Origin of the sequence: Rothia sp. HMSC08A08, assembly GCF_001808385.1 — a bacterium.
GTDB lineage: Bacteria > Actinomycetota > Actinomycetes > Actinomycetales > Micrococcaceae > Rothia > Rothia dentocariosa.
On the sequence record NZ_KV793059.1, the window covers coordinates 22,933 to 70,538 of the forward strand.

A 47,606-nucleotide genomic window follows, 5' to 3' on the forward strand; every position below is an offset into this window, starting at 1 on the left:
GATAAATATCAGCTGGTATTTTAACCGTCGCATAGCTCACATGTATTGTCAGGAATTTTCCAGATTTTGCAAATATTTTTACCACGAAATATAGTTACACCTGTGTATTACACATTAAAGAAATTGAATTAGCTTATATATCTAAACTAAATTTTATTTATGAACGAATCAACTAACGATTATTAATATTTTGAAAAATCATAAATTTATACTGTCTCACATATCTCCAAGACGGTGGCTTCCACCGGTATAGAATTTTTTGACGTTCACCCCAACCCGTAACCCCGACGACGTTAGCCCCCAAATTTCAGCGGGTGTGTACGCTGTGCACACAATAGGGTGCGCATCCTCAAGTATTGAGGATACGCACCCGTTTCGCGCAAAGCACTTTGCGAAAGTGTCTCTGCTGGTTATTACATGCCCGGCTTAGTGGGCTGTACCGGGTTTACTGCCGGGACCGCCTTCGGGTCGGGGAGTTTTCCAGGAGACACCGGGACAGCATTGCTGGGTATCTCAGGGGAAAGCTGACCGTCATAGGTAACCCGGTAGGTTCCGTCAGCCTCTACCCGGGCTACCGTGTGCCCGTCGGCATAGTTCTTAGTCCAAGAACCATCCGCCGCAACGGTACTGGTACCGTCTTCCCCAACGCTCGTCCAGCCACCGTCGCCGTCGACATGATACCGAGAACCCGTGGTATCAACGTAATCCCAGGAAGCTTCGCGGTGAATTACGTATTCGCCAGGGGTCAATGCGTTGGGGTTTTTCGTGACATTATGTTCATCATTCGCAGCATTCGCCCCTCCAGGATCGGCCTGTTGCTGCTGGGCACCGCCTTGGGCTTCAGCGCCCTGGTTCGCTTGTGCTCCGCCGTTGGTATCGGCGCCGGTTACACTGCCACTCTGTGCGCCAGTGCCGGAGTTTTGATCCGCCCCAGTGCCGTCTTCAGCACCAGAATTTGCTGCGCCGCCGTTAGCGCCTGAACCGGAGTTTGCGGAGTTTCCATCACCGCTGCTCACCGTGCCAGATCCACCGGCGCTAGCTGTCTTGGAGGCTGTTGTTGATGATGAAGATGATGGGGAAGAATTCGAAGCATTATTAGAGCTATTTGAACCACAGGCACTCAAAGCCATAATGCCAGCAACAGCCAGGGATACATATACAGGTACCTTCTTGGTAGTCATAATTCGCATCCTTTCTCCTGATAAATATCAGCTGGTATTTTAACCGTCGCATAAGCCCATGTGTATTGTCAGAAATTTTCCAGATTTTGCAAATATTTTTTATAACAGGGTGTAAATAAGTGGATATATTACATAATAAAGAATAGATATATATTATAAAACTAAAATAACTCTTTCTCTAAACTTCTTACAATAAGAAATATTGAATATTTTATCTATGAAATATATGTGCTTGAGTTGGGTCTATCTAGGTATTACCCCGGCTTCGCATCGCCGGAATTAGCGTAAGCCCTGGGGGTTGAGAGTTACTACCCGCACAGGAAGATGCTTGCACAAACTAAGACATGTAACATGTAGGGGATATTCGTTTACTCTGAAAGGAACCAAGCATGAAGCTTTCTGCCCGTAACCAGCTCGCTGGCAAGGTTGTTGAGATTACCGAAGGCGCCACCAACGGCATCGTTAAAATTGAGATCGCTCCGGAGGTTGTTATCTCTGCATCCATCACCAACGAGTCCATCAAGGAGCTGGGCCTGAAGGTTGGCGAGACCGCTACCGCCATTATCAAGGCATCCAACGTCATGGTTGGTGCTGACCACTAATCCTCTCCCCTATGCGTTCGAGTGCTCCCGGCACCGAGCAACAACGAAAGAAGCAAAGCTCGATCCCGGTACGGTTCTCGATAACCGTACCGGGATCGAGCACGTTAAAACTAGTTACAGAGGCTCCGAGCCTTTAGCCTTCAGAGAGTCGAGCCGAGCGAGTTCTTCACACACGGAGAACGCGACAAGATTACCTGATGAGGAGTTGTTATGTCCCGTAACTAGTCCGTTAGTTGCTGCCGCTGTGCCCCTATAAGGTTTTGTGCGAATATAGTCTGCCCCGCGTTCTTTGGCTAGCTCTTCAGCATTGTAGGGTACCTTTTGAGATGCTAAAGCGAGTTTCTCTTCCTTCCAGGAGGGACCGGTCAGTATTTTGCCGTTCACCAGATAGCTTCCATCGCTCAGGCGTACATTGAGGATTCCGCAGTACCCGTGCCCCACGGATGCGACAATCGCGCCCCGCTCATATACGCTGGCGATAAGGTTGTGCAGCTCGGAGTTATGCGTGAAGTCGAACATGGCGCCGTGCCCACCAGCCAGGCATATAGCATCGTAAGTGTTCGAGTCTACGGACCGGATGGGAGGGGTGTTTTTCAGAAGCGCCATGCGTTCCGGGTTATTCAGCCAGGATTTTGCGCTCTCACTGCGGAACGGGAACTTCAGGGAGCGGGGATCTAAGGGGACGTCTCCCCCACGTGGACTGGCGATGTCCTGCTCGAAACCCCTCTGCTCAAACCTATCCCAAGCAGTCGTCAGCCCAGAAAGCCACAGCCCCGTCGGGTCACCATTATCGTACTGACCCACATTCGTCACGATATGCAAGATTCTTTTACCCATAAGCCTATATTAGCTGGGGTGTGCGCATGTATACCGTGGACCAACGGGTCAACAACCTTTAAAAAAGACACCAGCCCGCAGTATTAAGTTGACCATTACTATTGTCGCCAACAGCAATAACTGAACCATCAGCACGCAGCCCCACAGTGAATGCACCGCCTGCCGCCACAGCCACAATATCTTTCCAGTCATAGACATTGCACTGTCCAAATTCAGAACTTCCTGCTGCAACAACGGAGCCATTCGCGGTAAGACCAACGCAGTGGTAACTACCAGCAGCCACGGCAGTGATCTCTGACCACCGCTCACTGCCACTCCAGAATTCCGGATGCCCGGTCGCACAAACCGTACCGTCCTCTACAAGGCCGATGGTGTGCAGATATCCAGCCGCAACAGACGTAATTCCACTCCAATTGTGGACTTCGCATTGATCATATTTGTTATTTCCCGCAGCGCGGACAGTTCCATCTGAGAGCCGGGCTACTACATGCCAATCACCACACGTAATTTCAGTTATGTTATGCCAAGTAGCTAGCTCATCATACGCAAGCCGACCAGCTGTAACGACAGTCCCATTTTCACGCAAACCTACGCTAAAACGCCATCCCGCAGCGATCCCAACTATATTCCGCCACTTTTGCACGTCACATTGTCCATGGTTGTTCCATCCGCAGGCTTGAACAGATCCATCATCAGCAAGTCCTAAGGTGTGTGATTTTCCCGTATTGCGGGCCACATGAACGCTCCCGGCAGCAACGTCGACAATATTTTGCCATGTCGACGTTCTACATTCACCAGCGGTACTCGCGCCAACGGCAACCACCGTACCATTAGCCCGTAGACCAACCGTATGCCGCCCACCTGCGGCGATTAAATGATGGATCACGCAAACAACTCTCTATTACAAAAATGCTGTAATAGATTGCTTACGAACCTACACATTAAACCTAAACTCAACTAAGTTGTCACGTCTAATGAGCCTACCCACAGACCACCCCATCCAGAGGGCTTCACAGACGGCTTACGAAGAGGAAGAACGGGTACTCGTGGTGCTGATGGGAACGTCGATGCGATCCCGTGCCACTACGATGCCATCTTTGACGATGTAGCACTCCACAAGGTGCTCCCCTTGGAAGTCCGACCGCTCGTCCCGCACACCGGATACTGTGGAGTCGACGATCTGACCGCGGATGCTGTTGCGTCGCTCCGCCTCCGGACCACGGTTAAGGACCTTCCACTTCACTGTGTATGGCCGTGGAACAGAGCACTCGACCACCATGAAGCGCAACTTCTTATCGGCCTTCAGCAGCGTCCCAGTGCGCAACATCTCTCGCAGTTTCATCGGTCGCCAACCGTCCTGAGTCACTTTGCAATCGATCGAGACAGTTTCCGAGATGTCAACCGGGTAGCGGTCCTCGACGAACTCCTCAGTGTTCTTGAACAACCGCACATCGTTCAGGCTCTTCGCTCGCGGGACGAATGTACCGAATAGTTCGCGCCAGATGGAATCTGCCATAGACGTGCCCTCGGCTTCCATGGCCTCAACACAGCGGTTGTAGGCCTTCTTCGCCTTGGGTTGGAACTTGGCCTTCACGTAGACGCGCTGATGGCTGCCAAGGGCCAAGTAGTAGTCCCTCTCCGGCTCGTTCTTGAGGAACTCGAAGAAGTCGCGTACCATCCGATCAAATGAGCCGCTACCCGTTGCGTCGAACTCATGCGTTTGCTCGAAGAAGCGGTAGACCAGCGTGTCGATGAGGAGGCCCCCCATGACCACCCCATTGACGTTCTTCCATGCGCGGGCCATACGCGCGAGGTGACGCATGTTGGCGGAGGTGCGCGCGACGCTCTCACGGGTAGCTTGAATCTCGTCGCGGGGCTTAGTGATCTTCCAGCTCTCGGACTTCGTATCAGGGTAGGAGAAACTGCGGTCCGTGTTCTCGAACGCTGGTTGAACATCGAACTTGAAGGCATTGGCAGCGAACTGCACGCGAACTACGCACTGATCGACCCGGATGTCTGTGTTCGGGTACCGAGCCTTCAGATCGTCGCGGACTCGTTCGAGCATGCGACGAGGTCCACGGCCTCCTACGTAGTCTTCACGAATACCTTCCGGCAGGATGTAGATCATGTCGAGGTCAGAGACCCCCTTGATCGCCGTGTGCCGACCAAAGGATCCAACCATGAGATTGTAGTCGCTACAGCCATCCTTCTTGCGGAAATCTCTGTTGAGTGCCTTGGCGATCTCATCACGTCGGCTGGCGATCACAGAGGCTGTGTCGCCCACCTTAAGAGCGCTCAGCAACCCATCGAAAATCTCTGCCTTTTTCATGACTGCCCCTCGTCCTCACCAAGACGGAGCGCTTCGGGGAGGAAAAGGTCAATTTCACGAGTCGTAAACGTCATTTCCTCATTGTTCTTCAGCCCGTCCTGCGCACGTACGAAGGCTTTGCCTGAGGTGCGCGGGGCTGCGGAGTATACATCTCGCGCGAGGCTCTGCAGTTCGTCGCGGCGCTTCCGCGCGTCTAAGTCTGCTATCTGACCCGACATCATGTCGGCAATCAGAGAGATGTATGACTCCCGGACATCCCAGAGATTCGAAGCTACGTCACGATGGGCTGCCGAGGTTTCATCGAACTTGAAAGTCTTCACACCAAGGCTCATCCAGCTGACCAGAAGCGCACAGAAGGAGGTGACGAGGCTGGTCAAAGTTGAGTTGCCGAACAGACCGAAGACGAGAGTCAGGAATGTTCCTGAGCTAACTGTAGACAGAGCAACCAAAGTTCCCTGCTGCCACTGATACCTCGAGAAGCTGATGTCTGCTTGCTTCTCATGGATCTTATGGCTATAGACCACCCGACCGAACGACTCCCGAACCTGCGCAAGAAGCCTTTGATCGCACACAGGACCATGTGAAGCGTGATTCATCAAGGTACCCCCTACTCAAAGTTCACACTCGCCCTAGCGTCCGCGATCTCCTCGCTCACTTCTTCCCCCCAGACGTTAGTCCAGAGCGGAACTCCACCACGTCACCATCATTCATGACGTAGTCTTTGCCTTCCATGCGGACTTTGCCGCGGGCTTTAGCCTCGTTCATGGAACCTGCCGCATCCAGGTCATCGAAGGAGACAACCTCAGCTTTGATGAAGCCGCGCTCGAAATCGGAGTGGATTACGCCCGCCGCCTGCGGTGCCGTGTCGCCCTTGTAAATCGTCCAGGCGCGCGATTCCTTCGGGCCAGCCGTCAGATAGGTCTGCAAACCCAGAGTTGAGAAGCCCACGCGAGCCAGCTTATCCAGCCCCGATTCGTCCTGACCGCTCATTTCCAGCATCTCGCGGGCCTCCTCCTCGGAAAGCTCCACCATGTCAGCCTCAAGTTTCGCGTCCAAGAAAACAGCCTCCGCCGGTGCCACCAGCTCACGCAGTTCCGCCTGCTTCTCCTCAGAGGCAAGCACGCCCTCATCCGCGTTAAACACGTAGATGAAAGGCTTAGCAGTCAGCAGGTTTAGCTCCTTCAAATGCGCCATCTCAAGCTTCTCGGCAGCCGCACGTGAGAAAATCGTGTTCCCGTCCTCAAGAATCTGCTGCGCCTGCTTGTAAGTCTCCAGCTGGGCGGCATCGCCCTTCTTAATCTTCACGGCCTTCTCAAGGCGCGGAATCGCATTCTCCAAGGTCTGCAAATCCGCCAGAATCAGCTCAGTATTGATGGTCTCCATGTCGGAGGCAGGATCAACCTTGCCGTCCACGTGAATCACGTCCGGGTCATCAAACGCACGCACCACCTGGGCGATAGCGTGCGCCTCACGAATGTTCGCGAGGAACTTGTTACCCAGGCCCTCACCCTCAGAAGCGCCCTTCACAATACCCGCAATATCAACGAACGAAACAGTCGCAGGCAGAATACGCTCCGAACCAAAAATCTCAGCCAGACGGTTCAGACGCGCATCCGGCAGGTTCACCACGCCCACGTTCGGGTCAATAGTCGCGAACGGGTAGTTAGCCGCCAGCACAGTGTTGCCGGTCAGAGCGTTGAACAGGGTGGACTTGCCCACGTTAGGCAGGCCAACAATGCCGATAGTTAGAGCCACAAGTTTTCCTTCGAATCATGTACCCCACCAAACACTCAGGATGCGCCGCGTAAATGATGCGGCGGGTGCGGGCGGGCACAGGGCGAAAATGGTGCCCGCATCCAAGCGCGGCACCGCCGGTCTCGGGAAGAAACGGGTGCGGGGCGCCTGCGGGCATAGACACTACCATTCTACCGTGTTCGCGCAGGAGCCGCCCTGGTTGTCGTCCTGGTTGATGAGAGCAGGGCGCTAGAGCCAGCCGTTCTCCGTGGCGATACGCACCGCATCCTGACGCGTCGATGCACCCGTCTTCGCCATCGCCGCCGACAAATAATTACGCACCGTACCCGCCGACAAAAACAACGCCGCCGCAATCTGCTGAGCTGTACCACCCGACGCCGCCTCACGTAGCACCTGCGCCTCACGCTCCGTCAACGGAGAAGCACCCGTCACCAAAGAATCCGCCGCCAACGACGGATCCACCACACGCAACCCCGCATGCACACGACGAATCGCCTCCGCCAACTGGCGAGCACCCGTATCCTTCACCACAAAACCACTCGCACCAGCCTCCAGCGCACGGCGCACATAGCCAGGGCGGCCAAAAGTCGTCACAATCAGCGTACGCACCGGCTCACCCGACTCACTCAAAGCACCCGCATCACGCAGCGCCGCAGCCGCCTCAATACCATCAGCCAGCAAAGTACCGGGCATCTGCACATCCAGCAGCACCACGTCCGGCTTCAGTAGGGCGACCGCACCCAGCACCTCATCACCGCTACCGACCTGACCCACAATCTCCAGGTCAACCTCCAGGCCCAACAGAGCGGCAAGAGCCTCACGGATGAGCTGCTGATCGTCAGCGAGCAGAACACGAATCATGGGAGCCTCCCAGGGCTGAAGACGGTGAAAAAGACGGGGCAGAACATACCGGGTGGAACATACCAGGCGGAACAACCGTAAGAGGTTGTCTACCACCACCATACAGGGGCGGGTAGCTCCCCCGTCCAGGGCGCGGCGCTAAGTTCCACAATCTACAGCACCTACCTACAGCAGTGAGGTGTCACCGTCCATAGTCACACGGATGCGCGTGCCCACCCCACCGGCAGGGTTCTCCGCCAGCCACTGCTCGGGCGCCGCCTCAATCACCACGCTACCGCCGGACGCCGCCACACGCTGAGCCATACCCGTCAGACCGTTACCGCGGGCATCGCCCACGCCCACGCCGTTATCGAGGATGTCCAGACCGGTTGCGCTCAGACGCACCCGCGCCGCGTTCGCCTCCGAGTGGCGCACCATGTTCGTGACCGCCTCACGCAGAACCCAGGAGAACAGCTTCGCGTTCACACCAGCTACCGCGAGCGCGCTCTGGGCCTCCGGCAGTTCGGCGCGAATACCGGCGGTCTGCAGGGCACGGCCCGCACCCTCAATCTCACCCGAGAAGTCAGGCACACGCAGGCGCGTCACGGTTGAGCGGACCTCCGCCAGGGATGCGCGAGACAGCTGCGCGATCGCCTCCATTTCGGCGCCGGCGCGGGCGGGGTCAATCTCCAGCAGGCGCTGCGCCAGCTCCGCTTTGAGGGTGATGACGGTCAGGGAGTGGCCCAGCACGTCGTGCACGTCGCGGGCAATCTCCTCGCGCTCCTCAGAGAGCGCCAGGGAGGCACGCGCTACGTCCGCGCGTTCACCGAGCTCAATCAGGTAGGAGAAGCCCAGCATGCCCACCATCGGTGCACCGATAAAGAGGGCGATACCGCCGCGCGCGGTGACGTCAAAACCGATGCCCGCCATAAAGATTAGCCAGGAGGCAAGGGCAATCGTCGCCGCTACACCGAAGCGCAGGGGGTACGGGGCGATTGTGCCAAAAATCCAGAACGCCACAAAGTACATGCTGAACGACAAGAACACCACATACGCCGAATCCAGCCGCAGCGCCGTCAGGCCAGCCACGGGCAGTGCCATCAGCACCGTCCAGATGACGCTTCGACGCACCGTGGAGGCGACCGGCACCAGCCACGGCACCGCGTACGCCGAGCAGTTCACCACCGCAAACAGCACCACCAGTGCCACACCGGTCCAGCGCACCGGCGCCAGCTCCGGGGTGGTGAGGAAGCTGTCCAGCGGCATGAGCAGAAACACCAGCCACGGGGCGCTAAAGCCCAGCGCCAGCCAGTTCACGTTGCCGCTGCGTTCCCGGTGGAGGAAGCGGAAGCGGTGCTTGCCCAGGGTACGCTTCGCGGCGGAGGGTGCCGCCTCGTTCTCGGCGCTAGCCTGGTCAGTATTTTGCGGGTGCGTGTGGGTTTCGGTCATGGTTCTAGCCTAACGTGCGGGTGCCAAGGGTGCGGGTGCCGCGGGTGCAGATACCACCGGCGCGGCAGTGTTAGCAGATGCGGTGTGAGTGGATACGGCTTCCGCCGCAGCCTCGGGATTTGAGACTGCGGCGGGAAGAAGCGTTTAGCGGCGGGTTGCGCGGCGCATCAGCAGGGCAGAAACACCCAGGAAGATCGCCGCCCACGCTGCCAGGCTCACCACGGCGTACCAGAGCGGCTCGGTGACGAGCCAGTCCTCACCGCCCGAAATAATGGTCCGACCTGAGCTGAAGGGGTAGCGAGCGATCTCAGCGGCACCGTACAGCGGGGTGAAGCGGGCGTAGTTCAGCAGGTCGGTGCTCAGCGGGGAGAACACAGTACCGAAGAAGCTCATAATCACCAGCAGGCCGTTCGCAATGGACACGGCGTTCTCGTTACGAATCAGCAGGCCCATCATGATGCCGTAGAAGGCGAACACCAGACCGCACAGCACCGTCAGCGCACCGGCGGCAAGCTGCTGGTTCACAGGGATCTCAACACCGGTGAACATGCCCACAATGTTCACCGCGATGACCGGCACCGCAGAAATCACCAGGGCGGTCAGCGCCTTCGCACCCAGGTACTTGCCGGTGGTCAGCGGGGTCAGCGCCAGCTGGCGGTTCCAGCCGCTGGAGAGCTCGGTGACGGTGCTGCCGCTAATCGCCACGGTGTTCTGCACGGCACCGTACAGCGCCATGCCAATCATGACGTACGCAGCTACGTTACCGTCACCCATCGGCTGGGAGGAGTAGTCCTGCATCGCGCCGAAGAGCAGGAAGAAGACGATGGGCAGTGCCACGCCGAAGAAGAAACGGTCGGTCGAGAGGATAGAAGCGCGGATGTCGTAGAGTGCGTAGCGGAGCATGATGTTTTCCTTGAGGTGTGTAGCGGCGGTGCGGTGTTGGGGCGGTACGGTATTTAGGCTTCGGATGCCTTGGAGGCGGCGGCCTGCTCGGTCAGCAGGGTGAAGGACTCGTCCAGGGAGGGCTTGGTGACCTCCAGGTCAGTGATACTGTAGTTGTTCAGCAGAGTGCGCAGTACCTGTTCAATCTCCACCACGGAGATGCGGTGGCGGTACCCGCCGGACTCTTCGGTGACCTCAACCGGCACGTCCAGGTCGGTGATGGGTGCGGGTGCGAGGAAGCTGAGGTGGCGGTGGCCGGTCAGGGCACGAATCTCGTCGGAGGAGCCGTCAGCGATGATGGAGCCGGATTCCATGAGCACGATGCGCTGGGCGAAGTTCTGTGCTTCTTCCAGATAGTGCGTCGCAAAAAGAATGGTCGTTCCTCGTTCGGCGATGGCTTCCATGCGCTCCCAGAAGGTGCGGCGCGCGTTCACGTCCATGCCGGCGGTCGGCTCGTCCAGGATCAGCAACTCCGGCGAGTGCATGGTCGCCAGGGCGTAACGCAGACGCTGCTGCTGACCTCCCGAGCACTTGCCGACCTTACGCTTAGCAATCTCGGCCAGGTCGGCGCCGGCGAGTACCTCATCCACGTCAATGGGCTTGGGGTACAGGGCGGCAATCATCTCGACCGTGGCGCGGATCGTCAGGTCCTTGAGCAGGCCACCGGTCTGCTGCACCGCGCCGAGTAGACCGGCGCGTGCCGCTTCGGAGGCGTTGCGACCGAAGACGCTCAACTCGCCGCCGCTGGGCTGGGTCAGACCAAGAATCATGTCGATGAGGGTGGTCTTGCCTGCGCCGTTGGGGCCGAGCAGTGCGATGATTTCGCCGCGCTTGACGGTCAGGTCAATCGAGTTGACGGCGACCACGGTGCCTGCCGCGCGGGTGGAGAAAACCTGGCGGAGGGAGCGGGCGGAAATAACGGTTTCTGCGGTGTTTTGCTTGCTGTTCTGAAGTGCTGCGGTGTTCATGTTTCTATTACACCGCCGGTTTTTGCGCCGGTGCGGTACAGAGTGTCATGAGCTGCCCATGACAAATGTCATGAGTTGAGGATATGCGAGCGTCGCGACCGGTTACGCGAAGCGGGGGCTCCGTCCTCAAGGCGCCTGTGCCAATCGTTGTTGGGGCGCCGCAGAGGGGGCATTCCCCCGCGTAGCGTGAACGTGAAGCTGCGCTAGCGTCCCTATCCGTGCATCCCGCACATCAGATACAAAGACCCCGTGTCTTCTCCCCACACGGGGAACCCGTATCCTTCACCACGAACTCACTCGCACCAGTTTCCAGGACGCGGCGCGGCAGTGTTAGCAGATGCGGTGTGAGCGGGTACGGCTTCCGCCGCAGCCTCGGGAGCCCCTGATACTACGGAACTCTTGAGACTGCGGCGGGAAGAAGCATTTAGCGGCGGGTTGCGCGGCGCATCAGCAGGGCAGAAACGCCCAGGAAGATAGCCGCCCACACAACCAGACTCACCACTTGAAGCTCATTAGTAAGAGTTTATTGAGGACATAGAAAAGGGTTTCGGTAAGTATCAGTCCTTTGTAGATGCAGGTGAGCAGTATGAAGACGGCTACATCGACACTCTGGCCCTCTATTTATTGGAAGGGAAGATAGAAAACTTCCGTTCTCATCTAGAGTATCTCAATATGATTGGAGATGATGCGGATAGTGTCATCAGATTAGATATGTCTGGAAAGGAAGTTGATAAACAAATGATGGACAAATTTAGTTTATAAAAACAAAAAAGCCTTGGAAGCCAAGGCTTTTTTGTTTTTATAAATTAATTAGAAGAACCCCCAGTAAGGCACGGAATATTGTTTAGTACGTGTAACCCAGAAAGAAATAAAATGACTAGCTATAGCTAGAGTAAAAATGGTTGCAATACTCAACACTGTTATAGCATTAGAAGCGAAAAGCAAAGAGAGAATCAAGGCAGCCAGATAGAGTGTCGCTTGGACACAGTAGTAACTTCTCGGATAGCGAAGATAGTTTTTGTTATAGGGCCCATTTGCTAGGACAGCAGCTTGGAAGAGGCCAATTCCGATATAAAAGAAGCTGATTGCAACGAGAAGATTAGCCTCGGGATTCAGGAGATAACCCATCGAAACTGTCATCAACATAAGCCCAATGAAAATAGGATAGTGACTATAAATTATAAATACTCCCTTTTGATTGGATCCTTCGTCAATAGCATGGTCAAATTCACCAAAATAAAACAAGAACAGAGAAAGCATGATAACGAAATTAAGAACCGAATATATAGAGAAATTCTCAACTGTAAAGAAGTTAACTAGCCCAATAACCATCTCTCCAAACGTAATGATGACAAGAAGGGAGACGCGCTCGATTAAATGGGGAAGATTTACCTGGAAATGCTCATCTTTAGTCATCAAGAAAATTGGCACAATAAATGTTAGCAGAATACTAGCAATAAAGATATAGACTCCAACGTAAATAGGGAAAAGAGCTGCCAGATAGACTCCTAAACTTTGTAGACCTGTTAACCATAGAAAACCTTTGATGCTTTCCCGATCAGTATTATCGGTTGATTCTCTAAAAAACTGAACCAAATATTGAAAAAATAAGGTAAGGGTTAATGTACCAACAGCCCAACAGGTATAATAGAACCATTGTTGCCAATTGTATCCAATCATATTGGATATAAAGAGCATAAGTCCCATGTTGGTAAACATGATTACCATATTAAATAACGAGTTTGTTCCATAGCGATTGGTATAAATGGTTTGAATCATCCAGGAATTGATGATAACCATGACAGAGATGAAGAAATCAAGTAAAGAATCCCAAGCCACAACACCGTCATGAAGAGGGTGAATTAAAGCAGTTGCTTTTGAAATTGCAAAAACAAACACTAGGTCATAAAATAGTTCTGAAAATTCTACACGTTTATGCTGAATAAGAGTTGTCACCTTAAGACCTTTCTATTCTAGAAATACAATTTATTATAACATAACATGGCATTGAAAGAGACGGAGATTCTTAAATAACTTCATGTGGCGCGAATCGTCAGGTCCTTAAGCAGGCCACCGGTCTGCTGCACCGCACCAAGTAGACCGGCGCGTACCGCCGTCCCAAACAGTGCTTCCCCACATATCAGATACAAAGACCCCGTGTCTTCTCCCCACACGGGGGAAGAGGACACGGGGTCATAAGCTAAAAAGTATTAGCGAGTGGGCTTAGCGCCGCGGCCACCGAGCTGGCGGCCCACGTTCTCATCGTTCTTCAGGGCGGAACGCAGTTCCTTCGGCAGGGAGAAGAGAATGTCTTCCTTCGCGGTCTCCACCTCTTCGATGGTGTTGTAGCCGTACTCGGCGAGCAGGGCCAGTACCTCCTGAACCAGAACCTCGGGCACGGACGCGCCGGAGGTCAGGCCCACGGTCGCCACACCCTCGAACCAGGACTCGTCCACCTGGTGTGCGAAGTCCACACGCTCGGCACGCTTAGCGCCGTATTCGAGTGCCACTTCCTTCAGGCGCACGGAGTTCGAGGAGTTTGCCGAACCAACCACGATGACCAGGTCAGCGCGCGGAGCAATCTCCTTGATGGCGCCCTGGCGGTTGGAGGTTGCGTAGCAGATGTCGTCCGAGGGCGGATCCTGCAGGGAGGGGAAACGCTCACGCAGACGCGCCACGGTTTCCAGGGTTTCGTCCACGGACAGGGTGGTCTGAGAAATCCAGACGACCTTCTCCGGGTTGCGGACGGTCACCTGATCCACCTCGTCGGGCGAGTTCACAATCTGGATGTGCTCGGGCGCCTCACCTGCGGTACCCTCGACCTCTTCGTGGCCGGTGTGGCCAATGAGCAGGATGTCGTAGTCCTGCTTTGCGAAGCGCACAGCCTCGCGGTGTACCTTGTTCACCAGCGGGCAGGTCGCGTCAATGGTGTTCAGGGAGCGCTCGCCAGCTGCGGAAACCACTGCCGGGGACACACCGTGCGCCGAGAACACGGTCACGGAGCCTTCGGGTACTTCGTCCACTTCATCAACGAAGATAGCGCCCTGCTTCTCCAGGGTCTCCACCACGTGGCGGTTGTGAACAATCTGCTTACGCACGTAGACGGGCGCGCCGTAGTGCTCCAGCGCCTTCTCAACAGCGATCACGGCACGGTCAACGCCTGCGCAGTAACCGCGCGGGGTGGCGAGCAGGACTTTCTTCTCACCGTTGACGGGGGCGGCGGCTTCAACCTCGGCGCGGCTGCGGCGCTCGCGGGGTACGGGCGGCAGGCCCAGGGCAATAGTTTCAGTGGACATGGTTACTATCCTACGTTGTTCGGACTTTTAGTGTGTGATGACTGTGGCACCGCTCGCAGTGAGCGCAATGAGTTTGGCAAGAATACCGCCCAGAAGCGAGACCACGGCCGCCCATGCACTGTAACTTGCGAGCGAATTGAGATGACCTGTCAGCATGGGGCGCGCCGTATTGACTAGGCCGTCCAAGAAAACAGTTCCCACCGTGCTGTCAGTACTTAGCCCAAGTGTCTGCGGGGTTTGCTGCGCCATGACCGCACTCAGAATCCACAAGCCCGCCGCAAGAATCAAGAACGCACAGGTCAGAAGTACAAAGCGTCCGCGCGGAAGCAGAATCAGGGCGATCACTAGACCGATAATACTTGCTGCGATCAGTGCCCCGGACATACTTCCAACCCACTGCGCCCGCTGCACCGCATGCTGCACGGGGTTTCCGTCACGGTCAATAGATATCAGGTGTTTTCCCCAGGATGAAATATCGGGGTCGTAGATGCCGATGCTGCCCACACGCGCATCAAGCTCACTATAGAAGGCGCTGATGTCGAGTGCTGCGGGGTCGTCAGGATGCGCCAGGTTGTAGGTGTGCGTATCTGCCGCAACCTGCCGCCACATGGTGCGGTATTCAGAGGTTCCAGTGAGCCTCTGTGCATTCTCGCTCAGGCGTTTTTTCACCTCGCCGCGGCTTGTGCTCAGAATTTGTGTAAGAAAGTTATTGCCGGATTCGGGGAAGACTCGCTTGACCGCCTCAGAGTTCATAACATCGGTGACGGCGGCATCAGCAATTCGTTTTTGAAAGTCTTGGTCTTCCACCAGCTGGGTGCTGAGCTGGTTGAACCCGGATTGGCTGATGAGGTTTTGATTGACCCAGCTGGCAACCGAGCCCGTTAGCGCGCACAGAATACTCAAGGATGCGGCAAGAATCGCCAGAGCGTACCGCAGCTTTGAGACACTGGTGGGTTCCAGCACATGCCGCTGCGGTTTCTGATTCGCCAGGTTCGCCACGGTGGCACCCGCCGGTTCCGGGGTTTCTCTGTGCGGGCGCGGCACGTCCGAGGACTCGTTGAGCACTCGCGTCTGCTGGTTTATCTCGGGGGCAGATAAGAGCGTGGTGGTTTCATCCGCGCCCTCAAGATCATGCGGTTCGCTGGAGATAACCCGGTAGTCATCGCGCGGAGGTTCGGGCAATACGCGGGTGGTGTCTGGTGAGTCTTCTGGAACCTCAAGTTTGATCGTGCGCTTGGGTTCGTGGGGTTGGGGGTCGTCATGTGCACCCATAGGTTACAGATTACCGGGTTCGGCAGAAAAGGTTGAATGAGTGTGCCCTCAGCGGAAACTGTGACGTGAAGAGTACGCGCATGACCGAAAGATGGGCAAAATCGCGAGCTGTGGGAGAGAATGGGGTTATGACTGATTTTTCGGCAGCGCACCATGAATACCCGCACTCGGCTCCCCCGATTGTGCCGCCTGCGGCTGAGCGGCAGCTTCCTGCAAAGTCACAGGAGACTACACCGCAGAATCCTTGGCCTCTGGCGCTTTTGGCTCAGAATATGAAGAACTATATCGATAAGGTTCCGCAGCTGTGGGTTGAGGCGCAGGTTGCTTCCCTCAACGGGCGCGGCGGGAACGTTTTTATCGAGCTGAAGGATCTGCAGGAAGATTTTTCGTTTACGCTCGCCCTGTTCGGTCAGGCGGGGCGCGGCCTGGGGTCGGATGTGAAGGTTGGCGCGCGGGTGGTGACCTTAGCAAAGCCCAGCCTGTGGAAGAACGGTCGGCTCTCGCTGATTGGACGACGCATCTATGCGGTGGGCACGGGTAACCTGCACGAACAGCTGCAAATACTGCGTGAAAAGCTGGCCGCCGAAGGGTTGTTTGCGGATGCTCGCAAGAAGCCGCTCCCGTTGCTGCCGCATCGTGTGGGACTGATTACCGGGCGTGATTCCGATGCCGAAAAAGACGTGATTCGCAATGCTTCGCTGCGCTGGCCCGGAGTGCAGTTTGAGGTACGGAATGTGAAAGTGCAGGGCGAAGGCTCGGCGAGCGAGGTGATGGCGGCGCTGAGCGAGTTGGATGCGCATCCTGAGGTTGATGTGATTGTGATTGCCCGCGGCGGCGGTTCGTTTGAGGATCTGCTCTCGTTCTCTGATGAGGCTCTGGTACGTGCCGTGGCGGCGGCGCAGACTCCGGTCGTTTCGGCAATTGGGCATGAGGCAGACAGCCCGATTCTGGATGCCGTCGCGGATGTTCGCGCCTCTACCCCCACCGATGCGGGTAAGCGTATTGTGCCCGATGTCGCCGAGGAACTGGCGGTTATTCGGGAGGCGCGAGCGCGTGCCGACCGCGCGGTTTTGGGTTACCTGAACTATCAGGAGCAGTATATTCGGCAGCTGCATGAGCGCCCGGTGCTGACCCAGCCGGAGACGGATTTAGGGTGGCGCAGTGAGGATATTTTTCGGCTGCGGGAGCGAGCCGCCCGTTCGGTAGAGTACCGCGTAGCACGCGAACGGGACGCGATTTCGCATACGATTGCGCGGGTGCGGGCACTCTCGCCGATGGAAACGCTCAAGCGGGGGTACACGATTGTGCAGCGCGCCGATGGTGAACTGGTACGCAATGCCACGACTCTATCGGCTCATGACAAGCTGACGATGCGCGCGGCGGTGGGCGGCGCCGAGGTCAGTGTGGTCAAAACATACGACTCAAATCTTGATTTATAACTCTTTTGTGGAAGGTACATCATTGTCTGAGAATATTAGTTTTCATACGGAAGAGCTGGGTGCTCCCGTCGAGACCCTAAGCTATGAACAGGCGCGCTCCGAGCTTGAGAATGTGGTGCGGCAGCTGGAATCTGGCACCTCAAATTTGGAGTCTTCGATAGCCCTATGGGAACGCGGTGAGGCGTTAGCTTCCCGGTGTGAAGCCTGGCTTGAAGGCGCCCGAGAACGCCTGCACGCGGTGCGTAACACTCAGGATGCAACGGGTGAAGAAGCTGAGTCTGAGGGTTCCGAGTCCGAAGACTAAGGGGTAAAAAAGCTCTTGATGCGTTACCAGACGTGAAAAAATCCGTTTGATAACACATCAAGAGCAGTAGGAGTGGGCGCGAACTAGCGCGGGAAAACCGCCTAGCAAACCCCGCTAATTCTTTTGTTTGTAATCCGCCATGAAGTTACCCAGCCGCTCAAGCGCGCTCTTGAGGGTCTGCACATCCGGCAGGAAAACCAGGCGGAAGTGGTCGGGCTTATGCCAGTTAAAGGCGCTGCCGTGGCTGAAGAGAATTTTCTGATCTTTGAGCAGGTCAAGCATGAACTGTTCGTCGCTCTTGATGTTGAACTTTTCGGTATCAATTTTGGGGAACAGGTAGAGCGCGCCATCGGCCTGTTCACAGGTAATGCCGTCGATTTCGTTGAGCATACGATACGCCAGGGTGCGCTGCTCGTAGAGACGCCCGCCGGGGGCAACGAGTTCGTCAATGGACTGGTAGCCGCCGAGTGCGGTCTGAATTGCATGCTGGGCGGGCACGTTGGAGCACAAGCGCATCGACGCAAGCAGGGTAATGCCCTCGATATAGTTTTTAGCGTCCTCTTTTGGCCCGGTAATGGCGAGCCATCCGGCGCGGTAACCGCAGACGCGGTATGCTTTGGAAAGCCCCGAGAAGGTCATGCAGAGCACATCATCACCGGTGATGGTGGCCATGTTGATAGCCTCGGTGCCTTCGTAGGTGATCTTCTCATAGATTTCGTCGGCAAAGACCACGAGCTCATGTTCGCGCGCCACATCAGCAATCTGCTGCAGAATCTCGCGGGAGTACACGGCACCGGTGGGGTTGTTGGGGTTAATAATCACAATGCCCCTGGTGCGCTCGGTAATCTTCGACTTGATGTCTTCAATATCCGGGTACCAGTTGTTCTCTTCGTCGCACAGGTAATGCACGGGGTTGCCGCCTGCGAGCGTGGTGGAGGCGGTCCACAGCGGGTAGTCGGGCATCGGAACCAGAATTTCATCGCCCGGTTCGCATAGCGCCTGCAAGGTCATAGGAATCAGTTCCGAAACGCCGTTGCCCAGATATATGTCATTGGTATCAAGGTCGAGAATCCCGCGATTCTGGTAGTACTGCACAATGGCGGTGCGCGCAGAGTACAGCCCGTGAGAGTCGGAATAACCCTGTGTGACGGGCAGGTGGCGGATGATATCCATCATGATCGCATCCGGCGCTTCAAATCCGAAGGGAGCGGGGTTACCAATATTGAGTTTGAGGATGCGGTGGCCAAGCGCTTCCATGCGGTTGGCTTCTTCGAGAATAGGTCCGCGAATATCGTAGAGGACGTTGTTCAGCTTTGAGGACTGACGGTACTTCGTCATAGTTACATTACTTCCTTGGATGCTCTAATAAGAATTTCGCGGCCTCGTCGTCAGCGATGGGGTTAGTACCGCTCGTAAGACGAAGCAAGAACGATAGGTTTCCCGTATCTAATGTAGATGATACGCGGTTTATAGCTTCGCGTGCACTATCTGGCAGGTTACGACGTGCAATCGGAAGAAGTTGTTGGTTCAGCTGCGTAGTCTGTGGGTCTTCGAGAGTTGTGAAGCGGTTATCCTCAATCGCCGGGTCTGCGCTGTGCAAAAGAACCACCTGCGCGGTGTCTTTGCTGAGCATACTCACCCGTTCTGCCGAATTTTCGTTGAGAATAGGGTTTTCGACCGTGTATTTGTAGACGGTTTTGAGGCTTGCAACGCCGTAGTTGCTGCTGGTGTATCCGCTGGTGAGAGCAAAACTTAGGGTAGCTTTTACATCCGCAAGATTGGCGAGGCTGCGAAGTTTATGCTGCACTTCATTTTGGCGAGTGGTCACGAGAACATCGCGGTTTTGGGCATTAGCAACGTCTAGAAGTTCCAGGTGTTCAGGGAGCACACGGTTAATAGCGGCAACGGTATCGGTAATATTCAGTGCGCGCGCGTTAATGGCTCCGCTGGGGCTTGCGGTTGCGCCTTCGGAGGCAGACGCATCATGCGAAGGTGTGTTGGTGGGGGTGGGCGGTAGTGTGACCCCGGCGCTCGCCGCGGATGCGCTGGCACTGGCGGCCTGGCGTTCCGCCTGAATTTGTGCGGGGCTAAGTTTGCCGTCGTTCGTAAGATGCAGAAGCAAATCGCCGCTGTAATCGATGACAAGGTCCAGCGTGTCTGGTTCGGGGGTGTTCGCTTCGGTCTGTTTGAGCGCATCCAGAAATTTGCTGCGGCTGTCTTCGTTGGTGACAACCTCAACGTTATATCCCACGTTGCGAAGCGCCTGAGCGTACAGGTATGCGACCGCCCGCATCTCGCGCAGGGCACCGATGCCCACGCGCAGGGTTCCGTAGCTTGATGCTGAAGGATCAACTTTCGGTTTATCGTCCTCTGACGAGCAGGCGGCAAGAAGCGGAGCTAGGGCTAAGGCGCTTATCATGGTGCGGCGGGTAGGGGCGGGGCGGTTTGGGTAATGCACTAGATTTTCCTCGCGTTCTCATCGGCAAGAAATTCTTGGTATTCACGCGACCAAGCGGCGGCATTTTGAAAGCCCATCATGGATGCGACCTCGTCGATGAGGGTGCCGTAGCGCAGGGTATCGAGTTCGGCGATAGGCACCCAGCAGGCGCTGTCGGAAGAACCGTTCTCTTCGGCGCGCAGCTCGCCGGTGACCACGTGGGCGCGGTAGACGATGCGCAGGGCGCAGAACGGCAGCGTGCTGTCGGAGAGCCCGTTACGTGCGGGAAAATGCCCGGCGTGCACTCCCAAAATATCTTCGATGGCAACGCTGTACCCGGTTTCTTCGAGGGTTTCTCGCAGGGCGGTTTCATCGGCCTGCTCGCCCGGTTCCATGCCTCCGCCGGGCAGCGACCAGAGCGGACTTTGGGCGCGGTCCTCGGGCACCCAGCGGGTCATGAGCAGTTTGCCCTGCTCGATAATGACCGCGTAGGCTGCGGGACGGGTTTCCATTACCAATGCCATGATGTTAAGTTTACCGCTTTAGCGTTTCTTTCCGGCACGCCGCGCACGGGCGGCTTGAGCGTTGTGACGGGCATATTCTCGGAGATTTCCGCTCTTTTTGGCGTTCGATTTCTTCCGATCACGAGCCTCACGGCGGGCATTGGCGGCACGGTTTTTCGCTTTCGTCTTTGCTTTCTCATCAGCAATGCGCTTAGCGCGGCTCTGTTTCGTCTCACTTCCTCGCTCACTGGATGCGGTTCGCCCGCGCACAATACCGATAAAGTCCTGGATCAGGGTTTCTTCTCTTTCGGGGCGCGGATGCGCCACCGGTGCCCGCCTCCAGGTGAGGGTCACCGGGCAGGGTTCAAGGCCGCACATCGGGCGATAGGTGAGGTCTTTACGATGGTAGAATCGCGCAACGGACATGGGGGCAATGTACAGGCCAATTCCTGCGGCAACGAGCTCAAGAGCCTCACGATCGCCGGTAAATTCGGGCAGGAACCTTGGGTTTTCGGTCCGCCATGTGCTGGAGGCTTCAGCCCAGGCGGGGTAATCGTCGGGGTCGTGAAGCAGAAATTCTTCGTCGAGGTCTTCAAAGCTCACCTCATCAAGCACTGTGAGCACGTGGTCGCTGGGCATGATCAGCACGTGTACTTCCTCGTACAGTCTGATGCTGTGGTACTCGTCTGTGTCTCTGCTGCGCGGTTCGTGGTTGGGGCGCACAATCGCCATGTGTGCAAGCGGTTCTGCACTTTGGGAGGTGGAAAGCTCTGTGGTAAGGGCCTGAATTCCCAGGCCCTCCCCCACCGGAATTTCAGCTAGGGGCGCGCGGTCGCCGTAGCGCTCATGCCAGCGGGTGAACCATTTTCCGGGCATAATTCCCGGCACATAGGCAATGCGCAGCTCAGAGCGTTCAAGCACCTGGGCGGGTAGGGCCTGCGGAGTGTAGAGAAGATTTGCGATATGGTGCGGAAGCTCGTCGGTTCTTGCTTCTTCCTCTGCCCGTGCGGTGGTGCTGTTTTCACTCATGCCACCACGCTAGCACAGCTGGCGGGTACGCGGGGTGTATCCGTGGAATATACAGTAAAAACGGGCTAAGACTGCCGCTTATCAGCAATATAGGTGCGAATCTTTGAGGCTGTCACGCTGATCAGAATAAGCAAGACAAAGATGAGCGGCACCATCCACGGCTCAAATCCGAAGGCGGCAAGGAGAGCAAACCCGATAGTGACGTAGATAATCGCCCACATCAGGGTGCCCAGAAGCATACCGGGCAGCCAGCGGCGCATCGGCATTTTTGTGAACCCTGTGGTAATGATGACGGCGGTCTGTAGCCCGACCGTCAGAAAACAGAGCGGCACGGCGTAGGCTCCCCACCGGTTGATCATGGCGGTGGCTCGTGTGTAGAGCGGGGTCTGCATGGCGTTACGGATGCGCTCTAGGCGCGCGCTTCCCGTGGCGGCAAGGTATCCCAGGGCGTAGACGATGCTGGTGCGCAAAATACCGATGCCCCACATGATGACGACGGCAAGTTCGAGAGGCAGAGCCGCAAACCATTCTTTCACCCCCTCATTCTCTCATGTTTTGGGTACGGTACTCATCAGCTGAGGGTGTACATATGTTGCTCTGAGGTTCTGCGTAGTGCACATGATCCCGCAATCAAAAAAAATTTTAAATTTTTTTCTGCACCTTATTATTGGAGCCTATCCCCGTAAACACAGGGTTTTCGGTTAGGTAACCCTAAATATACTGACAGAATGTCGCTATTTTTCCGGGATTTACAGTTGGCAGACACCTCAAAATTAGGTTATATTTTTATTACCAAATAGGATACGCCTTGTGGGAAGGCCTCCTAGATACGGTTTTGAAGACTTTTCTTCCTGTGTGTGATGCGAAGGAGGAGGTTCCAGATGGAACCTCCTCCTTTCCCTATACGCGCATCCTTACTGAATTACTCGCTTCATTCTTTTCCCAAGGCACGTAAAAAGGCTCCCCAGATGTATGGGGAGCCTTTTTACTCTGGTGCAGAAATTTAATCTAGAGATCCAGCGAACCGTTACTTCTGCTCTCCGTTCTTTGGGCTGCTATCGCTTCCATTGGGCTTCTTCTGATGCAAAGAGCTCAGCGGCTTCGGAAGCTGCGTGGGGGTCCATGTTTTCTGTGATACCCCGGTGAAAGATGCTCCCGTCCCCGGCATGTTCCCCCGCTTATAGGACGCGGATGCGTTCGAGGAGGAGCCCGAGCGCTCGCTGGGTTCGTCCACGACCGGAATAATATCGAGAGGCTCGAACTCAGAATCGTCGAGATCAAGCGGAACCGGAACATCGAATTGGCTCGTATTCGTAAACCCAGACCCGCCTCCTACCGGAACAGAACCGGTCGCCGGTCCCTGCTGGAAGCGTGAACTCTGCGCACCTGAGCCTGTGGTGGTTCCCATCGGACGCTGCGAGCGCGGAGGTTCCTGGTTCATGGGGCGGATGGCTCCCTGCGGGGTGAACCCTGCAGGAGGAAGATTCTTCTCCTCTGCTACAGAGCGCGAAGGCGCAAATCCAGGCCCGGAATTCTGAGCGCTCGTATGCTGAGCCGTGGAGGTCTGGTGCTTCTGGTTTTGTGGTGCAAAGTTGCGCTGACCGTATCCCTGCTGCTCGCCGAGACTCTGCTGTCCTAAGCCTGTCTGAGCCGCCTGCCGGTTCTGGCCTGCGTTTTGGTTTTGCTGCATACCCTGATGCTGCCCCACACCTTGGCCCTGGTGCGTACCGTAGCCCTGAGCTGGCGCAGCATACGGATTTTGCGCGGTATTCTGCGGCTGTGTGAAGTATGGATTATGCACGGCACCACGATACGGCGCGGAATGTGCAGAGTTGTCCGCACGATCCTGCATGCCGGGGCCGAACGCCGCATCCTGAGCAGAAGTATTGCTCATACCGGAGGGCGCGGAATGACCCTGAGTCTGGTTTGTATTCGCGGGAGCTGATCCTAAGAATCCGTTCCTAGGCACAGCACCTTCGCGTTGCGGAGCATCCGCAGTATTTCCGGGTGCGGGAGTCACCGGGATTTGCCCGGTTGGAGTGGTCTGAACTTCCTGATCGAAAAGTTCACTCGTGCGTTCCAGCGGGCGCAGATGCGTTCCCGGAATGCGTGCCGGGCGGCGCGGGGTCTGACCCTGAACAGATGAAGACCCGACAAAACGGGTTTCGTGCCGCTGCGCCTCGGGCTGGGGTGCGGGCGCGCGGTGCAGGTTCTTCGGCTGCGCAAAAACATCCTGTGCGGGAGCCTCCTCTGCCGATACTGAAAACGCGTGCGCGGAAGGAGCTTGCTCGTATGAAGCTTCGTGGACTGCACCCTGGTCATCGTCGTACAGGACGGGTTCGGGAGCCTGCTGCGGAGGGTACTTAGGGTGCAACTGCGCCGGAAGCCTGCGGGCGTGCGAAGTACCGGAAAAGTGCTGCTGCGCATCCTCAGCTGAGTACAATTCAGCGTATTCGACGTATTCCTCATGCACCGACTCTTCACTCAGCTCGTGAGGCTCTGCTGCGAATTCATCGGCACCGATCTGTGGCGCATGGTCTGCGGAAACACCCTGTTCTGAAGACTCTTCCTCCAGCGTAGATTTGCGGGATGCACGCCCCGAGTTCCAGCGCAGCGAACCCCACCTGCTGGCCTTGGAAGAACGACTCGGTGAGGTTTCTTCAGGTTCCTCGGCGTCTAGCTCGTGTGCCTCATCCTGGGCGAATTCCTCTTCGGCAGCCTCACCCTCGATGGGCAGCGCATTATGCCCGGAGGTTTCGGGATACACCGCACCAGGTTCTTCGTGCCCATCCTTGGGCTGCCCCAGGTAGTAGAGGGCACCGCCGATCCCCGCGAGCGCCACGAAGGAAACCGCGGGAGCGCTCCACGGCAGCCACCCCATGAGGGAGAGAATCAGCGAGAAAATCAGAATAAGTGCCACCAGCGCGCCGATACCGAGCAGGGTCAGGCGCAGGGTTCCTAGGCGATGCAGGCGTTCCGGCAACCAAGGTTTCTGTTCTAAAACGGGCACAGGGCTGGTAAAAGGTTCGACCGGCGAGGCTTCGCGCAGATCGGAGAGCGCGGCGCTCGTCTCTTCTTCGCTGAGCGGGGGTACGTTTCCGCTCGCGGCGTTAGATTTCTTGGGGTCAGAACCGGGCACTGCGGACTCCTCAGAAAAAAGAATGGAATGCGAAGTCAGAACATCATCAGTCATGGAATGCGGGTTTACAACCGTCTGTTCGGGGGTGTCTGCGGCGGATGCACGACGCATATTCCGCGGTATAAACCACAACAGCATGACGACCGCTAAAACTACGAGAACACCCGACGTGCTCAAAATCGTCATGTGTATCTATCCCTTCAAGCTAACATTTATAAAACCTAGGACTTTTCATCTTACCTAGTACAGGACAGTGTTCGCATTCATCTACGTATACCGTGCGAAAATATACCAAAGAAACCTGGATTATTCAGGGCTCTTCTAGAAAATATGCGCTCAGCACATTTCCCGTGCATGTATAAATACTATCGAACACAGTCGAACATTACGTAAATGAATCAGGGGCGACAGCAGGTCATAAAACCGAACTATCGCCCCTGATAGGACTAGAGATTATGCAAAGAGTGATTAGCAGTTCTTATCAGCAAATTCTTTCAGCCATTCACGAAGTTCAGGGCCGAGATCTTCGCGTTCGGAAGCAAGAATAACGTTTGCCTTCAGATACGAGAGCTTATCCCCCGTATCGAAGCGGCGCCCCTTGAAGACCACACCGTATACGCCCTCACCTTCGCCGGTGCCGACTGCCAAAGTCTGCAGTGCATCGGTCAGCTGAATTTCGTTGCCGCGGCCCGGAGCCGTGTTTTCCAGCACCTCGAATACCTTCGAGCTGAGCACGTAGCGACCAATCACCGCATAGTTGGAGGGTGCTTCCTCGGGGGCGGGTTTCTCAACAAGACCGGTGACCTTCACGTAGCCATCCTGGCCTTCAACCGCCTCGATAGCGGCAGCACCGTAGGCTGAGATAGACTCGCGGGGAACCTCCATAAGAGCGATCACGGAACCGCCGGTAGCCTGCTGAACCTCGACCATCTGCGAGAGCAAATCCTCTTTTTCGTCGATCAGGTCATCGCCCAGCAGAACCGCGAAGGGTTCTTCCCCTACATGTACCTTGCCGCGCAAAACTGCATGGCCCAGACCTTTAGGGTCGCCCTGGCGCACATAGTGCAGTTCACCCAACTCATTCGTTGCTTCAACAGCTTTCAGAAGGGCGTCTTTACCCTGCTCGGCCAGCTGACTTTCTAGGACCGGAACACGGTCAAAATGGTCTTCAAGCGCACGCTTGTTACGGCCGGTAATCATAAGAACATCGTTCAGGCCGGCGCGGATTGCCTCTTCTACCACGTACTGAATTGCGGGGCGATCAACGACCGGAAGCATTTCCTTAGGAGTCGCCTTCGTTGCGGGCAAGAACCTGGTCCCCAGACCAGCCGCCGGAATAACAGCCTTAGTGACAGACTTAGATACTTTAGTCATACCAATAAGCATAACTCATGCACCCTCTTTCACAGCCTGTAATACTACAATTTGACACGTACCTTCGTGCAAGAATTTAAAAATACCCGGCTGCACCTTTGCAGGTTAGGCACCATAAGACCCCGCCGAGCATCGCACTCGCCGCACAACATTATCGCAATGGTGAAAACACTCACCCAGGAGAACCATGAAACCCGAGCCCAGCACCTTATCCACCCCGCATGAGAGCAACGATGCACCCCACAGCAAAACTTCCGAAGATATCGCCCTCGACAAGCAGATACTGCGCTCCCAAATTCGCCCGCAGCGCCTGATCGCCAAAAACGCCCGCACAGCGGCGGAACACGAGCAGATGGCGCAGCAGTACCGCGACCATATTCTTTCACTGATCCCCAAGGATGCGCAGGCGCAAACTATCGCGGCGTACCTGCCCACCGCCTCCGAACCGCCTATCACCGCAGCGCTTCACGACCTGCACGCGCGCGGGCACCGCATCCTGGTGCCCGTAGTACGCCCGGCACGCACCCTCGCCTGGGTTGTCTGGGATCCGCAGGTGGAGCATCCGCTCAATGGCTTGGGCATTGCCGAGCCCGAAGGCGAAGAGTATGACACCCAGGCTTTTGTTGCCGCCGACCTGCGGCTAGTTCCGGCGCTCGCCTATGCACGCAACGGCCGCCGTCTAGGGCAGGGCGGAGGCTACTATGACCGCATCATCCCTACCCTTTCGGCAGATAAACTGCGTGAGAGCACCGTAGGCGTGGTGTTTTCCCACGAAGTGCTCGAAAGCATTCCCTACGATGAATGGGATGCCGTGCTCCCCCGCGTGCTGACCGAGAACGGCATAGAGCCCCTCGGCGATTCCGCGCTCTAGACCGAGAACTTAAGAACATTCTGCCTGCGCTAAGCCCCGCGCGGCACGCCACCCAAGTCGAAACCGGGTGAGGTTCGCGGTACACTCTATACGCAACACACGGCAGCCGCCGCGCTCGCGGCTGCCCTAGGATCTGTCATTCAGGAGAACCATGCCGGTCTACGTTTACCAGTGCAAAAACTGTGGGCACGCTTTCGAGAAACGCCAGTCGTTCAGCGAGGACGCCCTGCGCACCTGCCCGCAATGCGGTGAAGACACACTTCGCAAACGCTTCAACACCGTGGGCGTCGTCTTCAAAGGATCCGGGTTCTACAGCACCGATAAAGGTTCCAGCTCAAGCTCATCTCAAGCAGAGTAGTCACACGAAGAATCGTTCCCTCCCTGTACTGCGGCACTAGCCCCAGTGCGGGGGTTTTTGTTCGCGCATCCACTCTAGACGGGCACGTTCTTCGGGGGTTAAATGTTCCTGCGCCGAGCCGCGGGTATGCCGCAGGTTTCCTCGATTCGCGGCTGACTTCCCGGAGGTCTCTTTGCGTGCAGGCGTTGGCGTATTCGCATGAAGCGGTGCGTTCACGCCCGCGATGCGCGGCTCGTCCCCTGCTAATGTGCCTCCCCCGCTGGCACGACGATGGCCTCTGCGCGGTTTCGGTGTTGGAGAATACTCACCCATAGGTTCGTCCTTTCAGCTCTGCGCTGCCGGGAGGGTGCAGAAGCGCCTAGTCTGCATATATACCCAAATACCGTAGGATACGCGCCACCACTGCCTCGGGATCGGCGAAAACCTCCAAGGTGTTAAGGGTTACGTAGTTCCAGCCCGTGCGGCTCAACCTTTCAGGAACCAGGCGAGTATGCTCACGCACGCTCTCGGTCGTGTAATCAAACAGCACATCCGACCCCACCATGAGCGGCATCCGCTGTGCGCTCTCCTGTTCAGATTTGGTATGAATGAGCTGTTGCGGTGCCAGCGCGATAAAGGCGATCTCGTCTTCGCCGGGACGTACCCGAACGCCGCGTTCGCGCAGGCGTGCTACCGCATCGTTAAGCAGCCAGTCCTGAGTTACCGGATCGGTTGGCTCGTCCTCAGTCTCTAACCAGGCGTTAGAGGCGAGAACGTCCTCACGCGGAGTCTGCGCCGCAATCTGCTGCTGGTTCTCCTCATATGCGAGCATCAACCGGTACAGATCCAGCGCACCCTCGTGAAGTTTCTGCGCGTTCATATCGGCTGGGCTCACGCAGCTGACAATATGCGTGGCGCGCCGTGCGCGAGTGAGCCCCACTACGAAGCCTTCACGACCGTGCGGGCCCGACAGCAGCCCCAGATTATGGGAGCTCTGCCCCAGCCGGGCACGCCCCACACCCAGCGAGAAAATAACGGTATCGCGTTCCAGCGACCCCGCGCGGTTCACATCCACCACCCGGAAAGACTCGGTACCGGGCTTGAAAAACTCAGCAAGCTGCGGGTACGTATTCAAGGCTTGGCGCACCGCCCCGGCAATCCGCTGGGCATGCTTCGGGCTCGCCGTCACCACCGCCAAAGAACGTTCGGGGCGGCGGTAGGCGTGCTCAAGCACCAAACGGGTTACACGGTCCACTTCAACGCTCGGGGATTCCAGGTTCGCGTTATCGCTCACCTTCCCGCGCGTATCAATATACTCAATACTCAGCGTGTTCACGGGCTTGTGGGATGCCGGGCTCACCGGAATTTCGCGCAGGTGAGACCCATAGAATTCCCGATTCAGGTAGTCGAAAAGCACGCAGTCAAAGGGACGGTGCACGAGCGAGAGCGTGCGGTTTGGAAGCAGACGTGAAAGCGCCCCAAAAGTGCTCTCCAACCGGTGAGAATCCGATGCTGGTGCACCCGAAGTTGGCGCCGAAACAATAAACGGCGCGGGGAACCCGGCATGAGGGTCGCCCACAGCAATTACCTGATCCGCGCGCGTAATCGCCGGAAGATTGGCCGCCAGCGGGGTGGACTCAGCATCCAGCAGGATAACCGTATCAAAACGCATCGACATAGGAACCCGGCGCGCCAGAGAAAACGGACTGGCAGTCCACAGCGGCAGCAAAGTAAGCGCCATAACCGGGGCATTCACCAGAAGCGACTCGAGATCAAACTCACGGCCGCGCAGCTGACTCTTCAGATACGAAGCCTGCTCGGGGAATTCTTCGATACGTTCCGTCCACAACCGTGCCGTATGCGCCAGCAAACGCGCCTGGGCGCTCGACATATGGGCGTAGTCCGCGCGGCGGAACCGAGCCTCAATATCGCGCAGCTCGTCGCCGTCAAGAATTTTTTCGGCGTGCTGTTCCAGAAGCTCTTCAAGCGCGGACTGCCACCACGCAAGTTCGAGTTCCGATGTCACCTCGGATGCGTTTGCCTCACGCTCACCCAGCTCGTCCAGAAAATCGCTCAATCCCGCATTCGTGAGCCGCCCTAAGAGTACGTCACGTTCGGGCAGGCTCATGAGCACTTCGCGGTCGGTGAGCAGAGCATCCAGGCGGGCTTCGAGCTGGTCAAGATCCGTATGCACAAAGTCAACGCCTTCGGCGGTATCGGGGAGTATGATCTCAAGCCCCGAAAGCTCCGAGCCCAGTGAGTGCAGGGCGTTCGCCAAAGCATCCAGGTTCTCGGGAATCTTCGGGGTGCTGGGCGAATCAAGAAGCCGAATCCACTCGGCGCGCTCGGTCTGCACAACTTTGAGGTGTTCGTGCAGATCGCCAATATGCACTCCCGGCAAAATATACTCTTTTGCCGCTCGACGCAGGCGCGAACGCTGCATACTGCTCATGTCGATACGGTTTTCCCGTCGCCATGAGCCGGATGCGGTGGCCGCAATCAGGTCGGTCACCGGGCGGTCGTACACCTCTGCCCGGAAGCGCTTGAGAGTTTCCCGAATGCGAATCAGAATAGCAAGCTGCGCATCCCAATCGGCTATAGTACGCGCCCGGCGCAGATGCAGATCCGCGTTCATGGCGTTCATCGCCTCGCGCAGGGAAAGAAGCGAGGAACGCAGGGTAATGACGAGGGCGTAGGCGTCCGCCGCCTCGTCTTCGTTAAGCAGGCGGGCACGATGCCAGGGCGAGGTGCGAGTCGCGCGTGTGAACCCGTTCAGCTCCGCAAAACGCACAATATCGGCGGTAATGGCTTCGCGGTCTTGCAGAGTATCAAGCAGCTGACGGCTAAAACGCACCTGGGTCTGCGGCGCGCTTTCCTCAGAGGCGAGTTCGGCTACTCGCTGCAAGGCTTCACTGATAGAAATATGCCACAGCGGGTCGCGCGCCGTCAGTGCGTGAGTGTGATCTGTGAGCGCCGTGCGGGTTTCGATCAGCTCACGATTAAGATTTGTGGAATTAGGCTCTGCGGTATTCTCGTTACGCACGATAGCGCGAATAAACTCGGTTCGCTGATCTTCGGCAGTGTGTTCTGCCAGCAGATCGTAGCGCAGATCGTTAAGCCCGGTGCGTCCCAGAAGCTCGCTGAAGGATGCGAGGGTCGAACGTTTTTCTCCCACGACCAGAACCGACTTTCCGCGCCCTATCAGGGTTGAGGCGATATTTACGGCGGTGCGTAACGGTTCTGTTCCGGGTGCGGCTGTCACAGTCATCGAAAATCCGCTGGCGGCGGTATCAATAATATTCTGCGCCACGGGGTCTGCGTCGAACAGCAGCGTTTCTTGGGCGGGATCGCGCTGGTTGAGGGGCTGCTGCAGGTTGTGCGCGTTCATCTCGCGCGGCTGCGCACCGGGAACTTTGAGCGCCGCAAGATCGCGCACGAGCGGGGTATGCGCGGTGTGCGGTAGCTCCCCCATGCTTTCCTTCAGGTCCGCAAAGGTTGAGATAAAATACTTTGATTCTATGGTCATCCCTGGAATACGCCCGGCGGAGGCACGCATCCGCTCGATCACGGGTTCAGGGTCCAGGCGTGACATTGAGTTGGCGAGCTGCGCAACATCCATAGTGCCCAGGTCGATCTCATATTCCTGTTTGATTTGGCGCACCATAGCGGGGTTCAGGCGTGCAGAACCAGCTAGCTGCAGCTCAAAATCATCGCTCCTCGGATGCGGCGTCAGGTTCAGCGGTGCCATCAAAATTGGTGCGATAAACCGTTTTTCAGAGGCTTTGGCATCGTCGCGCATCGCATGCGATAACCATGATGCGGTGCCCGCCACAAAATACCCGGCATCGAGCCCGTGTCCGGTCGAGAGCTCATAAATTTTGGTGCGCAGGGTACGCGCGGCACGCATCTCATGTCCCAGCAGAGACTTATCGCGAATCAGGGTGGAAAGACGTGTTTTGCGTCCGGCTAACAGCTGCGCAAGCCCGGAAGGGTTAGCGTCACTGAGGTTGATGTGTACGTAATCGACCTGGTTGAAGTCGAGCATCGCATCCGGCCCGGTATACACGTCCATCTGCTGCGCCCAGCGTTCAAGACCCGCCGAGGGGTCGAAGGCGGGAGAGCTGGGATCCAGGTATTCCGGCTGGAATTCGGCGCTGCGGGGTTCCTTAGCAGCGGTGTTCTCCAGTGTATCCGGGGTTTCGTTCACAGTGTGCTCGTCCTTGGATGATTCGTGGTGAGTGTGGGGATAATCTTACATAACATCATACGGTGGCTCTAGCTAATTCCCGTGTATCCGGTGTGCTTTTCCACGGATCAGGCCGGGGAACGGGCGTTCCTCACGTACCGTTATCATGCCGACCAGAGGCGTATATTTGCGAAAAGTACGAGAAGGGTTACCAGCCCGAGGAAAATCATTGAGGCGATAAAAACCCATCGATAATTGGGGGCGAAGGGTTCCTCAGGAGCCTCGCGCAGTGCCCACCAAAGGAAGAACGCAAGCAGGGCACCGGGCAGGTTCCCTGCAAACACCAGCATCACCAGGGTATAGAAGGCAATCATGCGTTCGGTGTGTTCATTCTCGCTCGCAGCAAATTTGAGTAGTCCCGCGAATAGAATCGACAGGCACCCGTTCAAAAATGCTACAGCATAAAACGGAATATTGATCGCAGCTTTGAAATCCAAGCCGGAGTTGGCGGCGCCCAACAGAATCCACGCAAAGAGCGCCAGGGGCATGATGATGAGATACCAGAAAAGGTATCGACGCATTTTCTGCGGATTATTGATAAGTTCGAGGATTGCGATCACGGGCTAGGTCTCCGATGGGTCTGTGTGCTGCCGATCGATAGCTGCTGCACCAGCTTGGGCACGTATATCGGCGACGTCGAGTGCCCCGGTTTCGGCGCTAAATTCAGAACTTTCAAGAACCTGCGCTGTTTTGGTGGAGTTGCCGCGCTGTTGGGTTTCAACATGGTCGATATACCGGCGCACAATATAGTCCAAAAGCACTGAGAGCGCCACGAACGAGTGGTAAGGCTTGCGCTGGGTACTCAACTGGGTGGGGGTGGTTTGGTAGTGCAGTGAGTACTCGGCGTAGGAGGACATAAAGTTCACGCCAATAGCGGTAATTGCGATCATGGGGATTTTCCGCAGTGCCAGCATTTTGACGTGTTCGCGCATATTTTCAGTCTGTCCTGAGAAGGAGACAAGAATCACGACATCGTCCTGATTCATAGCGCTCATGGTGCTTTCAAATTCATTGCGTGCAGGAATCACATGGCAGAATTTGCCGCAGACCTGCATAGACTTAGCAAATTCTTGTACCGCGTTTCGTTGCGCGTACCCAGTTCCGAAACAGTAGATTGTGCGCGCCGTATGAAGTTTCCTCAAAAGCCCGGAAAGCTCCATATGTTCCAGGTAATCGTAGGTGCGCAAAATATCTTCGCGGCCGCTTTCGATAAAACGCGGGTTATAGGGTTCCGACTTCGTCAGGGAAGATTTGATGAAGTATTTCAGCTCGGCAAAACCCGAAAAATTGAGCTTCTTGGTGAGCCTAATAATGGAGCTGGTTGAAGTATAGGTCTTGTGCGCGAGGGAGTTGATAGTCGCCTCCGCAACAAATTCTTCGTTTTCAAGCATGAACGCCAAAATATCGCGTTCGGTATCGCTGAACCTGTGTTGGTTCGCGTTCACCACATCTTGTAAATCCACTCAAAAGCTCCTGAATCGAAAACGCGCAATACATAAATATTACAACGTCTTCGATTCAGGAGCTCGGTAGGTTTCCCTAGAAGGTGAATATAACCTTACTCTTTGGTGTTCACCATGGTTTCAAAACGCTCGCGAACCTGCGGAACGTCCATACCCACAATCACCTGGAATGCCTTGCCCTTGCGCACAATACCGAGGGCTCCGGCATCCTTGAAGGCAGCATCCGAAGTATCAACCAGGGATTCATCCGCCACCGAGACACGCAGGCGAGTAGCACAGTTGTTCACCGTGGTGATGTTATCGGCACCGCCAAGCAGTTCGAGGAATCCTGCCGCTCGCGGGGCATACAGATCTGCATCGCCAGCGTCATCTGCGGATGCGGCACCCTTCTTCTCGGCTGCCTTCGCGGCCTTGTATTCGGCTTTCGAGTACAGCTTCGTTTCGCCACCCTCAGCCTCGCGACCCGGGGTCTTGAAATCGAACTTCAGAATGAGGAATCGGAAGAGCAAGAAGTAGATGACGGTGAAGGACAGACCCACGCCGATCTGCATAAGGTAGGTAGGCCAGTGGTTCTGCCACAGCGGAACCCAGTTGAGGAAGAGGAAGTTATCAAGCAAGCCACCACCCATGTTGCCTGAGAGGCCAAGCATGTACATGATCGACGCCATCGAAGCCGCCAGCACCGCGTGAACAGCGAACAGCGGGGGTGCCACGAACAGGAAGGTAAACTCCAGCGGCTCGGTAATACCGATCAGCATTGCGGTGAGGGTCACCGGGATCAGCAGGGCGAGAACTTCTTTACGCTTCTCACGGCGTGCCGTGGTGTAGAAGGCGGCCGAGATACCGAGGGGCGCGAAGATCTTCGAGTTACCGTGCAGTGCGAAACCGCCGCCGGGGAAGAGCTCGCGCAGAGGCTTGTCGCTCTTGGCAAATTCGCTGATGTGGGTCGGCCAATCCTTCACGATGCCGTTCGGGGTCACAGCGTTACCGAACATGAACGGCGAGTAGATGAAGTGGTGCAGGCCGGTTGGAATCAGGATGCGCTCCAAGAAAGTGTAGATCCACACGCCTAACGCGCCGGAGGCGATGAAGAAGCCCTGCATGCTTGCGATACCATGCTGAGCGTAAGGCCACAGCCACGCGAAGATAAAGGCGATGGGCATCATCAGGAAGAAGCAGATCGCGTAGACGAACTGGGTGCCCTGGAAAATACCGAGGAAGTCGGGCAGCTTCTTATCGAAGTATCGGTTATGGACCCACACCACGATCGCGGAAATGATGATAGCGCCGAAAATACCGGTATCAATCGTCTTAATACCGGCGATAATTTTCAGACCGGTACCGTAAGAATCCGAGTTATCTAGCGAAATAGAGGTGTTGTAATCCAGCTGGAAGAATCCCGAACCGCCTTGGCCCCAGAAATTCAGCATACCGGCCACCAAATAGTTGAAGGTCAGATAGACCATTCCGGCTTCGAGGACGGCACGAGCGTTTGCGGTCTTTGCGAGCACAATCGGCAGACCCAGCACGAAAAGGAGCTCTATTTGCCGGAAAACGGTCCATGCGCCGTCAAGCCAAACAGTCCACGCTTGGTACCAGAAGGTATCTTCGTTCGCGAGATCGCCAACAATATTTGGGAGGGTGGCAACGGTGCCGATACCGACCGCTAGACCAGCGAAGGCGAAAAGAAGCACGGGCGCCAACATGGCGGACCCGAACCTCTGAATTTTTTCCATCATAAGGCTGACGCCCTTTCTGGTTGAGAGTGAGCGGGCGCCTAGGTGTCTGCCGTGTGTTGGCCAGGAATTACCGCGCGATGCGCCCGCGCGTGTGGTGCAATGTTTTATTTAATAGCAATATCATGTCATCTTTTACGGACTAAAACCTCCTTGATCGGGTTTTTTGGCATAGTTTTTCAGAACCCGAAACATGTCCCAGTACCGGGTAAAAGTATTGGTGTTTCCGGTGAGTATTTTGCTGCGTTATTGACCATGCAAATGGTTAGCATATAAAAGTAGCTTTCCACCGACATTTTCACGAAGTGCAGAGGGCGAGAACCGTGTGTTGTCCCCTCACCTTTATATTTCTAGAGACGATGCGTTTTCTTACTCTTAACACTCACAGCTGGTGCGAGCCTCACCAGATCGTTAAAATTCACGAGCTTGCCCGTTTCATTGCCCACCATCGGGTTGATGTTATTGCGTTGCAGGAGGTGAATCAGTACCTGCACTCCCCTATTGTGGATACGCCACTGGGGTACCAAGGCGGGGCCAGTATTCCTATCCACGAGGATAATTACGCACTTCTGCTCGTGCGGTTCCTGGCTGATTTAGGGGTTCAGTACGAATGGGCGCTAACCGAAACCCATATTGGATGGGAACGGTATGACGAATGCGTAGCTGTACTCTCTCGTATGCCTATCGAGCGCATCAATCCTATTGTGATGAGCCCGCAGTATGACTACGATCGGGTTGAGCGCAGGTCTTCTCTAGCGGTTCGGGTTGGTACTGATGCGGGTTCAGTGTGGTGTGCAAGCACCCATATGTCGTGGTGGGATTTTCAGGGCGAACCGCTTTTCGCACAGGAGTTTGCGCGGCTTTCGCAGGCTCTCACCGAGTGCGGTCAGGATGCGCCCGTTCTGCTGGGCGGCGATTTCAACACGGCGGCGCAGGTGCGTGGCGAAGGGTACGATCTTGTGCTTTCTTCCGGCCTGGTGGATACTCGTGAGATTGCCGACCGTACCGATGGTGAGTTCACCGTACATCGTGGTATTGCCGGGTGGGAAGGGCAGGAGGAGGCCAAGCGAATTGACTTCGTGTTTGCCGACCGCGCGGTGAAGGTACTTTCGCATGCGGTGGTATTCCGCGATAATTCTCCTAAGGCGATTTCCGATCACAGTGGCGTGCTGGTGGAGCTTGACGAGTCGAATTTCGAGCCCACCGCCAGGATGCACCCCGTGCCGCTGCCGTTGCAGGTACAGCCCGGATAGTAAGGCGTCTCCAGGGTGCCGCAGCTTAGCGCGTTTCCGCCTTCAGATTTTAAATTGATATGTATTCCGTGGAAGGACAGCTCATGAAAACTGAAATTCAGTGGTGGCAACAGCCCGTTGTGTACCAGATCTACCCGCGTTCCTTCAACGATTCCAATGGCGATGGCATCGGCGATCTGCCCGGCATCACCGAAAAAATCCCGTACCTGGCGAAGCTGGGTATAGATGTTATCTGGCTTTCCCCGATTTACGCCTCGCCGAACGACGATAATGGCTACGATATTTCGGACTATCGGGCGATTATGACCGAGTTCGGCACAATGGCTGACTTCGACGAGCTGCTGGCGACCGCACATGAGCACGGCATCAAGCTTATGATGGATTTGGTGGTGAACCACACCTCGGATGAGCACGAATGGTTCCGTCAGGCACGTTCTGCGAAGGATAACCCGTACCGCGACTACTATGTGTGGCGTGACCCTGCCGGGTTCTCCGAAGACGGCACCCCGATTCCGCCGAATAACTGGATTTCCTGTTTCTCACCGTCGGTCTGGGAGTGGGACGAGGGCACGCAGCAGTTCTATCTGCACTATTTTTCGGTGAAGCAGCCTGACCTCAACTGGGAAAACCCGAAGGTACGTGAAGAGGTCTACGACATTATGCGGTTCTGGCTTGATAAGGGCGTCGACGGTTTCCGCATGGATGTTATCAACCTGATTTCTAAGGATCTTTCCTTCCCGGATGACCCCGCCGTCACCGCAGGAGGTTTAGATAATTCTCTGGCAGCCGCCGCGAACGGTCCGCGTGTGCACGAGTTCCTGCGCGATATGAACCGCGAGGTACTCAGCAAATACCCGGTGATGACCGTGGGTGAGACTCCCTGCGTGAGCGTGGAAGATGCAGCCCTGTACACAGGTTTTGACCGCCACGAACTGCAGATGGTGTTCCAGTTCGAGCATATGGATGTGGATGCCAGCGCAGGCGGCGCTACCGGCAAATGGTCGGATACTCGTTTTAACCTGGTGGATTTGAAGAAGGTTCTCAGCCACTGGCAGACGGGGCTGCACGGTCGCGGATGGAATTCGCTGTACTGGAATAACCATGACCAACCGCGCACGGTTTCACGTTTCGGCAATGATTCCCCCGAGTTCCGTGAGGTCAGCGGTAAGATGCTCGGCACGGTTCTGCATATGATGCAGGGAACTCCATACATCTATCAGGGTGAAGAGCTGGGGATGACCAATGTTTTCTTCGACTCGGTAGACGACTACAACGACCTTGAAATCCATGATTCCTGGCGTAAATACGTGGTGGAGTCCCAGCGGGTTAGCCCCGAGGATATGCTGCGGTACATCAGTGCTTCGGGCCGAGATAATGCGCGAACCCCCATGCAGTGGGATGCGAGCGAAAATGCGGGCTTTACGACCGGCACCCCGTGGCTGAAGGTGAACCCGCGGTACACCGACATTAACGCCGCCGAAGAATTGGCGAACGATGATTCTATTTTCTACCACTACAGCGATCTCATTCACCTGCGCAAAGAGCACCCCATCGTGCTCACCGGCGAATACCGTGTGCTCAACCCCGAGGATGAGCAGGTGTACGCCTACCTGCGTGTGAATTCAGCGGAGGATGCCGCCGCATCCGGCGAGCGCGCCCTGCTGGTGGTTGCTAATTTCACCCAAGAAACACTGTCTTTGCCCTATGCAGACGGTCAGCTCGCTTCCTTGGCGCTCAAGAACCCGGGTGTGCTGAAAATTGAGGAGCTTGCGGCCATGGGAGAAGCACCCGAACTGATCAGCTCAAACTACCGAAATGAGCACGGCGAGTTCACGGACGAAGGCACCACTCTGCGACCCTATGAGGCAAAAGTGTATCTGTACCGGTAGGGCGTAGAGTGCGCGGCGAGTGGCGCGCTGGCGCATCCTGACTAAAAATTTTACAGACATACCTGCGGCAATGCGGCTTACGGGTCTTCCCGCTGGGCCGAACGACGCAACCCTTAACGAAAGGCTTCTGATGAGTAGTGAAACCACGACTGAAGAGCGTGCGGTTCCTTCCTACGCCGGGCGGCAGTGGTGGAAGGAAGCGGTGGTCTACCAGGTGTACCCGCGTTCCTTCAACGACTCTAATGGCGACGGTATCGGCGACCTGCCCGGTATTACCGAAAAAATCCCGTACCTGGCGAAACTGGGCATTAATGTTATCTGGCTCTCCCCCGTGTTTGATTCGCCGAACGTTGATAACGGTTACGATATTTCCGACTACTTCGACATTATGAGCGATTTCGGAACAATGGAAGATTTCGATGAGCTGCTGGCGACCGCACATGAGCACGGCATTAAAATTCTGATGGATTTGGTGGCAAACCATACTTCGGATCAGCATCCGTGGTTTGTGCAGTCTCGTTCCTCAAAAGATAACCCGTACCGCGACTACTACATTTGGAAAGACCCCAACGGGTTTGACGAGAACGGCTCCCCGATTCCTCCGAATAACTGGGCTTCCGAATTCGGTGGCTCCGCCTGGGAGTGGGACGAGGGCACGCAGCAGTTCTACCTGCACATTTTCTTCAAAGAACAGCCTGACCTGAACTGGGCGAACCCGAAGGTGCGCGAAGACCTGTATGCGATGGTGCGCTGGTGGCTCGATAAGGGCGTGGATGGTTTCCGGCTGGACGCCATCAACATTATTTCTAAGCCCGAAGGCTTCCCGGATGACCCTTCCACTGATTTTGAAAAGCATACGTCGTCGATCCCGTTTGTGATTGCGAACGGCACGATGGTGCATCCGTGGATGAAAGAGCTCAACCGTGAGGCGTTCTCGAAGTACGATGTGATGACCGTGGGCGAAACGAGCGCGACCAGCCCCGAGGACGCGAAGCTGTGGGCGGGCTACGATGCGGGCGAACTGCAGATGCTCTTCCACTTCGACCACATGGGCGTCGATAACGACCCCGAAGGTTCGCTGGGCGGCAAGTGGTCGTACGCGCCGTACAAGCTGACCGAGCTTAAGCGCATTCTGAACGAGTGGCAGACGAAACTTGAGGGCAAAGCGTGGGGTTCGCTGTACTGGAATAACCACGATCAGCCGCGCGTGGTCTCGCGATTCGGCAACGATTCCCCCGAATTTCGGGTGCTTTCAGCGAAGCAGTTGGCAACCACCCTACATTTTATGCAGGGAACCCCCTATATTTACCAGGGTGAAGAACTGGGCATGACCAATGTGCGATTCGAGTCGATCAAGGACTACCGCGACGGCGATTCGATTCGTTTCTACGAGGATATGCACGTGGATCATCAACGGCTCAGCCACGAGGATGCGATGCGCGCTATCTACATTAAGGGTCGTGATAACGCCCGCACTCCAATGCAATGGGACGACTCGGCAAACGGTGGGTTCACGAACGCGGGAGTCGAACCGTGGCTGAAGGTGAACCCAAACTACCCGCAAATTAATGCGCAGGCTGCCCTGGACGATCAGGATTCGGTGTTCTACCACTATCAGGAATTGGCGAAACTGCGCCGCGGTGAGCTCAAAGATCTGATGGTATACGGGTCGTTCGCACCCGTAGATTCGGTTGAGGTTCCTCATGCCGAGGATGAGCAGGTGTACGCCTACACCCGTACCGGCGGCCCGGACGGCACCGACGCGAACCAGTCTCTGCTCGTGGTTTCTAACTTCACGTCTGATTCGGTGAAGCGCACTTTCTCGCTGCTGGATGATGCGCGTGCAGCCGGGGCGTCCGTCGAACTGGTGCACTCCAACTACCGGGATGATACCGGCGCGCTGACCGATGCGGGCACCACCCTGCGCCCCTACGAAGCGAAGGTCTACCGCATCGTGAAGTAGGTTCTTCTGGTTCTTCTCCTATAGAAATGCTCTCTGCTAAGTGTGGAGAGCATTTCTATAGATTAAGGGTACAACGCACAGATTTATCTATACCGTTTTGCGATCATTCGGTCAACAGTTATATGCACACGCGGCATATTGACGATATTTTTCAAAAGATAATCAGCAAATTTTTCTGCCTGCGATTGGCGAAGCTGAGATATTAAATCAACGTTTCCCTGGCGGTCTAACCAATACCTTACCTCCGAGAGGTATAACTGAACCCAAAAATCAGGTGTTGTAAAATCCACGAGCTGCATCAGGATATTATCAGCGCTCATAATGTCGTATCCTAAGTTCTCGCCTGCCTCCGAAAGCCCGTATGCGATAAGAGCTTTATCATTCGTTGCTAAGGCATCAACATTTCCTGCAATTGCAGCAGCATGAACATGCAAATCCTCCGGGTCGGGATAGTTGGGCACCTCAGGTACAGGAAAACCTCGAAGTATGCAATCATTGCCGCCACAGGATTCAATGATCTGCCGACGCCATTTTTCGATAACTCCGTCATCGAGAGTGGGGTTGTTGTTCCGTGTATGGTTTCCCCATTCGTCTAATATTCCTTGTGAAATTAGGACTTGAAATCTACCTTGCGAATAGAATGCAGACTTTAGAATCCAATCTCGTAAAGTTTTGGACATTAATATATTTGCATCAAGCAAAACACGGTACGTCTCCACGCTAGCCCCGTTCTTTCACCCTAGAGACCCATTTCATGCTCGAAGTCACGAAGTTTATTAAAGGCATCAATTTGCTTTTGAAGCTGCTTCTGACGGAATGCATCAACATCTGCCGTTAAGAGACGCACGTGTGAGCGCACTTTGTGGGCTGGAATTTTCCCTTCACGGATAAGCTTCATTAAAGTTGGACGGGAAATCCCAAGGCGCTTTGCGGCCACTGTCGTCGTTAACTCTTGTGGAACGCTCACCAGGCTAGGCTCCTGGTCATTAGCAAGCATCGTAATCATCTCTGCGATCAGTGAATTCAGCTTAGGCCCAAGCTCCTTCGCTTTATCTCCCTCAATACTCACCTGAACAGAAATATGTTCTGCATCAGCTGTAGCAAGTTCCGCAGCCAAAATTTTGACGTCACGGAGCTCCTCAGCATCTTGCCTGACCTCTGCAAAGGGCTGGGCAAGTGTGTCTGTAATAGTCACGGCGCACCTCCTGAACTCTTTACGACCGTTACCCCAGATTATAAGGTATCTATAATATCTGCAATATTTTGCATTTTTTACAGATAAAATCCCGGTTTCCTCTATTTCCAGACGAAGGTACCGTTTTATGAACTTGGGATTTACACCTGCGCTGCTCTCTTCCATTTTCGGATGTGCATACAGAAGTTGGTGAACGGGGCGACCGTGTTAATATTCACCCACTTCCAAATGGGCCACCGAGCGGAGGCGGTAGCCCAAGCGCGCTGTTCGGGGGTGAAAAATTCGGTCTCGCTCAGATTTTCAACCCAGCTGCAGAGCTCAGCGACCTTTTCCCGCAGCATCTGCTGTTGTTCGGCGAGGGTGTACCCGCCGTAGGTTGCATAGAACTGCTGATAAAGACCGCTCAGGTTGTTCCATGTATACCCTTCGGCGGGTGTTTGCACGGTCTGCCCCGCTTGTTCTCGGCGTTCCCAGTCCAGCAGAGAGCTCACCCAGCCAAGCTGGTACGACAGGTGTTCCGAAGGTGTCCTCTCGCCTTCCAGCAGGCGCGCATCCTTCTTGCCCTCGAGAATATCAGTAAATTCGGCAAGGTACTTCTCTAGCGAAGTCTCAATAGCCGCAATAAGCTCTTTTTGGTCCTCGCAACTTTTCATCGCTCACCTCTCTCCTCCTCAGCCCTAAGCCGCCCGCGTATACTTGCACACCGGTTTAGCAGCAAAACGCTACTGCATGATCAGTCCACCGTCCACCGTCTATGAGCTTCCCGTCACGTAGCTGGCCTCGCCAGAGAGCCAGAATAGCGCCGCTGCGGCAGTAACATACACGTGGTTTTTGGTACAACCTGTAAAAGTACCTGGGCGTCTTCCCTAATCAGAGATGTTTTTTGCCTGCCCGGCCGATACTGCTGCTCCCACCGATCACCAGAAAGTCTTGTTCTCAAAGCGCTTCTCGGGGTTCATTTTTATGCTGTTCGTTCAGTATGACAAGAGTTATGTTTCGACGAAGTCGCGCACTATATACACAAACCGTTCGGGGCTCTCTTTCTGAACCCAATGTTTATGATGCTCAAAAATTTCGACCCGTGTATTCGGCATAGAAGCGGCTTCCTGCTTCACATCACAGACTTTGACGCCGGGGTCCTGAAAAGGCACACATACGATAGTGAGTCCCCGAACCATTCAGAGTTTCGGTTGGCAGAATGTATGTCCGTATAGCCAGCCATACACAGTTTTGGCAGGTGCTGGGCTATACCCAGCGCCGCACCCGCTGGCGGTACTGCCGGTATTCTGTACCGAATTTCTGGGTGAGAACCCGCTCTTCGGGAATAATCTGAAAACGCGTTATCCAGACGACGAAAAGCACCACCCCGAGCACAGCCTGCACCTGCCACAGCCACACCGCCCACCCGGTAAGTATGCAGGCCATACCCAAGTACATGGGGTTGCGGCTTAAACGGTATATTCCGGAGGAGACAATGTTTACGGTGCGTTCGGGGGCGAATGGGTTCACTGTGGTGCGGGCACGTCTGAATGACAGCACCCCCACCGCGTCCACCGTTAGGCCGAGTACAACCAGTGCAAGGGCGGGAACCAGCAGCAGCGGTGGTCTTCCTGTCAGCGGCGGCATCCCGCAGATGAGCCACATCAGTAAGGCGCACAGTGCCCCAATAAGTGGCGGTGGAACTTTATATTCAAGGGCTGCAGCTAGTCTTTTCATGGGGAGCAAGTTATTTATTTCGGTCAAGAAGCGGGGTTTATGCGGGAAGCGGCGGCGTTAACACTGCCTCTACTGCCGCGAGCGCGTGAATGGTGGTGCTGTCAAAGACCGGCAGCGGGGTCTTGTCCGCATCCACCGCCAGGCAGAGTTCGGTGCACCCCAGAATCACGCCTTGGGCGCCCTGCTCCTTCAGCCCTGTAATGACCTGCTGAAGATACTGCACGGATTCAGGCTCCACACGACCCAGGCACAGCTGCTCAAAAATGATGCGGCTAGTCTCTGCCTGTTCCGGTTCGGTTGGTACGATCGTCTGGATTCCTTGCGCCGCCATGCGCTCGGTGTAGAACCCGTCGCTCATGGTGAAGGTTGTGCCCAGCAGCCCCACCCTCTGCAGCCCCTGCCTTTGGATGGCGGTGGCGGTGGCGTCAACTACGTGCAGTAGCGGTACGGTGGTGGCACGCTCTATCGCGGGGGCAACCTTGTGCATGGTGTTCGTGGCCACCAGCAGCAGCTGCGCACCCGCACCCTCAAGTTTTGCGGCGCTTGCCGCCAGCAGAACCCCGGCGGCTTCCCAGTCACCGCTTTTTTGCAGACGCACGACTTCCTCAAAATCTACGCTATGCATCACGATGTCGGCACTGTGGTTGCCTCCAAGGCAGCGGTTGACCTCACGGTTAATGATCCGGTAGTACAGGGTGGTACTCTCAGGGCTCATGCCACCGATAATGCCTAGGGTTTTCACGGTGCACGCTCCTTTTATTGTCTTCTGGCGGGTATTCCTCATTGTAGGGTGAGCCCTGTAACCCCGTCTATAGAGAAGGTTTTGCATTCAAAATGCATATAGAATGTGCAAGACACTTATGAATAGAAAAGCGGCATCCCACCATATACGGGGGCGGCAATTCGGAGATCTTAAGGTTTCTCTGCGGGAGGGGCATTCCACACCGTTACGCGCTCCGCCTCATGCCGTAAAGTACGATGTCCTTCTCGTGTTCCGGAGCCTACAGCAATCATCATAATGTCAAGATATCGGCTTGGCAGGCGCAGCATCTCACGCAATTCTGCACGCTGATACCCCGTCATAGGTACCGTATTCCACCCGGCTTCCTGCGCCGCCAACATAAAAGTCATCGCCCAGAGCCCACAGTCTAAACCTAAAAATTTCTGTATTTCCTGCTCGCTACACGGCTCATAAAATTCAATAGCGGCCTGGGTCAGTGTCTCACAGATTTCTTGGGAGAAGCATCCAGCAATATATTCTTCGTGATGTATTCGACTCAAATTATCCGCGCAGTATGCTTGCCTATCACCCAGTACAATCAACACGGCCGATGCAGTCATAATCTGCTGCTGGTTATAGGCAATAGGCAGCAGCTTTTCGCGTAAATGCTGCTCGGTTACGATCACAACCCGCCACGGCTGCGAATTATTACTGCTGGGAGCCTGGTTAGCACGATTAATAAGACGGTACATTTCCTCTTGGCTTATCAGGCAGGCCGGGTCAAAATATCGAGTAGAGCGACGGTCACGTATAAGGTCTTGCAAAGTCATGGGTAACATTTTCTCTTCGGGTGATTACAAAATTCAGTATAATGTACAAAAATGCATTAAAACATAACTTACTTATAGGTTTTATACATACTTTTAGGTAAGTTTTAAGTATTTACGGTAGGTTTTTAATGAAAAAAATTTCTGCAATAGAGATGGCAATGAATCTAGTTGGAGGCAAATATAAGTGCCTCATTCTCTACCACTTGAGCGGTGGGGCAAAACGCACCCGCGATCTGCTTCTGCTACTTGAAGGGATCAGTTCAAAAGTGCTAACTGAGCAGCTCCGTCAGCTCGAAGAAGATGGACTCATCGAACGCACCGTATATGCGGAAGTACCGCCAAGAGTGGAATACACGCTAAGCACGGAAGGGCAAACATTTCTACCGGTGCTACAACTCATGTGCGATTGGGGATGGGAATACGACTCTAGGCATCAAGGTATTGTGAAACCCTGCATATCGCGCATAACTGAGTAAAAATATAGACATTCATTAGCTAAAAATCTTCGTCGCACTTTTCGATCAAAAAATGCCTTTATGTGAATAAAGCGTTAAAAACCCGTTTATTCACATAAAGGCACTTTTTAGCACTTACTGAGGGCTAAACAGCTATGCACGTATTCACGCACCGCCTAGCAGCAAAACACTACTGCATGATCAGACCGCCGTCTACCGTATACGAGCTGCCGGTCACGTAGCTGGCCTCATCAGAGAGCAGGAATAGCGCGACCGCGGCGGCTTCACGCGCATCGCCCACACGTTTGAGGAGAACGGCCTCGGCAAGCCGTTCCTCGAATTGGGCGCGCATCTCATCGGGAAGAACCGACCGCAGGTTGCTCGTAATCGGCCCGGGAACCAGGCTATTCACGCGAATATTGCGCGGTGCAAGCTCGGAGGCCCATCCACGCGCCGCCGCCAGAATAGCAGCTTTTGTTGCGGCATAGGCAGAGACTATAGGCGCTCCCTCATAGGCCGCCGTCGAAGACGTCACTAGCACCGAACCACCTTCCTTCACATATGGAGAAAGCGCGCCCATTTGGATCATCGGTGCCACCACATTCACCTTAAATATCTGTTCGAGAGTCACCTGGTCCATCTCTTCCAAAGGACCTCCGGCTGCGTATGCGGCGTTGAGCCACACACCATCCAACGCACCGGCACGCTCCACCACAGGCACGATGCGCTCCAAAGTGTTGCCATCTGAAACATCATCCAGAACGGCGGTAGCGTGATCGCCCAGCTCGGCTGCTGCAGCCTGCACATGGCTTTCGGTGCGGCCCGTAAAAATAACGTGTGCACCCTCTTCGATCAGACGTTTTGCGCCCGCCAAACCAATACCGCTGCTCGCGCCGGTAATCAGAATGGTCTTGTTTTCAAAGCGTTTCATGGGTTTCCTCCTCGTTTTTATGTTTACTCGATGACTAAATCCACGAAGTATTTGGGAGTACAACGCTCTTTTTAACACTACAGATTGAGGACAGAAATACCTAGAGTTTTTGTTTAGAAGGACCGAGTGGTCAGAGTACATTCGGAGCAGGTTTTTTCTGTTATGCACAGCTCCGCGTCCCAGTGCCGCTGGCTGAGCCGGTGCATACGGGGGCACATATCCTGCGGGCAATCCTTCCCTTCATTGAGGTCTATCTCTATACGCCCGGAATCGAAAGCGCAACGACCGTGTGGACTGCCGCGCTGAGCGAGGGGAAGAACACCATGCCCCATTCTTTGCGGGTCCAGCCGATAAATGCATCACCCGCCTGTACGACCGCAAAAGTCACAAGAAGCAGGGCTACGGCACCGCCTCGAAAATAGAAGGGTGCAATAAGAACAGCTATTCCAGCCGGTATAGCACGCACAGCATACATGTATACGTAGAAACGAGTATTAGCGTCAACGGAAGAAGCGTGAACCATAAGCCCGGGACGGCACAGAGCCAATACCGCACTGGCGATTGTTACGAGTGCAGAAATAGTATTTATAGTTAGCAAAACGGGATTCATATCTAAGCCTCCGTCGGTAGCTTTTCGTATTTGTTTTATTCCTTAATTTGTTCAGACAAAACATCGAGAACTTCAAGAGCGGCAATAACAGATTCATGCTGATGCGCCCCGCTCCATTGTTGAACCTGTTGGCGCCAGCGTTTTCGGATTTCCGCTAATTTCTGCTCGCCGTGTTCCGTCAGGGAGTACCGTGGAGAACGTTTATGCGCGGGGTTTTCGACGGACATAACCAGCCCCTCGTCCCGCAGGAGGTTGAGCTGCTTTTGCACACCCTGCCGGGTTATTCCCATACGTTCGGCGATTTGAGGAGAAGTACTCGATTCTTTCGCCATCGAGATTGCACCTAATACTTGCCAGCGCGCAGTCGTGAGACCGCTTTCGGCGGCGAACCGGTCTCCCCATGCGGTGAGTGTTCCGTTCACACGGAAGATCTGCACCACGAGTTCACTCAGTAATGAAGCATCCATTTTTCCTCCAGTAGCAATTTTGACAACCAGTTTACACATATGACAACCGGTTGTCAATGACTGATGCGAGGACTCATTGAGACAGAACACCATAGAGGACGAATATGCAAAATGAGGGTAGAAGTTTGGGGCGGAGGCGACTACCCCATTCCCGAAGAAGATCTTTACTCCCGATTTACTACTAATTAGATGCCACTAATGAATAACCTTCAACAAATCCTTAGAAATATTTTTCTATTTAAATAAAATTGCTTTTTAGAATTAAATAAATTAAAAGTATTATTTTTTGAGAATATTCAGGGAGCTTCCACTGAATACCCAGGCTATAAGCTTAGGGTGAATCCATGACTACTGATAAGAACCTTCCAAAACCTGAGCATGGAACGGTCCAGGCTCAAGATATTCATGAGATAGAGAAAGAATCTGAGGCAGATTCGACTGAGAAGCGGAACTTGCTTCTTTCTAGCTTTATAACTGTGCAGATTATTAGGCTAATGCTCGAAACCACGCTTCTCCAGGGTGTGATGATTTCCGCCCTTCCCAATCATTCTGGTTATGTTGATTTTCGATTACTTCTTCTTACGCTCATCCTTTTTTCGCCCTTTATCGTATATATTCTGCTGCAAACTGTGGCATGTATAAAGATGATCCGGGGAACCAAAACCGCATGGGTCTTGACGACAAACATCTATAGTCTGCTCATCGTTGCGCCCCTTGCTGCTTTTTATACATGGTTCGTGATGGAGATGACGGCTTCAAATGTCGATATCCGACTATTACAGTGGATGCTAGGTGCCTGCGTCCTTGAAGCGATCATGAGTATCTTCACGATTATTGTAGTGAGTATATATAACTGGAAAAATAAAAAACTATCCTCTCATAATAAAAATATGGATACTGATAAACGCCCAACGCCAGATAATACTTTATCTGGTTTCAAGAATGCAATATACGAAACGGATGATTTAAAAACCCTGAAGAAGCACCATGAAGATCCGATTGTAGAAGTTCCTTGGCAGCACGTTAACGTTAGGTCCCAGAAGAAAGATAAGGGTGAACAGCAATGAGCACCAATAAGAATTTTTCAACCGCTGATAATAATGATCCGCAGCCTCCCGTGGAAAAGCAAAGTGCATCGAGCAATAATCCGGAGAATGCACGTCAAGAGCCTAAATATACACAGCTGTATGGTGTAGAAGGTGCCGACGGTAAGATGTCATTGGATCC

49 protein-coding genes and 1 pseudogene are annotated in these 47,606 nt (G+C 55.0%); 11 read left to right on the forward strand and 39 right to left on the reverse strand.

The genetic code is table 11. The features are described 5' to 3' along the window. Window positions 1-413: 413 nt before the first annotated feature. Window positions 414-1,181, reverse strand: coding sequence for a protein RtoA (Ratio-A) (locus HMPREF3164_RS02730; RefSeq protein ID WP_246822575.1), 768 nt, complete (start codon window positions 1,179-1,181; stop codon window positions 414-416). Window positions 1,182-1,570: 389 nt separating this feature from the next. On the opposite strand from HMPREF3164_RS02730, the gene HMPREF3164_RS02735 reads away from it, so the two are divergent. Further along, entirely contained in the window at window positions 1,571-1,783 is a 213-nt protein-coding gene (locus HMPREF3164_RS02735) for a TOBE domain-containing protein (protein ID WP_004005173.1), read from the forward strand. A gap of 114 nt (window positions 1,784-1,897) precedes the next feature. Here HMPREF3164_RS02735 and HMPREF3164_RS02740 read toward each other — a convergent pair whose 3' ends face one another. The 9 genes and pseudogenes from HMPREF3164_RS02740 to HMPREF3164_RS02770 all read right to left on the reverse strand — a co-directional run bounded on the left by HMPREF3164_RS02740 (window position 1,898) and on the right by HMPREF3164_RS02770 (window position 8,768). Beyond that, the gene (locus HMPREF3164_RS02740) at window positions 1,898-2,620 is read right to left on the reverse strand and encodes a type 1 glutamine amidotransferase domain-containing protein (protein ID WP_048754893.1); all 723 of its coding nucleotides are present in this window, start codon (window positions 2,618-2,620) and stop codon (window positions 1,898-1,900) included. A gap of 58 nt (window positions 2,621-2,678) precedes the next feature. Then, window positions 2,679-2,903, reverse strand: coding sequence for a hypothetical protein (locus tag HMPREF3164_RS11300; RefSeq protein WP_246822576.1), 225 nt, complete (start codon window positions 2,901-2,903; stop codon window positions 2,679-2,681). Window positions 2,904-2,957: 54 nt separating this feature from the next. Continuing rightward, window positions 2,958-3,506 (reverse strand): annotated as a pseudogene (locus tag HMPREF3164_RS11545) (chromosome condensation regulator); the annotation flags it as partial. Between the two features lie 135 nt (window positions 3,507-3,641). Continuing rightward, window positions 3,642-4,949 carry a nucleotide-binding domain-containing protein gene (locus tag HMPREF3164_RS02750; RefSeq protein ID WP_048754895.1) on the reverse strand — a complete coding sequence of 436 codons (1,308 nt, stop codon included), beginning with the start codon at window positions 4,947-4,949 and terminating at the stop codon, window positions 3,642-3,644. Further along, window positions 4,946-5,545, reverse strand: coding sequence for an SLATT domain-containing protein (locus tag HMPREF3164_RS02755; protein ID WP_048754896.1), 600 nt, complete (start codon window positions 5,543-5,545; stop codon window positions 4,946-4,948). The genes HMPREF3164_RS02750 and HMPREF3164_RS02755 overlap by 4 nt, the downstream gene beginning before the upstream one ends. Window positions 5,546-5,600: 55 nt before the next feature. Beyond that, window positions 5,601-6,704 carry a redox-regulated ATPase YchF gene (gene ychF / locus HMPREF3164_RS02760; RefSeq protein WP_048754897.1) on the reverse strand — a complete coding sequence of 368 codons (1,104 nt, stop codon included), beginning with the start codon at window positions 6,702-6,704 and terminating at the stop codon, window positions 5,601-5,603. Next, window positions 6,670-6,867 (reverse strand): hypothetical protein, encoded by a 198-nt coding sequence (locus tag HMPREF3164_RS11140; RefSeq protein WP_160311905.1) that lies wholly within the window; start codon window positions 6,865-6,867, stop codon window positions 6,670-6,672. The genes ychF and HMPREF3164_RS11140 overlap by 35 nt, the downstream gene beginning before the upstream one ends. Window positions 6,868-6,932: 65 nt before the next feature. Then, window positions 6,933-7,565 (reverse strand): response regulator transcription factor, encoded by a 633-nt coding sequence (locus HMPREF3164_RS02765; RefSeq protein WP_048754929.1) that lies wholly within the window; start codon window positions 7,563-7,565, stop codon window positions 6,933-6,935. 165 nt (window positions 7,566-7,730) lie between these two features. After that, window positions 7,731-8,768, reverse strand: coding sequence for a sensor histidine kinase (locus tag HMPREF3164_RS02770; protein WP_239664746.1), 1,038 nt, complete (start codon window positions 8,766-8,768; stop codon window positions 7,731-7,733). A gap of 40 nt (window positions 8,769-8,808) precedes the next feature. Here HMPREF3164_RS02770 and HMPREF3164_RS11305 point away from each other — a divergent pair, with 40 nt between their 5' ends. Next, complete coding sequence (locus tag HMPREF3164_RS11305; RefSeq protein ID WP_239664747.1) at window positions 8,809-9,006, forward strand: hypothetical protein; 198 nt, start codon at window positions 8,809-8,811, stop codon at window positions 9,004-9,006. A gap of 131 nt (window positions 9,007-9,137) precedes the next feature. On the opposite strand, the gene HMPREF3164_RS02775 is transcribed toward HMPREF3164_RS11305, so the two are convergent. The 7 genes from HMPREF3164_RS02775 to HMPREF3164_RS02795 form a co-directional block, all read right to left on the reverse strand. Beyond that, complete coding sequence (locus tag HMPREF3164_RS02775) at window positions 9,138-9,896, reverse strand: ABC transporter permease (protein ID WP_048754899.1); 759 nt, start codon at window positions 9,894-9,896, stop codon at window positions 9,138-9,140. A gap of 53 nt (window positions 9,897-9,949) precedes the next feature. Next, a complete protein-coding gene (locus HMPREF3164_RS02780; protein WP_070448717.1) occupies window positions 9,950-10,903 on the reverse strand; it encodes an ABC transporter ATP-binding protein in 954 nt (317 codons plus the stop codon). A 293-nt stretch (window positions 10,904-11,196) separates the two neighbouring features. Next, window positions 11,197-11,388, reverse strand: a complete 192-nt coding sequence (locus tag HMPREF3164_RS11145; RefSeq protein WP_168160743.1) for a hypothetical protein — start codon at window positions 11,386-11,388, stop codon at window positions 11,197-11,199. A 325-nt stretch (window positions 11,389-11,713) separates the two neighbouring features. Further along, window positions 11,714-12,859 (reverse strand): low temperature requirement protein A, encoded by a 1,146-nt coding sequence (locus tag HMPREF3164_RS02785; RefSeq protein WP_048754901.1) that lies wholly within the window; start codon window positions 12,857-12,859, stop codon window positions 11,714-11,716. A gap of 80 nt (window positions 12,860-12,939) precedes the next feature. Beyond that, on the reverse strand, window positions 12,940-13,092 hold the full coding sequence (locus HMPREF3164_RS11150) for a hypothetical protein (RefSeq protein WP_168160744.1): 153 nt from the start codon (window positions 13,090-13,092) through the stop codon (window positions 12,940-12,942). Window positions 13,093-13,113: 21 nt separating this feature from the next. Further along, window positions 13,114-14,199, reverse strand: coding sequence for a 4-hydroxy-3-methylbut-2-enyl diphosphate reductase (locus tag HMPREF3164_RS02790; RefSeq protein ID WP_048754902.1), 1,086 nt, complete (start codon window positions 14,197-14,199; stop codon window positions 13,114-13,116). A 27-nt stretch (window positions 14,200-14,226) separates the two neighbouring features. Beyond that, a complete protein-coding gene (locus HMPREF3164_RS02795; RefSeq protein WP_048754903.1) occupies window positions 14,227-15,471 on the reverse strand; it encodes an MFS transporter in 1,245 nt (414 codons plus the stop codon). Window positions 15,472-15,599: 128 nt separating this feature from the next. On the opposite strand from HMPREF3164_RS02795, the gene xseA reads away from it, so the two are divergent. Beyond that, the gene (xseA, locus tag HMPREF3164_RS02800) at window positions 15,600-16,910 is read left to right on the forward strand and encodes an exodeoxyribonuclease VII large subunit (protein ID WP_048754904.1); all 1,311 of its coding nucleotides are present in this window, start codon (window positions 15,600-15,602) and stop codon (window positions 16,908-16,910) included. Between the two features lie 22 nt (window positions 16,911-16,932). Continuing rightward, a complete protein-coding gene (locus HMPREF3164_RS02805) occupies window positions 16,933-17,214 on the forward strand; it encodes an exodeoxyribonuclease VII small subunit (RefSeq protein WP_004005186.1) in 282 nt (93 codons plus the stop codon). Window positions 17,215-17,328: 114 nt separating this feature from the next. On the opposite strand, the gene HMPREF3164_RS02810 is transcribed toward HMPREF3164_RS02805, so the two are convergent. From HMPREF3164_RS02810 to galU, 7 genes are all read right to left on the reverse strand, one after another. Next, window positions 17,329-18,552, reverse strand: coding sequence for a pyridoxal phosphate-dependent aminotransferase (locus HMPREF3164_RS02810; protein ID WP_048754905.1), 1,224 nt, complete (start codon window positions 18,550-18,552; stop codon window positions 17,329-17,331). A gap of 7 nt (window positions 18,553-18,559) precedes the next feature. Further along, on the reverse strand, window positions 18,560-19,672 hold the full coding sequence (locus HMPREF3164_RS02815; protein WP_239652910.1) for a glycine betaine ABC transporter substrate-binding protein: 1,113 nt from the start codon (window positions 19,670-19,672) through the stop codon (window positions 18,560-18,562). Next, complete coding sequence (locus HMPREF3164_RS02820) at window positions 19,672-20,175, reverse strand: NUDIX hydrolase (protein WP_172461376.1); 504 nt, start codon at window positions 20,173-20,175, stop codon at window positions 19,672-19,674. The genes HMPREF3164_RS02815 and HMPREF3164_RS02820 overlap by 1 nt, the downstream gene beginning before the upstream one ends. 18 nt (window positions 20,176-20,193) lie before the next feature. After that, on the reverse strand, window positions 20,194-21,183 hold the full coding sequence (locus tag HMPREF3164_RS02825) for a LysR substrate-binding domain-containing protein (RefSeq protein ID WP_070448718.1): 990 nt from the start codon (window positions 21,181-21,183) through the stop codon (window positions 20,194-20,196). 65 nt (window positions 21,184-21,248) lie between these two features. Beyond that, the gene (locus tag HMPREF3164_RS02830) at window positions 21,249-21,719 is read right to left on the reverse strand and encodes an SNARE-associated domain-containing protein (RefSeq protein ID WP_048754907.1); all 471 of its coding nucleotides are present in this window, start codon (window positions 21,717-21,719) and stop codon (window positions 21,249-21,251) included. Between the two features lie 491 nt (window positions 21,720-22,210). After that, on the reverse strand, window positions 22,211-24,508 hold the full coding sequence (locus HMPREF3164_RS02835; protein WP_070448719.1) for a hypothetical protein: 2,298 nt from the start codon (window positions 24,506-24,508) through the stop codon (window positions 22,211-22,213). 282 nt (window positions 24,509-24,790) lie between these two features. After that, complete coding sequence (galU, locus tag HMPREF3164_RS02840) at window positions 24,791-25,696, reverse strand: UTP--glucose-1-phosphate uridylyltransferase GalU (RefSeq protein ID WP_070448741.1); 906 nt, start codon at window positions 25,694-25,696, stop codon at window positions 24,791-24,793. A 187-nt stretch (window positions 25,697-25,883) separates the two neighbouring features. Here galU and HMPREF3164_RS02845 point away from each other — a divergent pair, with 187 nt between their 5' ends. Then, entirely contained in the window at window positions 25,884-26,567 is a 684-nt protein-coding gene (locus tag HMPREF3164_RS02845) for a 5-formyltetrahydrofolate cyclo-ligase (RefSeq protein ID WP_070448720.1), read from the forward strand. 151 nt (window positions 26,568-26,718) lie between these two features. Then, entirely contained in the window at window positions 26,719-26,925 is a 207-nt protein-coding gene (locus HMPREF3164_RS02850) for an FmdB family zinc ribbon protein (RefSeq protein WP_004005195.1), read from the forward strand. Window positions 26,926-26,961: 36 nt separating this feature from the next. Here HMPREF3164_RS02850 and HMPREF3164_RS02855 read toward each other — a convergent pair whose 3' ends face one another. The 5 genes from HMPREF3164_RS02855 to HMPREF3164_RS02875 form a co-directional block, all read right to left on the reverse strand. Beyond that, on the reverse strand, window positions 26,962-27,237 hold the full coding sequence (locus HMPREF3164_RS02855) for an ATP-binding protein (protein ID WP_070448721.1): 276 nt from the start codon (window positions 27,235-27,237) through the stop codon (window positions 26,962-26,964). A gap of 46 nt (window positions 27,238-27,283) precedes the next feature. Continuing rightward, the gene (locus tag HMPREF3164_RS02860) at window positions 27,284-31,111 is read right to left on the reverse strand and encodes a DEAD/DEAH box helicase (RefSeq protein WP_070448722.1); all 3,828 of its coding nucleotides are present in this window, start codon (window positions 31,109-31,111) and stop codon (window positions 27,284-27,286) included. 143 nt (window positions 31,112-31,254) lie between these two features. After that, window positions 31,255-31,710 (reverse strand): hypothetical protein, encoded by a 456-nt coding sequence (locus HMPREF3164_RS02865; RefSeq protein ID WP_004005199.1) that lies wholly within the window; start codon window positions 31,708-31,710, stop codon window positions 31,255-31,257. 3 nt (window positions 31,711-31,713) lie between these two features. Beyond that, a complete protein-coding gene (locus tag HMPREF3164_RS02870; RefSeq protein WP_048754912.1) occupies window positions 31,714-32,613 on the reverse strand; it encodes a MurR/RpiR family transcriptional regulator in 900 nt (299 codons plus the stop codon). A gap of 95 nt (window positions 32,614-32,708) precedes the next feature. Further along, window positions 32,709-34,352, reverse strand: coding sequence for an alpha-glucoside-specific PTS transporter subunit IIBC (locus tag HMPREF3164_RS02875; RefSeq protein ID WP_070448723.1), 1,644 nt, complete (start codon window positions 34,350-34,352; stop codon window positions 32,709-32,711). Between the two features lie 356 nt (window positions 34,353-34,708). Between HMPREF3164_RS02875 and HMPREF3164_RS02880 the strand changes: the two genes are divergently transcribed. The 3 genes from HMPREF3164_RS02880 to HMPREF3164_RS02890 all read left to right on the forward strand — a co-directional run bounded on the left by HMPREF3164_RS02880 (window position 34,709) and on the right by HMPREF3164_RS02890 (window position 39,454). Then, a complete protein-coding gene (locus HMPREF3164_RS02880; protein ID WP_070448724.1) occupies window positions 34,709-35,602 on the forward strand; it encodes an endonuclease/exonuclease/phosphatase family protein in 894 nt (297 codons plus the stop codon). An 83-nt stretch (window positions 35,603-35,685) separates the two neighbouring features. Beyond that, the gene (locus HMPREF3164_RS02885; protein ID WP_070448725.1) at window positions 35,686-37,491 is read left to right on the forward strand and encodes a glycoside hydrolase family 13 protein; all 1,806 of its coding nucleotides are present in this window, start codon (window positions 35,686-35,688) and stop codon (window positions 37,489-37,491) included. A 130-nt stretch (window positions 37,492-37,621) separates the two neighbouring features. After that, complete coding sequence (locus HMPREF3164_RS02890; protein WP_070448742.1) at window positions 37,622-39,454, forward strand: alpha-glucosidase; 1,833 nt, start codon at window positions 37,622-37,624, stop codon at window positions 39,452-39,454. An 83-nt stretch (window positions 39,455-39,537) separates the two neighbouring features. Here the strand turns inward: HMPREF3164_RS02890 and HMPREF3164_RS02895 are convergent, their stop codons facing one another. The 7 genes from HMPREF3164_RS02895 to HMPREF3164_RS02925 form a co-directional block, all read right to left on the reverse strand. Then, entirely contained in the window at window positions 39,538-40,173 is a 636-nt protein-coding gene (locus HMPREF3164_RS02895) for a PIN domain-containing protein (RefSeq protein ID WP_083297325.1), read from the reverse strand. A 20-nt stretch (window positions 40,174-40,193) separates the two neighbouring features. Beyond that, window positions 40,194-40,649: a helix-turn-helix domain-containing protein gene (locus HMPREF3164_RS10815; protein ID WP_048754916.1), complete on the reverse strand. Its 456-nt coding sequence runs from the start codon at window positions 40,647-40,649 to the stop codon at window positions 40,194-40,196. A 140-nt stretch (window positions 40,650-40,789) separates the two neighbouring features. Continuing rightward, entirely contained in the window at window positions 40,790-41,302 is a 513-nt protein-coding gene (locus HMPREF3164_RS02905; RefSeq protein WP_070448726.1) for a ClbS/DfsB family four-helix bundle protein, read from the reverse strand. Between the two features lie 336 nt (window positions 41,303-41,638). Continuing rightward, window positions 41,639-41,800 carry an alpha/beta fold hydrolase gene (locus tag HMPREF3164_RS02910; RefSeq protein ID WP_246822577.1) on the reverse strand — a complete coding sequence of 54 codons (162 nt, stop codon included), beginning with the start codon at window positions 41,798-41,800 and terminating at the stop codon, window positions 41,639-41,641. Between the two features lie 94 nt (window positions 41,801-41,894). Next, entirely contained in the window at window positions 41,895-42,365 is a 471-nt protein-coding gene (locus HMPREF3164_RS02915; protein ID WP_070448728.1) for a methyltransferase family protein, read from the reverse strand. A gap of 37 nt (window positions 42,366-42,402) precedes the next feature. Beyond that, on the reverse strand, window positions 42,403-43,107 hold the full coding sequence (locus HMPREF3164_RS02920; protein ID WP_070448729.1) for an aspartate/glutamate racemase family protein: 705 nt from the start codon (window positions 43,105-43,107) through the stop codon (window positions 42,403-42,405). Window positions 43,108-43,277: 170 nt separating this feature from the next. After that, complete coding sequence (locus HMPREF3164_RS02925) at window positions 43,278-43,916, reverse strand: nitroreductase family protein (RefSeq protein ID WP_070448730.1); 639 nt, start codon at window positions 43,914-43,916, stop codon at window positions 43,278-43,280. A gap of 128 nt (window positions 43,917-44,044) precedes the next feature. Here HMPREF3164_RS02925 and HMPREF3164_RS02930 point away from each other — a divergent pair, with 128 nt between their 5' ends. After that, window positions 44,045-44,392, forward strand: coding sequence for a winged helix-turn-helix transcriptional regulator (locus HMPREF3164_RS02930; RefSeq protein ID WP_070448731.1), 348 nt, complete (start codon window positions 44,045-44,047; stop codon window positions 44,390-44,392). Between the two features lie 169 nt (window positions 44,393-44,561). Here the strand turns inward: HMPREF3164_RS02930 and HMPREF3164_RS02935 are convergent, their stop codons facing one another. From HMPREF3164_RS02935 to HMPREF3164_RS02945, 3 genes are all read right to left on the reverse strand, one after another. After that, window positions 44,562-45,302, reverse strand: a complete 741-nt coding sequence (locus HMPREF3164_RS02935) for an SDR family NAD(P)-dependent oxidoreductase (RefSeq protein WP_070448732.1) — start codon at window positions 45,300-45,302, stop codon at window positions 44,562-44,564. A gap of 256 nt (window positions 45,303-45,558) precedes the next feature. Next, the gene (locus HMPREF3164_RS02940) at window positions 45,559-45,912 is read right to left on the reverse strand and encodes a hypothetical protein (protein ID WP_070448733.1); all 354 of its coding nucleotides are present in this window, start codon (window positions 45,910-45,912) and stop codon (window positions 45,559-45,561) included. A gap of 35 nt (window positions 45,913-45,947) precedes the next feature. Beyond that, window positions 45,948-46,418 (reverse strand): MarR family winged helix-turn-helix transcriptional regulator, encoded by a 471-nt coding sequence (locus HMPREF3164_RS02945; protein WP_246822578.1) that lies wholly within the window; start codon window positions 46,416-46,418, stop codon window positions 45,948-45,950. A gap of 305 nt (window positions 46,419-46,723) precedes the next feature. On the opposite strand from HMPREF3164_RS02945, the gene HMPREF3164_RS02950 reads away from it, so the two are divergent. Then, a complete protein-coding gene (locus tag HMPREF3164_RS02950; protein WP_070448735.1) occupies window positions 46,724-47,446 on the forward strand; it encodes a hypothetical protein in 723 nt (240 codons plus the stop codon). The last annotated feature ends 160 nt before the right edge of the window (window positions 47,447-47,606 follow it).

Bases quoted from the DNA above. Each gene is read 5' to 3' on its own strand.
- HMPREF3164_RS02730 (WP_246822575.1), bottom strand. From the start codon at position 1,181: ATGACTACCAAGAAGGTACCTGTATATGTATCCCTGGCTGTTGCTGGC.
- HMPREF3164_RS02735 (WP_004005173.1), top strand. From the start codon at position 1,571: ATGAAGCTTTCTGCCCGTAACCAGCTCGCTGGCAAGGTTGTTGAGATT.
- HMPREF3164_RS02740 (WP_048754893.1), bottom strand. From the start codon at position 2,620: ATGGGTAAAAGAATCTTGCATATCGTGACGAATGTGGGTCAGTACGAT.
- HMPREF3164_RS02750 (WP_048754895.1), bottom strand. From the start codon at position 4,949: ATGAAAAAGGCAGAGATTTTCGATGGGTTGCTGAGCGCTCTTAAGGTG.
- HMPREF3164_RS02755 (WP_048754896.1), bottom strand. From the start codon at position 5,545: ATGAATCACGCTTCACATGGTCCTGTGTGCGATCAAAGGCTTCTTGCG.
- HMPREF3164_RS02765 (WP_048754929.1), bottom strand. From the start codon at position 7,565: ATGATTCGTGTTCTGCTCGCTGACGATCAGCAGCTCATCCGTGAGGCT.
- HMPREF3164_RS11305 (WP_239664747.1), top strand. From the start codon at position 8,809: ATGAGCAGAAACACCAGCCACGGGGCGCTAAAGCCCAGCGCCAGCCAG.
- HMPREF3164_RS02775 (WP_048754899.1), bottom strand. From the start codon at position 9,896: ATGCTCCGCTACGCACTCTACGACATCCGCGCTTCTATCCTCTCGACC.
- HMPREF3164_RS02780 (WP_070448717.1), bottom strand. From the start codon at position 10,903: ATGAACACCGCAGCACTTCAGAACAGCAAGCAAAACACCGCAGAAACC.
- HMPREF3164_RS02790 (WP_048754902.1), bottom strand. From the start codon at position 14,199: ATGTCCACTGAAACTATTGCCCTGGGCCTGCCGCCCGTACCCCGCGAG.
- HMPREF3164_RS02795 (WP_048754903.1), bottom strand. From the start codon at position 15,471: ATGGGTGCACATGACGACCCCCAACCCCACGAACCCAAGCGCACGATC.
- xseA (WP_048754904.1), top strand. From the start codon at position 15,600: ATGACTGATTTTTCGGCAGCGCACCATGAATACCCGCACTCGGCTCCC.
- HMPREF3164_RS02810 (WP_048754905.1), bottom strand. From the start codon at position 18,552: ATGACGAAGTACCGTCAGTCCTCAAAGCTGAACAACGTCCTCTACGAT.
- HMPREF3164_RS02820 (WP_172461376.1), bottom strand. From the start codon at position 20,175: ATGGCATTGGTAATGGAAACCCGTCCCGCAGCCTACGCGGTCATTATC.
- HMPREF3164_RS02825 (WP_070448718.1), bottom strand. From the start codon at position 21,183: ATGAGTGAAAACAGCACCACCGCACGGGCAGAGGAAGAAGCAAGAACC.
- HMPREF3164_RS02835 (WP_070448719.1), bottom strand. From the start codon at position 24,508: ATGACGATTTTGAGCACGTCGGGTGTTCTCGTAGTTTTAGCGGTCGTC.
- galU (WP_070448741.1), bottom strand. From the start codon at position 25,696: ATGACTAAAGTATCTAAGTCTGTCACTAAGGCTGTTATTCCGGCGGCT.
- HMPREF3164_RS02845 (WP_070448720.1), top strand. From the start codon at position 25,884: ATGAAACCCGAGCCCAGCACCTTATCCACCCCGCATGAGAGCAACGAT.
- HMPREF3164_RS02850 (WP_004005195.1), top strand. From the start codon at position 26,719: ATGCCGGTCTACGTTTACCAGTGCAAAAACTGTGGGCACGCTTTCGAG.
- HMPREF3164_RS02855 (WP_070448721.1), bottom strand. From the start codon at position 27,237: ATGGGTGAGTATTCTCCAACACCGAAACCGCGCAGAGGCCATCGTCGT.
- HMPREF3164_RS02875 (WP_070448723.1), bottom strand. From the start codon at position 34,352: ATGATGGAAAAAATTCAGAGGTTCGGGTCCGCCATGTTGGCGCCCGTG.
- HMPREF3164_RS02880 (WP_070448724.1), top strand. From the start codon at position 34,709: ATGCGTTTTCTTACTCTTAACACTCACAGCTGGTGCGAGCCTCACCAG.
- HMPREF3164_RS02885 (WP_070448725.1), top strand. From the start codon at position 35,686: ATGAAAACTGAAATTCAGTGGTGGCAACAGCCCGTTGTGTACCAGATC.
- HMPREF3164_RS02890 (WP_070448742.1), top strand. From the start codon at position 37,622: ATGAGTAGTGAAACCACGACTGAAGAGCGTGCGGTTCCTTCCTACGCC.
- HMPREF3164_RS02905 (WP_070448726.1), bottom strand. From the start codon at position 41,302: ATGAAAAGTTGCGAGGACCAAAAAGAGCTTATTGCGGCTATTGAGACT.
- HMPREF3164_RS02915 (WP_070448728.1), bottom strand. From the start codon at position 42,365: ATGAAAAGACTAGCTGCAGCCCTTGAATATAAAGTTCCACCGCCACTT.
- HMPREF3164_RS02925 (WP_070448730.1), bottom strand. From the start codon at position 43,916: ATGACTTTGCAAGACCTTATACGTGACCGTCGCTCTACTCGATATTTT.
- HMPREF3164_RS02930 (WP_070448731.1), top strand. From the start codon at position 44,045: ATGAAAAAAATTTCTGCAATAGAGATGGCAATGAATCTAGTTGGAGGC.
- HMPREF3164_RS02935 (WP_070448732.1), bottom strand. From the start codon at position 45,302: ATGAAACGCTTTGAAAACAAGACCATTCTGATTACCGGCGCGAGCAGC.
- HMPREF3164_RS02940 (WP_070448733.1), bottom strand. From the start codon at position 45,912: ATGAATCCCGTTTTGCTAACTATAAATACTATTTCTGCACTCGTAACA.
- HMPREF3164_RS02945 (WP_246822578.1), bottom strand. From the start codon at position 46,418: ATGTGTAAACTGGTTGTCAAAATTGCTACTGGAGGAAAAATGGATGCT.
- HMPREF3164_RS02950 (WP_070448735.1), top strand. From the start codon at position 46,724: ATGACTACTGATAAGAACCTTCCAAAACCTGAGCATGGAACGGTCCAG.